Source organism: Kitasatospora sp. NPDC005856, from assembly GCF_040629945.1.
Taxonomy (GTDB): Bacteria; Actinomycetota; Actinomycetes; order Streptomycetales; family Streptomycetaceae; genus Kitasatospora.
Map to the genome: position 1 here is coordinate 1 of NZ_JBEXWT010000053.1, position 56,329 is coordinate 56,329.

Here is a 56,329-nt window from a genome sequence, read left to right on the forward strand (position 1 = left end):
GGGGGGCCTCGGGGGGGGGGCCCCCCCCCGCGTGGGCCCCCTTGGCTCGGGGGGGCCCCGGGCCCCCGGGGGGCCCCCCCCCGCGGCCGCCGGTGTGGTGCGGGGTGGATCAGGAGTGGGTGACGGAGCCGCAGGCGAAGGAGGACAGCGGCAGGAAGCCGAAGCTCTTGATGTCGTTGGCGCCGTTGGCGCAGATCCAGCCGCCCTTGCCGAAGATGGCGCGCAGGGTGGCGTTCGAGGTCCACTCGGCGTCACGGAAGACGTTGTAGACCACGCGGGCGTAGGGGGTGGCCGCGAAGGTGGAGCTGATCGTCTTGGCCGTGGTGTCGACCGGACCACCGGTGGTGTTGTCGACGTTGCGGATGGTCAGCGGGCCCTGGACGTCGGAGCCGCTGCCCTTGCCGTAGTAGACCTGGCCGATGTAGTGGGCCACGGAGTAGGGGACCAGCGCGTTGACGTCGGCCAGGGCCGTGTCGCTGCCCTGGTTCTCCTGGGTGCCGCTGATGACGCAGGCACCGGGGGTGACCGCGACGCCGCCGCCGATCGTGGTCAGGAAGAACGAGCGGGTGCCGGAGTTGGTCTGCGGCAGGAAGGGCTTGATGGTGGCGTTCGGCAGCGACGGGTCGATCTGGTTCCAGGTCGTGACCGCGCAGGTGTAGATGTCCTTCAGGTTCGCGGTGCTCAGGTTCGCCGGGGCGTTGCCGGTGGCCGGGGCGGCCCAGGCGACGGCGTCCTTGGCCAGCGCGACGAAGTCGTCGGTGGTCGGGTCCGAGGCCTGCGGGCCGCGCGAGGAGCGGGCGAAGTCCACCGTGGCCTTGGTGTAGGTGTTCAGCGCGGTGATGCCGGCGCCGGAGCCGTTCGGGCGGGTGATGGTGGTGGCACCGGTCTTGGGGGTGATCGGCGAGGTGCCGGTCGCGTCCCAGCTGTAGACGCGGGGGGCGTTCGGGTCGGTCAGCGACGCGTTGTAGTCGGCGGCGAGCTGGTTCAGCACCGACTGGGTGGTGTCGGAGCCGGTGCCCACGAAGTCGATGGCGCGCGGGGTGACACCGGCGGCCGGGTCGGCGACGGCGGTGCCGCCCACGACGGTCGCGATGGAGGTCGCCAGCGCGGCGACGGTGAGCAGCTTGGCAGCGGTCTTGCGCATGTTCCTCTTCCTCCGGGGGAGAGACGTACATCGCGTGAACCCGCACTCCGTTCGGGAGTCCGGGGCCGTGTGGCCGCGTCCGCTGCGGCCTCGCCGGCAGTGCCGATCCTGTCCGGCGGGGAGGTTCCGCCGGAAGAGACGTCGGGTCCGGCCGGAGAATGTCGACTCATCGGTTCGGCGAGGTTTAGCCACTGGTCAGCGTGCACGTGACACGGGCACTTCCGGGCCCGTGAGCCCGGTCGACGTTCTTCTCCAGGAGGCTGCTCGGGGTGTTGCCGGAAACCTGTCCTTCACCGGAACAGCACGCGGGGAGACCCGATGGAGGCGGCCCTTCCGGGAACGCCGACAGGGCGGTCCGCCACCCGGCGGACCGCCCTCGGTCCGGATGCTCACAGCGGCCAGCGGCCGTCCCGCCCCGATCGCCGCAACTCCTGCCCCACCCACTGCAGTCCGGCCAGGAACCCCTCGATCCCCGCCTGGCACTGGTCCCGCCGCAGGTACCCCCGCGCGCTGCGGGCGACCGGAACGGCGTCGGCCGCCCCCCGCCGGGTGCTGCGCACCGGCAGGTAGGCGGCCCAGACCCACTGACGCCCCTCGGACTGGCCGACCGAACATCGCAGTGCGGCCCGCTCGATCAGCAACTGCCGTACAGCCTCGGCGAGTTCCTCCTCGCCGCGGTAGGTCCGCACGCCGACCCCGAGCGGCCGCCCGTTGGCGGCCCGCAGCGCCCAGCCGAGACAGCGGTCCGCCGCCGGCACGATCAGCAGCCGCGGACCGCGCCGCTCAGCGGCCATCGGTGCGTCTCAACGGCACGGCGGGTTCCGGGAGTTCGCGCGGCGGCTGCTTGGAGAGCAGCACCACGAACCGTCGGAAGGCGTTCTGGCAGGTCGCGTACCGCTCGTACGCGCGGCTGGAACGCACCTCGGGGAGTGCCCGCGAACCCGGGACGACCCAGATCCAGCCGATGCCCTCCCGTACGTGGGTGATCCGCGCGGTCAGCCCGGTCGCTGCGGCGCGCAGGCCGTCGAAGCTCCGCTCGGCCTCACCGGCCGTCTCGAACGCGGCCGGGGTGATCGCGACCACCCGCCCGTTGGGCGCCTTCAGCTGCCAGCGGTAGCGCCCGTCCGCCGCCCGTTCGGCGCGGAACCCCCCTCGACTTGCCCCTGCTGCGGTGTAGCCGCGGCCGGCAGCGTTCACTGCCCCCTCCGTCCGGTTGCCTCCGGATTCCCCTCCGAGCGGGAGCAAAGCTATGTGTGCACACGGAGGCCCCGAAAGCCCAGAACGTTCACAACTTGCGCTGTTGGTCGGGAAGTTCTCTCTCGTTTAACTTTCACGCTTCTTGGTCGGGAACCCGTCCAATACCGGTCCGATACCGATCCGAACCCGGTCCAAAATCGGTTCCAAAGCACTCCGGAACCGGCCCTGAACGACCTGGAACGCTCAGAGCCGGGCGGTCCAGCGCACCAGCGTCCCCTTCCGGTACGGCCCGCTCTCGTACCAGGCGTCGCCGCCGAGCGCCTCGGCCCGCCGGGTGAGGTTGAGCAGTCCGCTGCGCCGGCCGCCCGACGGGATGCCCACCCCGTCGTCGGTCACGGTGAGCAGGACACCGGGCCGCCCGCCCCGGTCCAGCGCCTCCGGGTCGCCGCCCACCGGGCGGCCCCCTTCGTCCAGGTGGATGGTCGCGTCGATCTCCACGCCGACCCGCGAGGCGCGCGCGTGCCGGGCCGTGTTGGAGAGCATCTCGCGCAGTGCCGCCAGCAGCTGACGGCCGGTCTTCTCGCCGACCAGGCTCTCCACCGGCCCGACGAAGCTCACCGCGGGCTTGAAGCCGAGCGCGGCCGCGGCCTGGCTGGCCTCGCGCAGCACCCGGGTGCGCAGGGTGTCCGGCGCGTCGCCGTGGTCGTCGTGCTGGAGGGCGTAGATGGTGGTGCGGACCTCCTGGATGGTGGCGTCCAGCTCGTCCACTGCCTTGCCGATGCCGACCTTCACCTCGGGGACGACCGCCCGCCGGGCGGCGCTCTCCAGCATCATCCCGGTCGCGAACAGCCGCTGGATCACCAGGTCGTGCAGGTCGCGGGCGATCCGGTCGCGGTCCTGGAAGACGGCCAGTCGCTGCTGGTCGCGCTGGCCCTCGGCGAGCCGCAGGGCGAGGGCGGCCTGCGAGGCGAAGGTCTCGGCGAGCTGCTTCTCGCTGTCGGTGAACGGCAGCGCACCGCAGGGGCGCCAGACGCAGAGCCCGCCGAGCACCCGCCCGGCGGCGACCATCGGCACGGCCAGGGACGGGCCGAAGCGGCGGGCGAGCCGGATCACCACGGTCGGATCGCTGGACATGTCGTCCAGGGAGACGCTCTCCCCCGCGAGCAGCCGGGCCGCGAAGCTCTCCCTGGGCAGCAGTTCGCCGCGGACGTACTCGGCCAGTTCGCCGGAGGCGTGGGCGATCCGCATCTGGCCGTCGCCCTCGACGCCGCCCTCCGGGCCGGTCGGCAGCAGGATCATGCCGAGCGCGGCGTCCGCCAGCTCCCGCACCTGTTCGGCCGCGACGGTCAGCGCCGTCTCGGCCTGCTCGGCGGAGAGCAGCGCGGTGGTGACGGCGGCGGCGCCGGCGATCCAGCGTTCGCGGCGGCGGCCCTCCTCGTACAGCCGGGAGTTCTCGATGGCCACGCCGGCCGCCGCGGCGAGCGCGTGCACCACCTGCTCGTCCTCGGGCGTGAAGGCGCCGCCGCCCTTCTTCTCGGTGAGGTAGAGGTTGCCGAACACCTCCGCGCGGACCCGGATCGGCACGCCCAGGAAGGTCCTCATCTGCGGGTGGTGCGAGGGGAACCCGGAGGAGCGCGGGTCGGCGCCGAGGTCGGTCAGCCGCAGCGGCTCGGGGCGGTCGATGAGCACGCCGAGGATGCCCCGGCCGGCGGGCAGTTCGCCGATCCCGGCGGCGGTCTCGTCGTCGACCCCGACGTGGATGAAGTCGGCCAGGCCGGTGCCGCCGGGGGCGATCACGCCGAGCGCCGCGTACCGGGCGTCGACCAGTTCGGCCGCGCCCACCGCGATCCGGTGCAGGGTGGCGTGCAGGTCCAGCCCGGCCCCGATCGAGACCACCGCCTCCAGCAGTCGCTGCATCCGGTCGGTGACCGCGGCGGCCGACTGGAGGCGCTCGGCGACCTCGGTGACCAGGGTGTCCAGCCCCAGCGAGGCGATCTCGGGCACCCGATGGGGAGTCGGCTCGGGAGTGGCCTCGGAGAGGTCCGGCGTGGGGTCCATGGAGAAAGCCTAGTTTGTACGCTTTTCAGCCGAAGGTCGGCGCGGCGGACAACGGGCGGCGGGCAACGGGCGGCGGGCGGCGGGCAACGGGCAGCGGAGCGGTGTGGCGGAGCGGTGTGGCGGAGCGGCCGGGCGGGGTGACTACCGGCCCACCGGCTCCAGCAGTCCGTCCGCCTCCCGCTCCCGCCGCCACATCGCGTGCAGCCGCCCGTCCGGATCGGCGACCAGCTCGGACCAGCGGCCCCGCTCGGCCACCCGCCCGCCGTCCAGCACCAGCACCTCGTCCACCGTGGCGTCGTCCAGCCCGGCCAGCCGGTGGGTGATCAGCACCGTGGTGCGGCCCTCGGTGGCGGCCAGCAGGTCGGCGGTCAGGGCGTCGGCGGTGGGCAGGTCGAGATGCTCGGCGGGCTCGTCCAGGACCAGCACGGGGAAGTCCGCGAGCAGCGCCCGGGCGAGGGCGAGGCGCTGGCGCTGGCCGCCGGAGAGCCGGGCGCCGTGCTCGCCGACCATGGTGTCCAGGCCGTCCGGCAGGCCCTCGGTCCACTCCAGCAGCCGGGCGGCGGCCAGCGCGGCGCGCAGCTCGTCCTCCTCGGCGTCCGGTCGGGCCAGCCGCAGGTTCTCCCGCAGCGAGCTGTCGAAGACATGGGCGTCCTGGGCGCAGAGCCCGATCACCCGGCGGACGGACTCGCCCGCCAACGCGCGGCTGTCCACAGCCTGTGGACGGCCGTCGGCGAACGTCACCGTCCCGGCGCTCGGCTCCAGGAAGCGCAGCAGCGCCTGGGCGAGGGTGGTCTTGCCGGAGCCCGACGGGCCGACCACGGCGATCCGGCGGCCGGCCGCGAGGTCGAGGTCCACGCCGGCGAGCGCGTCCACCGGCTGCCCGGGGTGCCGGACGGTCAGCCCGCGCACCGCGACGGGCAGCGGCCGCTCGGGCAGCGCCACTGGTTCGGCGGGCTCGGTGACCGGGGGTTCCGCGGAGAGCACCTCGTCCAGCCGGGCCCGCGCGGCGCGGCTGCGCTGGCGGGCCTGGACGGCGAGCGGCATCCCGGTGACGGCTTCGAAGGCGGCCAGCGGGGTCAGCACCACCACGGCCAGGCAGACCGGCGCCAGCAGCCCGTCGCGCACCCCCTGGACGCCGACGGCGGCCGCGGCGGTCACGGTCAGCCCGGCGAGCAGGGTGATCAGCCCGGTGCCGAGGGCCGTGGTGGCGGCCGAGCGGGCGGCCAGCCCGGTCAGCGCGGCGTCGGCGGTGCGGACGGCGGTCAGCCGGCCGGGCAGGGCGCCGGCCACGGTGAGCTCGGCGGTACCGGTGAGGGCGTCCACCACGGCGGTGGCCAGGCGCCCGCGCGCCGGGGCCTGGCGCCGTTCGGCACCGGCCGACCAGCGCGCGCCCAGGGCGGGCACCAGCACGCCGGCGAGCAGCAGTCCGAGGCCGAGCACCAGCCCGGCGGCCGGGAGGAAGGCGGCCATCGCCACCGTCGAGGCCAGGGCGACCAGGCCGGCCACCGCGGCCGGTAGCCGCCAGCGCAGGTAGTGGTCCTGGATCGCGTCCACGTCGGCGACCAGCCGGGAGAGCAGGTCGCCGCGCCGGAAGGCCGGCAGTCCGGCCGGGGCGAGCGCGCTCAGCCGCCGGTAGACGGCGGCCCGCAGGGTGCCGAGGGTGCGCAGCACCGCGTCGTGCGAGACCAGCCGCTCGGCGTAGCGGAAGACGCTGCGGCCGATGCCGAAGGCCCGGACCGAGGTGACGGCCATCATCAGGTAGAGCACCGGCGGCATCTGGGAGGCCCGGGAGATCAGGTAGCCGGAGGTGGCCATCAGGGCGACGGCGCAGCCGAGGGCGAGTGCGCCGAGCAGGATCGAGAGCGCCAGCCGGGGGGTGGTGCCGCCCTCGGGCCCGGACTCCTCGGCAACGGCGGGGGCGGGGGTCGGCTTCCCGCTGTGCCGTCCGCGGTGCGCGAGCGGGACGGGCGACGGAGCGGGCGCGGCGGCGGGCGCGGCGGCGGCCCCCGCCAGCCGTACCCGCTGGTCCGCGACGGCCAGCAGCGCCGGCCGGTGCGCGACCACCAGCACGGTGCGCGCCGGGTCGGCGGCCAGCGCCCGGACGGCGTCCACGACGGCCGCCTCGGAGGCGCCGTCCAGGTGGGCGGTCGGCTCGTCCAGCAGCACCAGCGGACGGTCGTCGGCGAGCAGCACCCGGGCGAGGGCGAGGCGCTGACGCTGCCCGGCGGAGAGCCCGGCACCGTCCTCTCCCAGGACGGCCGCCAGGTCGGTCACGAAGTCGAGCGCGTGCGCGGCCCGCAGCGCCGTCCACAGCTGCTCGTCGGTGGCCCCGGGCCGGTAGAGCCGCAGGTTCTCGGCGACCGTCCCGGCGAACAGGTGCGGGTGCTGCGGCACCCAGGCGATCTGCCGCCGCCAGCTCTCCGGCTCCAGTTCGGCCAGGTCGTGGACGCAGCCGTCGGCGGTGATCCGGACGGTGCCCGAGGTGGGGGCGGTGAGGCCGAGCAGTACGGCGAGGAGGGTGGACTTGCCGGCGCCGCTGGGGCCGGTGAGCGCCGTGCTGGAGCCCGGACGCAGGGTCAGCCCGGCGCCGTCCAGGGCGGGCTCGGTGCGCCCGGGGTGCCGGACGACCAGGCCCTCGGCGGCGATCACGGCGCCCGAGAGGTCCGGCGCCGGGGTGGTGCCGGCGGCGGGCAGCGGGGTCTCCAGCACCTGGAACAGTTCGTCGGCGGCGGTCAGCCCCTCGACGCTGGAGTGGTAGAGCGCGCCGACCTGGCGGATCGGGAAGTACACCTCGGGGGCGAGCACCAGGACCAGCAGCCCGGTCTCCAGGTCGAGCGTGCCGTCCACCAGCCGGAAGCCGACGGTGACGGCCACCAGCGCGACGGACAGGGTGGAGAGCAGTTCCAGGGTGAAGGAGGAGACGAAGGCGATCCGCAGGGTGCGCAGGGTGGCGCGGCGGTAGTCGGCGGTGATCCGGGCGATGGTGGCGGCCTGGGTGCGGGCCCGGTTGAACACCTTGAGGGTGGGCAGCCCGGCGACCACGTCGAGGAAGTGGTGGGAGAGCCTGGCCAGGGTGTTCCACTGCCGGTCCATCCGGGACTGGGTGGCCATCCCGATCAGCACCATGAACAGCGGGATCAGCGGCAGCGTCCCGGCGATGATCGCGGCCGACGTGAAGTCGGCGCCGACGATCCGCAGCAGCACGATCACCGGGACGACCACGGCCAGCGCCAGCTGCGGCAGGTAGCGGGCGAAGTAGTCGTCCAGGGCGTCGATGCCGCGGGTGGCGAGGGTGGTGAGTTCGCCGGTGCGCCGGCCCGCCAGGTAGGACGGGCCGAGCGCGGTGGCGTGGTCGAGCAGCCGGCGCCGCAGGGTGGACTTCACCCGGGCGACGGACCGGTGCGCGGTGAGTTCGGTGAGCCAGCCGACCAGCCCGCGCCCGACCGCCGTCAGGGCGAGCAGCAGCAGCGGTGTGGTCAGTTCGCCGAGCGTCGCCCCGCGTTGGAAGGCGCGGACGACGATCTCGGCGATCAGACTCGCCTGGGCGACCACCAGGGCCGCGCCGACCGCGCCGAGCAGCACGGATCCGGCGAGGAAGGCCCTGGTGGTGCGGGCGTACCCGAGGAGTCGGGGGTCGACCGGCTTCATGGCGTCAGGCCTGGTCGAGCGGGGCGGCCGGGTTGTGCCCGGGGATGTGCTGGACGCCGATCCGCTTGCGGAACACCCAGTACGTCCAGCCCTGGTAGAGCAGCACCAGCGGGGTGAAGATCGCCGCCACGACGGTCATCACCTTCAGCGTGTACGGCGAGGACGCGGCGTTGGTGACGGTCAGGCTCCAGTCCGGGTTGAGGGTGGAGGGCATGACGTCCGGGAAGAGCGACAGGAAGAGCATCGCGACGGCGGCCACGATGGTCACCCCGGAGAGCGAGAACGCCCAGCCGTCGCGCCGGAGCTGGTTGGCCGCGAGGGCGCCGACCAGGGCGATCACCGCGACGACCAGCGCGGCGAGGCTGCGGCCGTTGCCGTGGTCGGCCTGGGTCCAGACCAGGAAGACCAGGGCCAGCACGGCGGTGGCCAGCCCGGACAGGAGCGCGGCCTTCCGGGCCCGGTCGCTGATCTCGCCGACGGTCTTGAGCACGGCGAACACGGAGCCGTGGAAGGTGAACAGGGCGAGCGTCACCAGGCCGCCGAGCAGCGCGTACGGGTTCAGCAGGTCCCAGAGGGTGCCGACGTAGTTCTTCTGCGCGTCGATGTCCACGCCGCGCACGATGTTGGCGAAGGCCACGCCCCAGAGGAAGGCCGGGAGGAGCGAGGTCCAGAAGATGGCCTCCTCCCAGTTCCGCTGCCAGCGGGCGCCGTCGTGCTTGGCCCGGTACTCGAAGGCCACGCCGCGGACGATCAGGCAGACCAGGATGACCAGCAGCGGGATGTAGAAGCCGCTGAAGAGCGTCGCGTACCAGTCCGGGAAGGCCGCGAAGGTGGCGCCGCCGGCGGTCAGCAGCCAGACCTCGTTGCCGTCCCAGACCGGGCCGATGGTGTTGATCAGCACCCGGCGTTCGGTGGTGTTGCGGGCCAGCGGCTTGGTCAGCACGCCGATCCCGAAGTCGAAGCCCTCCAGGAAGAAGTAGCCGATCCACAGGACCGCGATCAGCACGAACCAGACGTCGTGGAGTTGCATGTCAGATCCTCAGTTCCCCGGTGGTCCCGGCGCCTCAGTAGGCGAAGGCGAGCGGCTTGTCGGCGTCCTCGTCCGAGGACGGCCCGCGCAACGACGGGTCCTTGGTGGGCGGCTGCTCCGTCACCACCGGGCCGGCCTTGGCGTACTTGACCAGCAGCCGGACCTCGATGACCGCCAGGATCGCGTACAGCGTGGTGAAGGTGGCCAGCGCGCCGACCTGGGTGCCGACGCTGACGTTCGGGGAGACCGCGCTGGCCGTGGTCATCAGGCCGAAGACGGCCCAGGGCTGACGGCCCATCTCGGTGAAGATCCAGCCGAAGCTGTTGGCGATCAGCGGGAAGCCCATGGTCAGGATGCCGATCCGCCAGCTCCACTTGGTCAGCAGCGGCCCCAGTTCGCGCCCGGGGGTGAGCATCAGCCGGGGCACCTCGGTCTCGCCGGTGCGGAACTCGGGGTGCAGGAAGAGCTTCCTCCGGGTGGTCCACAGGCCGATCAGGCCGGCCAGGAAGGAGGTCATCCCGAAGCCGATCATGAGGCGGAAGCCCCAGTAGGTGACGAAGATGCTCGGGATGTAGTCCTTGGGGTTGCCGCCGTGCTGGGCGGCCTCGGCGGCGGCGGTGTCGTTGATGCCGGGGACGGTCGAGCTGAAGTCGTTGTGGGCGAGGAAGGACAGTATCCCGGGGATCTCCAGGGCGACCGAGTTGTGGCCCTTGCTGACGTCGCCGACGGCGAAGACCGAGAAGGGCGCCGGCGACTGGGTCTCCCACAGCGCCTCGGCGGCGGCCATCTTCATCGGCTGCTGCTCGAACATGACCTTGCCCAGGGTGTCGCCGCTGAGCGCGGTGCCGGCGCCGAAGACCACCGCGAGCACCAGGCCGAGCCGCAGCGAGGTGCGCATCGCGGCGGTCTTCTTCGGGTCGGCGGTCTCGGGCTTGCGCTTGGCCTTCCAGAGGTGGAAGGAGGCGATGCCGACGACGAAGGCCGCACCGGTGAGGAAGGCGGCGGTCAGGGTGTGGAAGACGACCACGAGGGTGGTGTTCTGGAACAGCACCCGGACGACGTCGGTCAGCTGGGCCTTGCCGGTGACCGGGTCGATCGCGTAGCCGACCGGGTGCTGCATCCAGGAGTTGGCGGCCAGGATGAAGTAGGCGGAGAGCACGGTGCCCAGCGCCACCATCCACATGCAGGCGCAGTGGATCTTCCTCGGCAGCTTGTCCCAGCCGAAGATCCACAGGCCGATGAAGGTGGACTCGAAGAAGAAGGCGATCAGCGCCTCCATCGCGAGCGGGGCGCCGAAGACGTCGCCGACGAACCGGGAGTAGTCGGACCAGTTCATGCCGAACTGGAATTCCTGGACGATGCCGGTGACCACGCCCATCGCGATGTTGATGAGGAAGAGCTTTCCCCAGAACTTGGTGGCGTGGAAGTACTTCTCCTTGTTCGTCCGCACCCAGGCGGTCTCCAGCCCGGCCACGATCGCGGCCAGGCTGATCGTGAGCGGGACGAACAGGAAGTGGTAGACGGTGGTGATGCCGAATTGCCATCGCGCGATGGTCTCGTGAGCGATTGCCAGTTCCACGTCGCCCTCTCTCCCAACCTGCCCGCGTGACGACGGGCGTCTTCCGGACAAACTTCATCTATAGCCGTAGACCGTTGCTCAACCACGCAAGCTTGTCCGCTTGTGAACGTGAACACGTTCACAAGGAGCAGTATCCACCATCCTTACGGGGGAACTGCAGGTGGGGTGGGATTGACAGCCCTGTGCGGTGCGTCACGGTCGGCGGCGCGGTCCGCACAGTCTGCGGACCCGCGGCGGGCCGGGGCAACGAACGACCGGGCGGGTGGCCGGACGTTGTTGGCCGAACCGGCGCTTGACAGGCTCGCGAGCCGGTCGCGCCGGCCGGACCGGCGTGCTACGGGCGGGTCCGCCGGGGCGCGGCGCGGCCGTACCCCGGCTGTACGCGACGTCGCCGCGTGCGCGACCGGGCTACGCGCCCTCGCTACGCGCGGCCGAGCAGCTCGGTGCCCGGGATGGAGTCGGCACGCGCGGTGAAGAAGCCGGTGAAGCCGGCGAGGAACTCCTCCCGGGTGATCCGTCCGTCCCCGTCGGCGTCCAGCTGGCGGAAACCCTGCGACAGCTCCGCCGGGTGCACGCGCGGCCCGCCGAACACCGCGCGGTACTCGTCGAACTCCAGGAAGCCGCTGCCGTCGGTGTCCGCCGCGGTGAACAGCGCCCGCAGCGCGGGCAGCAACCCCCGCTCCAGGTAGGCCTCGTCCCGGTCCAGGCCGGCCAGGGTGGCCGAGACGAACTCCTCCCGGCTGACCCGCCCGTCCCCGTCGGCGTCCATCACCGTGCGCAGCTGCTCCCACCAGCTGTCGAAGGCCTCGTACACCCGGGCCTCGCCGGCCTGGTCCAGCTCCAGCTGCCAGCAGACGTTGTGCGCCATCGCCCGCAGGTCGTGCACGGTGATGACGCCGTCGCCGGTCTGGTCCAGCACCTCGCGGAAGAAGCGGTCCAGCCGGGGCCCGCGGCCGTCCCGGTGCGGGTGGCGGCGCTTCGGCCGGGACGGCTCCGGGGAGCGGTAACGCCGCCGGTCCGGGAGGAGGGGGACGACGGCTCCGGCGCCGCGGTGCAGCACGACGGACAGCAGCGCGGCCCGGCGGGTGCGGACCAGCCCGAAGCGTTCCCGCACCACCGGCGGCAGGTCCGCCACCGTCAGCTCGCGGATCACCCGGGCCACCACCAGCCGCACCACCCGCCACCCCGCGTCGCCGAGGAACCAGAGCCGGCGCGGCCGGGGCGCCTCGCGCAGCAGATCGCCCAGCAGGTAGCGCGCCGCCTCGGTGCACTCCAGCCGCTCCCGCGCGTACCGGGCGAAGTAGGCCGGCAACTCCCCCGCGGTGGCGGGGATTTCACCCTCGGGGAGGCCGAAGGCGGCGACCGCCTCCCGGAACTCCGCGTACGCCTGCTCCAGCTCCACCGCGTCGTACGGGTCCCCGCCCAGCCGGCGCATCGCGACCACGCACTCGAAGAGCGTCAGCAGCACCCACGCCCTGGTCGCCGCGTCCCGGGCGTCGTAGGGCCGCCCGTCCGGTCCCGTCCCCCGGATCCGCTTGTGCGCCCGCTCCAGCCGCGCGACCTCCCGGCGCAGCGTCTGCGCGTCCTGGTAGAACAGCCGTCGCCCGCTGCCGAGCGTGTGCTCCACCCGCCGCCACGGGTGGGCCCGGTACGTCGAGTGCTCCGCCATCCCGGCCGACACCACCGGGTCCGCCGCTTGCAGCACCAGCAGCCGCCACGCGACCAGCACGACCCGCCACTCCGACAGGTCCCGCCGGAACGACGCGCCCCGGTCAGCCACGGCGCTCACCGGTGATCTCCGGGCCGATCACGAAGCCCTTGGCGGGACCCTCGGGGATCACGGCCTCCTTGCCGTAGGGGACGCGGGTCGAGGAGGCGTAGTCACCGTGCTCGGGATCCGGACCGCTGAGGACGGTCACGGCACCGCCGTCGTCGTGGTCGTCGATGATCACGTACACCGGGATTCCGGCGGTGGCGTAGGCGCGGCGCTTGAGGACGTGGTCGCGACGGCGGCTCTCGGCACCGGGGGAGACGGTCTCGACGACGAGGGGGATTCCGGAGGCGAGCAGTCCCAAGCCGTCGGGATGCTCGATCTCCTCGTCGTCCTCGGGTGCCACGTACGCGTCCGGGATGAACACCTTGAGCCCGTGGATGACGTTGCAGTCGTTTCCCGGCGACCATCCGGATCCTTGGAGGTGACCGAACAGGGCCCGGAGCAACCGCCTGTTCACACGCGCATGGCGACTGTTACCGGTGGGTGACACCTCGAACCCCTTGATGATCTCCACATGGATGCCCTCGGGGACGTCCATGGACTTCCACATCTCCCACAGCGCCTGGTCCAGGTCCACGCCGGTCTCCTCAATAGCAACCGCGCTCATCGGAACACCCCATTTCCCGTCCAGTGTGATCAGCCCGCGCGAGTCCGCACAAGCAACGGCTGGACGGTCGCACACGACCGGGGAGCCGGGCGGGTGAACGGCGGTTGGTTCACTCGATCGAGGAGTTTCGGGGCCGGAAACGCCGGAACCGCAGGACGGGCCGGTGGCCTGTCCTGCGGTTCGGGGTGGTCGCGCCCTCCTCCCGAGCGGGCGCGAACGGGAGTGGGTCAGGAGGCGCGGCCGGCGGCCGGCTTGCGGCGGGAGACGTAGAGGGCGGCCGCTCCGAGGCTGATCGCGAGGCCGGCGCCCGTGGCCAGGTACGGGGTGGCCGGGTTGGAGCCGGTCTCGGCGAGTTCGGTGGCCGAGCCGGTGGTGGTCCGGGTGGTGGTGGTCGACGTGGTCGAGGTGGCCGCCTTGTCGGCGGTGGTGGTGCTCTTGGTCGTGGTGTCGGAGACCGGAGTGACGGCGGCCGGCTTCTTCGCGGGCTTTTCGACAGGCTTCTCCGCGGGCTTCTCGGCGGGCTTCTCGACAGGCTTCGCGGCGGCCGCCCTGGCGTCGGCCAGAGCCTTGTCCGCAGCGGTCTTGGCGTCGGCCGCGGCCTTGGTGGCCAGCCCCGCCTGGTGGAGCCCCCGGAGCGCCTCGACCTTGGCGTCGTCCATGGCGTTGCCCGCGGCGGTCACGGCGGCCTTGGCCTGCTCGGCCGCGGCCATGGCCGCGTTGGCCGCGGCGAACGCCTTGAGCATCCGCTCCTGGGCCTTGGGCAGGTCCTCCTCCGAGGCGGACCCGAACGCGTCAGCGGCCGCCCTGGCCTCCTTCTCGGCGGCGTCCTTGGCCGCGGCGGCCTTCCCCGCGGCGGCCTTGGCCTCCTGGTACGTGCCCAGGTAGGGCTGCGGGTCGTCGAGGAAGGCGGAGACCTCGGCCTGCACCTTGGCCTCGTTGGCGACGGCCGCATCGTGGGCCTTGGCGGCCTTGGCGGCGGCCTGCTCCAGTTCGGCGATCGAACCGTTGTCGCTCCGGGTCTGCGCGGCCCCGGCCGACTCCGCGAAGGCGGGCGCCGCGGAGAGCGCGGCGGGCGAGACGAAGGCGGCGACGACGGCGGCCGAAACCAGCGTACGGCGGAGATTCACGATGACCCCTTTCGGGTCTCAAGGAATGCAAGAGCCTCGGCCGGGAAAGATCCTGACGACCGGGCAGCGCCGATCATAGGCACACGCATTCTTAACGCTCCATGCCGGATTCCGGCAATGATCGGGCTCCGTGACTTCCTGGTTCGCCGGAGAATTGACGAGTCGACAAATCCGGTGGAATCCGCGTCCCGAATGCCCGGATTCCGGGTTTTCGGGCAGGACCGTCGGGAATTCCGGGCGTTCGGGCGGGACGGACAGGAATGACCGTCAGCGCTGGCGGGGCAGTTCGACCCGGAAGGTGGCGCCCTCGCCCGGGGCGGTGTGGAGGGTGAGCGTGCCGCCGTGGGCGCGGGTGAGGGCGGTGGCGATGGCGAGGCCGAGGCCGGCGCCGCCGCCGTTGTCGCGGCTGCGGGAGGGGTCGACCCGGAAGAAACGGTCGAAGACCCGCTGGGCCTGCTCCTCGGTGAGGCCCGGGCCGGAGTCGGCGACCTCCAACAGGCAGATGCCGCCGGGTCCGGCGCCCACCCCGATCCGGACCGGGGTGCCCGCCGGGGTGTGCTTGACCGCGTTGCCGACCAGGTTGGTGACCACCTGCCGCAGCCGGGCCTCGTCGCCGATGACGGGCGCGGCGCCGGGCGCACCGGTGCCGTCCGGGCCGGTGAGCGCGACCGGGCGGCTCGGGTCGAGGGCGGTGAGGTCGTGCAGCGCGTCGGCGGCGAGGGTGCGCAGGTCCATCGGGGCGAGGTCGAGCGGACGCTCCTCGTCCAGCCGGGCGAGCACCAGCAGGTCCTCGACCAGGGCGCCCATCCGGTCGGCCTCGCTCTCGATCCGGGTCATGGTCCGCTTGACGTCGCCCTCGGTGGGCAGCGCGCCCATCCGGTACAGCTCGGCGAAGCCGCGGATCCCGGCCAGCGGGGTCCGCAGCTCGTGCGAGGCATCGGCGACGAAGCGCCGCATCCGGGCCTCGGACTCGGCGCGGGCCGCGAAGGCCGCCTCAATCTGGGTGAGCATCCCGTTGAGCGCGACGGACAGCCGGCCGACCTCGGTGCCCGGGGAGAGCTCCGGCATCCGGTGGGACAGCTCGCCGGCCGCGATCCGCTCGGCGCCCTCCTCGATCCGGCGCAGCGGCCGCAGTCCGGCCCGCACGGCGAAGAAGCCGAGTCCGGCGATCAGCAGCAGGACGCCGCCGCCGATGGCCAGGAAGGAGGTGCGCAGCTTGCCGAGGGTGGCGTCGATGTCCTCGCGGGAGACCGCCACCATGACGTGGGTCGGGGCGACGGTCGGCGAGGCGTACGCGCTGGGGTTGGCGGCCTGCCCGCGGGGCGGCTGGAGCGGCAGCACCAGGACCCGCCAGCGGTGCTGGCCGCGCTGGTCGGGCAGGTCGAAGGGGACGTCGGGGGCGGTCCGGGTCGGGTCCAGTCCGGCCAGTTGGGGCGCCGGGTCGCTGTCCGAGACGGGCTGGCGCATCAGCGCCTGGACCTTGCCGTCCGCGGAGAGGTACTGCACCAGGTACTGGCTGGGCAGGCTGACCCGTCGGCCGGCGACGGCGGGCCGGCCGCCGGACTGCGCGGTCAGTTGGCCCGGGGGCTTGCGGGAGAGCGGCGGCCCGTACCGCTGGAGCTGCTCGTCCAGCTGCTGCACCAGCTGGGTGCGGACGGCGCCGAGCACGCAGGTGTCGCTGACCGCGAGCCCGGTGGTGACCAGGGCGAGCGCGAGCACCAGCAGCCGGGCGCGCAGCGACAGCCGGGAGGAGAAGCGGGCGAGCACGAGCGGGCCCCGTCAGCCCTGCGGGGGACGGCGCAGGGCGTAGCCGATGCCGCGCACGGTGTGGATCAGCTTGGGGCCGTGGGCCGGGCCGGAGTCGAGCTTGCGGCGCAGGTAGGAGATGTACGACTCGACGATGGAGAGGTCCCCGCCGAAGTCGTAGGCCCAGACGTGGTCGAGGATCTGCGACTTGGAGACCACCCGGCCGACGTTGGCCATCAGGTAGTGCAGCAGCTTGAACTCGGTCGGGGAGAGCGAGACCGGGGTGCCGCCCCGGGTGACCTCGTGGGCGACCGGGTCGAGGCTGAGGTCGGCGACGACCAGTCGGCCGTCCTCGGCGGGGCCGCCGGCCCGGCGCAGGATGGCGCGGATCCGGGCGATCAGCTCCTCCAGGCTGAACGGCTTGGTGACGTAGTCGTCCGCGCCGGCGGCCAGGCCCTGCACCTTGTCGCCGACACCGTCCTTGGCGGTGAGGAAGAGCACCGGCAGGTGGTCGCCGGGGTGCCCGTGGGCGGGGCCGGCTATCTGTCCGCGGCTGGTGCGTTCGCGCAGCTTCTCGACGACGGTGAAGCCGTCGAGGTCGGGGAGCATCACGTCGAGCACGACCAGGTCGGGGCGCTCGACGGCGACCAGTTCGAGCGCCTCGGTTCCGCTGGCGGCGGAGGCGACGCGGAAGCCGGAGAAGCGCAGCGAGGCGGACAGCAGCTCGCGGATGTTGGGCTCGTCGTCCACGACGAGCAGGAACGCTTCGCCCTGGCCCCCGGCCACCGTGGAGCCGCCTGGTGTGGTGACAGTGCCTTGCACGGGGCTTTCGCCTCCCGGTCGGACGATGACGTTCAGCATGAGGCTAGCCCCCGGAGGCTATGCGGCATGGATGAATGTTGGATTAACACCTTATCGGTCGGTTTTTGGGCGATCGGCGCACAGGGGGTGGGTTCGGTGGTGTGCGCACGGGCGTGAAACCGGTGCGCGCAGGCATGCAACCGGTGCGCACGGGCCGGACGCGGGCGATCAGGCCCCGTGGGTGATCAGGCCCCCCCGCGCGGCCAGGATCCGGCGGCGGGCGGAGGTGGCCAGCCGGCGGCAGGCGGCCGGGGGGCGGCCGACGATCGCAGCCACCTCGACGAAGGGGTGGCTGAAGACGTCGTGGAGGACGAAGGCGACGCGCTCGGCCGGGGGCATCGCCTCCAGGACCAGCAGGAAAGCCGTGCTCACCGACTCGTCCCGGGTGATCCGGTCGGCCGGGTTCGTCACCGGGTCGGCCGGGTTCGCCGCCGGGTCGGCCGCCGGGCCTGCGGGGTCCGTCGTGGCGTCCGTCGTGGCGTCCGTCCACTCCCGGCGCGCGGACGGCGGCTCGGGCGTCCACTCACCCGTGTGGCGCTCGCGCCGCACCCGGGCCGCACCGAGCAGGTTGAGGCAGATCCGGCTGGTCACCGTGGTCAGCCAGCCGGCGGACGAGACGATCGCCTCCCGCTCCCGCCGGGGCAGCGCGTACCAGCGGGCGTACGTCTCCCGCACCGCCTCCTCGGCGTCGGCCGACGAACCGAGCAGCCGGTACGCCAGGTCGGTCAGCCGGCGCCGCTCGCCCATGATCGCGCCCGGGCCCGACCCGGTCGTGGTGCCGCCCTCTGCTTCCCGCACCGCGTCCCCTCCCCTTCGACTCGACTGTTCTCCGCTCCTCTCCTATGACAGCGCGACGGGCCGGGATGTGACGGCTTTCGCCGCACGTCACATTTCGAGCGGCTGTTCTGTCCTATCCGTCGCACAGGTCGAACGGAACGGAGAACCCGATGAACGACTTCCAGGCGGTCGCCGACCGCGTCGAGATCACGGCCCTGCAGGCCGAGTTCACCGACGCGGTGATGATGCGCGACCGCGCCCGCCTCGCCGCGCTGTTCACCCCGGACGGCGTGCTGCGGATGCCCGACGTCCCGATCGAGCTGACCGGCCCGGAGCAGATCCGCGTCGGCGGCGAGAAGCTCCAGGAGCAGTGGGACTTCTTCATCCAGAACACCCACCCGGGGACGATCACCGTCGACGGCGACACCGCGACGGGCCGCGCCCACGTGCACGAGATCGCACGCCTGAAGAACGGTTTCCAGGGGCTCAACTACGCCGTCTACCACGATCGTTACCGGCGCACGGCGGACGGCTGGCGGTTCACCGAGCGGGTCTACGAGACCCGGTACCTGGACACCAGCCCGCTGACCGGCTCCGCGCCGAACGCGTCCCCGGTCCCGAACGCGTCCGGCCCGGTCCCGCACACGGCCTCGTTCACGGACCCGGCGCCGGCCGGCCGGCTGGAGCGGACGGCCGCGGCACTGGCGGCGAACGGCTTCACCGTCGAGGTCCTGGACGACGCCGCGGCCGCGCGCGCCCAGGTCGGCGGCGCCGCCCTGGCGATCTGGGTGGTCGGAGCCCAGAAGGTCGTCCCGGACCTCCCGGCCGCCCTGCGGCGCCTGGAACGGCACGTCCTCCCGCTGGAATCCGAGCGCGCCCTGGCGGCGTACGGCCGGCCGAGCGCCGTGAACCAGCTCCTGGTGCTCAACGCCCCGGCCCGGCTCGCCCGGGGGACCGTCCTGCTGCTGCGCGAGGCCATCGGCTTCTGAGCCCGCGGAATCCCCCGTTTCCCTCCTGCTATGATTTACCGCGAGGCGAAGGCAGTGCTTTCGAGCAATTGCCCGGCCCGATCATTTCGGTGGTCATAGCGAGAGGGAAACGCCCGGCTCCATTCCGAACCCGGAAGCTAAGCCTTTCAGCGCCGATGGTACTGCAGGGGGGACCCTGTGGGAGAGTAGGACGCCGCCGAATTCTTCTTACGGCCCCTGCCGTGTCCGACAGTGACACGGCAGGGGCTTTTTCCATTTCCCCGCCGATTCCCCTGCCGATTCCCCGCCGATTCCCCCGTCGTTTCCCCCTCCGGCGGCTCCGGTGGCGCGGCCCACGCTCCGGCGCGTCCAGCATGTGGGACACCGAGTCCCGGAAGGGACGGTTTGCGGGCATCTGACAGGATGGCGAACATCGAAACGGACTTGCGTCTCGCTACCTGAGACTGCAATATCATGCTATGGACAACACTAGCGGCGTCGGCGTTCTCGACAAGGCCGCTCTGGTGCTCAGCGCACTGGAGTCGGGCCCCGCCACGCTGGCGGGGCTGGTCGCCGCCACCGGTCTGGCGCGCCCCACCGCCCACAGACTCGCCGTCGCACTCGAACACCACCGCCTGGTCACCCGCGACATGCAGGGCCGCTTCATCCTCGGCCCGCGCCTGTCCGAGCTCTCCGCCGCCGCCGGCGAGGACCGACTGCTCGCCACCGCGGGCCCCGTCCTCACCCATCTGCGCGACGTCACCGGGGAAAGCGCGCAGCTCTACCGCCGCCAGGGCGAGATGCGCATCTGCGTCGCCGCCGCCGAACGGCTCTCCGGCCTGCGCGACACCGTCCCCGTCGGCAGCACCCTGCCGATGAAGGCCGGCTCCGCCGCCCAGGTCCTGCTCGCCTGGGAGGAACCCGAGCGCCTCCACCGAGGCCTCCAGGGCGCCCGCTTCACCGCCACCGCGCTCAGCGGCGTCCGCCGCCGCGGCTGGGCCCAGTCCATCGGGGAGCGGGAACCGGGCGTCGCGTCCGTCTCCGCCCCCGTCCGCGGGCCCTCCAACCGCGTGGTGGCCGCCGTCTCGGTCTCCGGCCCCATCGAGCGCCTGACCCGCCACCCGGGCCGGCTGCACGCCCAGGCCATCATCGAAGCCGCCAACCGGCTCACCGAGGCGCTGCGCCGCAGCTGACCGGCCCCCGGCCGACGGGCACGAACGGAGAGGGCCGCGCCCGAGGAGAACTCTCCTCGGGCGCGGCCCTTTCCACCGTTCGGCGCCCTTCCTACGGTTCGAGGCGGTGCGGCCCTCGGAAGAGAAAAGTCGCCTCCCGGATCGACGGCAGGCCCAGCGCGAGCATGAGCAGCCGGCCCAGCCCCAGGCCGAGCCCGCCGTGCGGCGGGGTGCCGTAGCGGAAGCAGTCGAGGTACCCGGAGAGCGGCCCGGTGTCCATGCCCTTCTCCCGGGCCTGGGCGACGAGGCGGTCGTACCGGTGCTCGCGCTGGGCGCCGGTGGTGATCTCCACGCCCTTCCACAGCAGGTCGAAGGACTCGGTGACGGTCGGGTCGCCGTCGGGCCGCAGGTGGTAGAACGGCCGTACGGCGGCCGGGAACCGGGTGACGAAGACGAACTCGTGGCCGGTCTCCTCGGCGATCAGGGCGCACAGCGCGCGCTCGCCCTCGGGGTCGAGGTCCTCCTTGACGCCCTCCGGGTCCCAGCCGGTGGCGCGGAGCCGCGCGAGCGCGTCGGCCATCGTGATCCGGGGGAACGGCAGCTCGGGAACGGTGACCGGGGTGCCGAAGTGCTCGGCGATCGCCGCACCGTGGCGTTCGGCCACGGCCGCGAGGACGCGGTGCAGCATCCGCTCTTCGAAGGCCATCACGTCCTCGACCCCGTCGATCCAGGCGATCTCGACGTCGACCCCGGTGAACTCGGTGGCGTGCCGGGAGGTGAAGGACGGCTCGGCGCGGAACACCGGCCCGATCTCGAAGACCTTGTCGATGCCGCCCGCGATGGCCATCTGCTTGTAGAACTGCGGGGACTGGGCGAGGAAGGCGGTGCGGCCGAAGTAGCCGACCTCGAACACCTCGGCGCCCGACTCGGAGGCCGTCCCCATCAGCTTCGGCGTGTGCAGCTCGGTGAAGCCCTCCTCGGCCGACACCTCGCGCATCGCCCGTTCGACGGTCGTCTGGACGTCGAAGACCAGGTGCTGGGACGGGCGCCGGATGTCGAGGAAACGCCAGTCCAGGCGCTGGTCGACACCGGTCTTCTCGTCGATCGGCAGCTTCGGCTCGGCCGGCGAGACGATCTCCACCCGGGACGGGACGATCTCCAGTCCGCCGAGCTTGACCTGCGGGTTGGCGACGACGCTTCCGGTGATCTTCACGGCGGACTCGACCGTCACGCCCTCGAAGGCGGCCTCGATGGCGTCGCCCTCCCCACCGCGGAGGTGGGTGACCTGCACGAGACCGGTGTGGTCCCGGACCAGCACGAACTGGATGCGCCGCTGGAGCCGGAGCGTGTTCACCCACCCGTAGACGGTGACCGTCTCTCCGAGGTGTGCGGACAGCTCCGCGACAAGGGTGCGCGTCATGACAGGGAACTCCCTGGGGGTGCGGGCGCGTTGGTCGCGCCACGTCGACGGGCGGTAAACGGCCGCCCTGGGCGCGTTCACCGTAGAGGATCAAGCCCGTGGGAGTCGCCCGGTTTTCGGGGTGGGATCCGGGAAACCGCGCGGCCGGCCACCCCTGTGCGGCGGGGCGGCCGGCCTGCCTGCCGATAAAGCCGATTACCTGACGATCGCGGCGAATTCCTCGAAGCTGATCTGGTCGTCGCCGTTGTCGTCCGCGAACTTGAAGAGCGCCTCGGCGTTGGCGTCGCTCACCTTGGGGTTCTGCTGGAGGTGGGCCTTGAGCTCCTCGGCGCTGATGTAGCCGTCACCGTCGGTGTCGATCTCGTCGAACTGGGACTTCTTGCTGGCGTCGCTGCTCACGGGATTCCTTTGCTGGGAGTTTCTTCCGTCGCTCGGGAGCATAGAGCACGAACCCGCGAATTCCACCACGATCAATTTCCTACTATTTAATTACCGCCATTTCGCCGCCGTCCGGCTTCGACGCAGCCTCCGGATCGCCGCCCGCCACCCGCCACCCGCTCCGCGCCACCCACCACCCGCCGCCCGCCGTCCGCCGTCCGCCGCCCGCTGGCGACCGGACATCGGCGGACCGGACCAGAGGGACGGGCGCCGCGGAGCGGGCGCCGCGGGACCGGGCGCGCGGGCGCGCCACACCGCGCGGGCGAGCCGCCGCACCCGCGGGGCGCGCCGGCCGCAACCTTTCGGCCCCCTCACCGCATCCAAGTGAGGGGGCCACGGGAGGGAGAGCCGCCGGAGGCGGGGCGAGCCGAGTCGGCGCCGACCGCCGAATTCCCCCACGGCCGCTCGGTACGTACACGACTTGACATTTCTGAGCCAAACTCCGGCTCCTGTTGCAGAGCCGTGACAACCGCACCGGAAAAACCGTTCGACCAGCGACTTCCAAGGGTTAGCATTCCGGAATGGAATCGAATCTCCCCCCGATATGGAGTTCCTCCGAGGACGCGGACCTCCGACCGCCCCGGTCACGCCGGACGCCGCTCCGGCTGGCCCGCCTCGGTGCGACCTTCCTGGGGGTGAGCGTCGTGTCCGGCGTGCTGCTGGCGGGCCTCGCCCTGCCCGTCGCCGGCGGCATCGGGCTGACGGCCAAGGACACAGCGGAGGGGTTCGAGGACGTCCCCACCGACTTCAAGACCCCGCCGCTCACCCAGGCCACCCAGATCTTCGACGCCAAGGGCGGGCTGATCGCCAAGGTCTACGAGCGCGACCGCACCGTCATCACCGCCGAGCAGATGTCGCCGTTCATGCGACAGGCCCAGGTCGACATCGAGGACGCCCGCTTCTACGAGCACGGCGCCGTCGACCTCAAGGGCATCCTCCGCGCGCTCAGCAAGAACGCGGAGAGCGGCACCACCTCCCAGGGCGCCTCGACCCTCACCCAGCAGTACGTGAAGAACGTCAACGTCGAGCAGGCGGGCGACGACCGCGACGCCGTCCTGGAGGCCCAGCGCAAGACCCTGGGCCGCAAGATCCAGGAGCTCAAGGTCGCCATCAAGCTGGAGGAGGAACTGCCGAAGGAGCAGATCCTCACTAACTACCTCAACATCACGTACTACGGGAACGGCGCCTACGGTGTGGAGGCCGCCTCCCAGCGCTACTTCGGCAAGAGCAACAAGGACCTGACCGTCGCCGAGGCGGCGATGCTCGCCGGGCTGGTGCAGAACCCGTCCCAGTACGACCCGAAGCTGCACCCGCAGGCCGCGCAGAACCGCCGCGACGTGGTGATCGGCAAGATGCTGGAGAACAAGCACATCACCCCGGAGCAGGCGCAGGAGGCGAAGGCCGCCCCACTGGGCCTCAACTTCAAGGAGCCGCGCAACGGTTGCATCATCGCCCAGGCCGGAATGGGCTTCTTCTGCGACTACGTGCGCCACGTCGTCAAGCAGGACCCGGTCTTCGGCAAGAGCGCCGAGGAGCGCAAGAAGTTCTGGAACCAGGGCGGACTGAACATCTACACCACCCTGGACCCGGACAAGCAGGCCGCCGCCCAGAACGCGGTGAGCTCCAACGTCCGGGTGACGGACAGCGTCTCCGCCGCCGCGACCATGGTCGAGCCCGGCACCGGCAAGATCCTCGCCATGGCCCAGACCCGCCCGTACGGCCTGCTGGAGGAGAAGAACCAGACCGTCGTCAACCTCAACGTCGACGCGGCGATGGGCGGCGGCAACGGCTTCCAGCCCGGCTCCACCTTCAAGCCGGTCGTCGCGGCCGCGGCCCTGGAGGCGGGCCTGCCGGCGACCCAGGAGTACTCGTCCCCGAACAAGCTCGAGTACCCGACGATGAAGACCTGCGAGGGCACCTGGAAGAACGACGCCCGCCCCAAGACGGTGGTGCCCAACGAGTCCGCGAGCGAGAAGGGCCCGTACCAGCTCAAGCAGGCGATGGCCCTCTCGGTCAACACCTACTTCATCCAGATGGAGCAGGAGATCGGCCTCTGCGCGGTCAAGCAGATGGCCAACAAGCTCGGCATCACCACCAAGGCCAGCGGCAAGCCCCTGGAGGAGGTCCCCGCGATGGCCCTCGGGGTGGAGGAGATGAGCCCGCTGACCATGGCCGGCGTCTACGCGACCTTCGCCGCCCAGGGCACCCACTGCGACCCGGTCGCCATCAACAAGATCACGACCGTGGACGGCAAGGAGGTCCCCGTCCCCGCCGGCCACTGCGAGAAGGCGTTCTCCGAGTCGACGGCACGGGCCCTGAACACCGTCCTGAACGGCGTGACCGAGAACAACGGCACCGGCGCGGCGCTCAACCTGGAGGACAACCGGCAGATCGCCGGCAAGACCGGCACCTCGGACCGCAAGCGGGCCGCCTGGTTCACCGGCTACACCCCGCAGCTCGCCACCGCCGTCTGGCTCGGCGGCCCCAAGGGCGGCGTCGAGATGCGCAACATCACCATCAACGGGAAGTACCGCACGGAGGTGTTCGGCGCCGACGGCCCCGGCCCGATCTGGCGGGACGCCATGAACCAGGCCCTGCGCGGCACGCCCAAGCAGACCCTGCCGATGGCCGACATCCCCGACCCGGCACCGCCGAAGGCCGACCCGAGCACCACCCCCGCGACCGGTGCCCCCACCGGCCCCGCGAACACCACGGGCCCGGCGACCACGACCCAGCCCGACCAGCAGCAGCCCTGACCTCGTACATCTTCGCAGCACCTCGCCCCGCCGAGCACACCAGCTCGGCGGGGCGCGGTACTTCAGGGCGCGGGTGCGCGAGAAGTCGGCCGGGCCGACTTCTCGCTCCGTCAGAGAGACCAGCGGAATGTGGTGCCGTCCGGTGCCGCGTAGCCCACGACCTGCCCCTCCGGCCCAGCCTCGACGGTGAACCACTCCCGTCGGGGACGGTTCAGGTCGAGCCAGGTGCGGTGGGCAGCCTCGACCGTCTGCCAGAGGTCACGGGGGCCGCCGAGGACGACGGTGCGGCCCCGCGCGTGGGCGATCGAGCCGTCCGCGCTGTCACGGAGGACATGGCCGTCACGGACGACGGTGGGCCCGAGGTGGAGGTCGGCCCAGAACGCGAACCCCGGGTCGTCCAGCACGTGGGCGTCGGTCTCCGTGCTCCGGCCGTCTCCTCGCCTCGCGGGCGCTTCCCGGTCCGCCTCCGTTCCGTCGCGCAGCGGCATGAAGGCGGCCGGACAGTGCAGGTACCGACCCACCGCGCGCCCGTCCGGCAGCTTGGTGAGCCTGGCCACCGCGCCGCCGATCGGGGCGACGAGGAGACCACCCGGCGCACACTGGTCGAGCCACGCCCGGGGCAGCCGGCGGACACCGCAGGTCGCGACGATCCGGTCGTACGGCGCGCCGCCCGGGTAGCCGTCGGTTCCGTCGGCCGCCGCGACCGTCGGCCCGAAACCCGCCTCGCCCAGCCGGGTACGGGCGGTGGCCACCAGGTGCTCACCGCGATCGACCGTCGTGACGTGCCGGTCGCCGGCGAGGTGACAGAGCAGGGCCGCGTTGTAGCCGGTACCCGTCCCGATCTCCAGCACCCGGTCCCCGGGGCGGACGTCCAGCGCGTCGAGCATGTCGGCCATCAGGCTCGGCAGCGTGGACGAGGAGGTCGCCACCCCGCGCACCCCGTCCGGGCCGGCCGCCTCCGCGTGCACGCCGTCCACCTCGGTGACCAGCACCCGGTCCGTGTACACCTCCCGCAGCCAACCGTCCCCCGCCCTCCAGGGAAGATGGACGCCGTCCCGTTCCCGGAAGAAGGCGGGAACGAACGGATGCCGCGGCACATTGAGGAACGCCTCCACCACCCGCGAGGCCGGCACCGTGCTCGCCCGCTCGATCTCCGAGGCCAACCCGATCCGGGCCCGCAGGAGTTGGTCGTCGTCGTACGGGGCGGTCGTCATACCCGGTCGAGCCCTTCCAAGTAGTCGCAGATGGCGGCCGTGATGGGCAGCCCGGTCGCCTGCTCGATGAACCCGTACTGCCCGTTGGGATTGATCTCCAGGAACGTCCAGTCCCCCGATGGCGAAACGACGAAGTCGAAGGCCCCGTAGGGGAGTCCCAGCTTTTCCAGCATTCGTCGGACCGCGTTCGCCACCGCCGTCGGAGGATCGCAGGCCCGATAGGTCAGGCTGTCGTAGTCACTGCGCCAATCGACCTCTGCTGCTGCCGAGTTCGCGTGGATCTCGGCAGCGAACAGTTGCCCGGCCACCACCGTGAGACGCACTTCGTGGGCCTTGGGCATCCACTCCTGGAACAGGTGCGCCGTGGTCGAGATCGAAGGGTGATCGATCCCGCCCTCCTCCATCACGCTCGCGTAGACGGCGACCGACCGACCGCCGATGGTCCCGCGGATCGGTGTGAAGGGCTTGTAGACCACCGGCGCCCCGATGCCGTCCGCGAACTCCCTTGCGGCGGTCGGGAGATTGGTGATCAGCGTCCGCGGGACCCGAAGCCCGCACTCGGCCGCCACCCGGAGCTGGAACGGCTTGTACTCGGCATCGGCCGCGCGGCCCGGCGGCGGCAGCCACCGGCAGGACAGCGCCGACAGCAGGCCTCCGAACCCTCGCCGCGCCTCGGCGGAGGCCACGCTGCGGGCCGCCGCCGACATCTCGGCGGGGAACTCCGGTGCGGTCGGGCGGCGGTAGTAGACCGACCGCACGGCCGAGAGGTCCAGCGTGCGCCGCTCGGTGGCCAGCGTCCCGGTCCAGCCGGACGCCCCGTCGAGGCCGGCCGCCACGGCCAGCCTCGACGGGAACCACGCCGTGTCCACCCGGAAGACGGAGGTTCCACGCCGGTTCAGCTCCTCGATCACGAGGTCGGCGGTGGGATCGAAGGTCCCCGTCAGCACGAGGACGGATTCGGCGGACGCCATGTCAGTCGTTGCTGCTTCCCGGGTCGTCCGGCGCGTCCATCTGCCCGGAGGGCTGCGTCGGGCCGTAGGTCTTGGGCGGGGTGCTGGTCATGTAGACGCCGGGCGGGAGGCCCTCGTAGGTGCAGGTCTGCGTCTCGTCGTCGTAGCCGATGTCGGCGGGCAGGATCCCTCCGGCCCCGGTGACCGGAACGAGGAACCGAAAGGCGAACGGGCTCCCGGGCCCGCCCTCGCCGTCCAGCTCGGGCATGGGCGTCGCTCCGGTCGTGCCCATCGGCAACCGGGACTCGGCGCGGTCGAACACCGGGACGCCTCCCGGCCGGCTCAGAACGGTGGTGGACATGTGTACCTCCGCGTCGTCGCACTCAAGGACTGATGGGCGCACAGCGGCAGGGCTCCAGCAAGTGCCGGCCCCTGCGGCTCCCGTCATCGGGCGAGCACAAATGTAGGGACAGAACCCGAGTCACCGGCCGGGATTTCCTGTTCGGTCAAAAATCGCCCGTACCGGAACTCACTCGCGTCCGGCTCAAGCGCCGCCAACTCGTCCTGCTTCTCATCCATGCCGATTCGGCATCGACTCCTCGAAGCCTGCCAATCCGCACTCACGAGGTCATCACTCCATCCTTTGTCCGGCGCCCAGGTACTCGTCTCGAATCGCCTCGATGAACCGATACATCTCCTCTCCCACCATGGCTGAGGCGGCGAATCCATCGAACTTGTGGACGTACAACTCGACGTCCCGCGGATCAGTGACCGTCACCTCTGCGTGCACGGTCTCGATCGTCACCATCCGGTCGTCCCGGATGACGAAGGAGTGCGCGGGTACATCGGTCTGCGGTGCAGCAAGCGGCACGATCCGGATGTCGACATGGGAGAGACGAGAGGCGGAGAGAATGCGGTCCAGCTGCCCGGCCATCATCGCGGGTGGCAGCAGACGCCACCGGAGAACAGGTTCGGTGATGACGAACTGTATTGTCTTTGCGGCGTCGTAGAGGGACTGCTGCCTGACGAGCCTCGCGGCAACGGCCCGCCCGAGTGGCTCCTCTCCGAGCCCCTTCCTCCCGAAGAGCGCACGCACGTACTCCGGGGTCTGCAGGAGTCCCGGAACGAGGGAAGGCTGGAACACGCGGAGAAGCCCGGTGGAGTCATCCAGCGCCTTGATCTGCTGCTGCTTGCGGTGGTACCCGAGGCGTCGGACCAGACGCCAGGCGGTCGCCTCCGTGGCCTGCGCCCGCGCGGCGGCCATGTACTCGGACTTGACCTCGTCGGACACACCTATGGCGGTGAGGATGCGCTCCATGTCCACAACCGTGGGCGGCACCTTGCCAGTTTCGATCTTGCTCAGCTTGCTTGGAGACATGACAGCGCTTCGGGCCACGGCTTTGGCCTCCTTACCGGAGGCCTGCCGTAGTTCCCGAAGCGCCGGTCCCAGCTCCGTTCTGTTCACTCGCTGTGCTCGGCCCACCAGTCGGAGAACGGAATCGCTTGGGCCATCACGGTGTCGCGGTACGCCCTGAATTCAGCGGACGGGGCGCCTGTGCGGAAGTCGACGCCGAGGTACTTGCCGTCGTCGTAGCTCATGGCTGCGACGGTCTCGTCGTCGAAGAGCCAGAAGTCCGGGGCTTCGGGGACCGGGTTCCTCCGGTCGGTCACGTCGAGGATGAAGAACTCCTCACCAGCCGCCATGTTGCGGTGGTATCCCCATGCGAGCTCGAAGCGGAGGTAGCCCGTGAGCGGCCGCGAGAGGATGTGCACCCGGTACATGCGCTTGCCGGCCTGCGTGGCATCCGCCACCGTCCTGACCCATCCGGCGTTCTTGTAGTCGTCCGGCTGTTCCTCACCGGCAAGAAAGGCTCTGTAGGCGTCGATTCCGCCGGACTGGCTGTAGTCATCGAGCGTTTCGAGCCGGAACGCCTCTCGCTCGAAGGCCGCGAACCAGTCGCCGAGAGTCTTAGATGAGGTTGTCACGGACGGCCTTTCGAATGAGTTCGACGGGAATCTCGACCAACGTTTCATGTGCCGGGATCTGGAGACCGTGATCGGTCACGTGCTCGCCCTGGACGGCGAGCGTGCCCCGGTCGGTCAGATACAACGTCGGGCACTCACCTTCGTCGCAGGAACCTACAAGCCGTGTCAGCTTCACAGTTGCCCCTTGCTCGACGAGTCTCTGAATGATGGTCTCGGGACTTCACCGCCCGAGGCAAGGATCCTGTGTTGCCGGTACTGGAAACTGGGGCCGTCTCGAACATCTGCCGCAAAACCGTGCACCCGCCGTTGGCCGGCGGCTCCTTGCGGAAAGCAAGGAGCCGCCGGGAGAACCTTCGGCGCAGGAAATCGGGCGACGGCGATGACGGGGAGGGCGATGACGGGGAGGGCGGAGAGGCCCTGAAGGACGGCGTACCAGGGTGGGCAGGGGAGCCAGCCCCGCGGCCCTCAACCTGCGGATTCGGGATGGAAATTGGGCGGCGCGGCCCTCTTGTCATGGCTATGGTGGCCCGATGGCATCGGTCAAGCAGGTCCAGATCACCTTCGACTGCGCGTCGCCCGAGCGCGTCGGCCGCTTCTGGTGCGAGGTCCTGGGGTACGTCCCGCCGCCCGTCCCCGAGGGGTTCGACACCTGGGACGACTACCAGCGCTCGCTGCCGCCCGAGGAGCAGGACGCCTGGTTCGTCGCCAGTGACCCCACCGGCGTGGGCCCGCGGATGTACTTCCAGCGCGTCCCCGAGGGCAAGGTCGTCAAGAACCGGGTCCACCTCGACGTGCGGGTCGGCACCGGACTGGTGGGTGCGGAGCGCCTGGCGGCGCTGGAGGCCGAGTGCGCCCGCCTGCTCCCCCTGGGCGCGACTCGCGGGCAACTGCTGATCGCCGACGACAAGAACGAGTCGTGCCTCAACATGCAGGACGTCGAGGGCAACGAGTTCTGCCTGGACTGAGCGCTTCTACGGAACCACCGCGGTGGCCCCCTTGCGAGACGCAAGGGGGCCACCGGCACGAACTGCGCTACCTGCGTGGGAAGTCGGACCGGCCGACTTCCCGTGCTTCCCAGGTCGCCTTGAGGAGTTCGTACTCGACTTCGCCGTGCTCGGACCCGGGGATCGACTCCGGCCAGTCCCCGAAGAAGCTCCGGAGGAACGACAGCCCCGACTTCTCCATCACGCGCCGGGAACGCGTGTTCACCGCCATGGTGTTCGCGGTGACCCGCTCCACCGCGAGGTCGGTGAACCCCTTGGCGACGAGGGCCCGCGAGCCCTCCGTGGCACAACCCCTGCCCCAGGCCGCCCGGTTCAGCCGGTAGCCGAGCTCGACGACGGCGGGATCGTGGTCATCGAGCGGGCGGAGTTCGAACCAGCCCAGGAAGGTGCCGGTGCTCCGCTCCTGGGCCGCCCAGAAGCCCCGGGTGCCGGTACAGGGGTGGTCGTGGAGGAGGCGGGGCAGCGTGCGGGTACGGATCGCCTCGTGGTCGGCCGGCTTGCCGCCGTTGATGAAGCGCATGACCTCGGGGTCGTCGTCGAGTGCGAAGAGGTCATCGACGTCGGCTTCGGTGAACGGCCGCAGGGTGAGGCGGTCGGTCCGCAGAAAGGGATGCATCCGGCGATCTTCATCAGGCGTCGCCGCCCCGGCCAGTGATTATTCGGCTGGTACTCCAGCCCGTGGATCGTGATCACGGATGGGAAGGTCAGGCCCGCGACGCTCCGAGGAACCGCAGCACGGCCAGGACGCGGCGGTGGTCCGCGTCGACCACGGGCAGGTCGAGCTTGGCGAGGATGTTGTTGATGTGCTTCGCCACGGCGCTCTCGCTGACCACCAGCGCCTGCGCGATGCCGGCATTGGAGCGCCCCTCGGCCATCAGGCCGAGCACCTCCCGTTCGCGGGGGGTCAGCCGCGCGAGCGGGTCGCTGTCGCGCCGCAGCAGCAACTGGGCGACGACCTGCGGGTCCAGGGCCGTGCCCCCGTCCGCCACTCGCCGGACCGCCGCCACGAAGTCGGCGACATCGGCAACCCGCTGCTTGAGCAGGTAGCCCACACCGCTGGTGTTCGCAGACAGCAGGTCGGCCGCGTACCGCTCCTCCACGTACTGCGAGAGCAGCACCACCGCCGTCCCCGGCCAGCGCCGACGGATCTCCAGCGCCGCCCGCACCCCCTCGTCGGTGAAGCCGGGCGGCATCCGGACGTCGATCAGGGCGAGTTCGGGCCGGTGCTCCGCCACCGCCGCCAACAGCCCCTCCGCGTCGCCGGCTTCCGCCGCGACCTGGAACCCGCCCATCTCCAGCACCTTGATCAGGCCGACCCGCAACAACACCGAATCCTCGGCGATCACCGCGCGCACGGCAGCTCCGCGGTGATGGTGGTGGGCCCGCCGACGGGGCTGCTGACGTGGAAGGCCCCGTCGAGGGAGCCGACCCGCTTGGCCAGCCCGGTCAGCCCCGTGCCGGCGGCGGCGTCGGCACCGCCCAGCCCGTCGTCGGTAACGCGCACGCGCAGCACCCCGCCGACCTGACGGACCAACACCTCGGCACGCATCGCGTCGGCATGCTTCGTCGCATTGGCCAGCGCCTCCGAGATCACGAAGTACGCGACCGACTCCACGTTGGGCGCCACCCGCTCCTCCAGATCGACCCGCAGCCGCACCGACAGGGGCGTGCGGGCAGCCAGCCCGGACAACGCCGCGTCCAGACCTCGGTCTTCGAGCACGGCCGGGTGCAGCCCCCGCACCAGGTCATTGAGTTCGGTGATCGCCTCCTTCGCATCCAGGTGCGCTCTCGCGATCACCTCGTCGCGGGCATCACTCGGCAGGTCCGGGCGGGTGGCAATGGCCAGACCCAGGTTGACCGCGAGAGACACCAACCGCTGCTGGGTGCCGTCGTGCAGGTCCCGCTCGATCCGGCGACGCTCCGCGTCGACGGCCTCGATCAAGTCGGTCCGGCTCACGGCCAGCTGATCGACCCGCTCCTGGAGCCGCTGCGCCCGGCTGGGCCCGAGCAGGCCCAACGCCAGCCGCGCCTCGGCCCGGACCACTGCCCGCGCGGCCCAGGGCAGGGCGCACAGGAGGAGGAGTCCAGCCGCTGTGTAGGCCGGCAGCTGGGTCAGGTAGCCGAACCAGTCCTGGCGGCTTCCGGTTGGCAGCACCCATGACCAGGCGTAGGCGGTGGCGCCCGCCAGGCACGCCGCCGCCACCGCGAGCACCAGCAGCTCCAGCAGCGCGAGCAGCGGGCCCAGCAGGAGGTGGTAACCGATCTTGCGCCAAGGCCGCGTCGCGGCGAGCCACCGGGCGGTCGAGGCCCACGTCCGTCGTTCCGGCGCGGTGGGGGTGAGCCGGGGGACGTCCACACCGATGAGCACCCGGTAGCGAGCCCGCTGAACGGCCGTCAGCACCGGGGCGCCGAGCAGGACCAGGGCGGCCGACACGGAAACCGTCAGGAGCCAGTTCCCCGTCCTGGCGGTGGTCGCCGCCGCCCAGGCCCACACGGGCACCAGCGCCAGGTGCGGCAGCACACCGGCGGCAAGAAAGCCGGTGTCCCGCCGCGCCCGGAGGACCGTGCGTCTCAGTCCAGCTGGAATCGTCATGGCACGACGCTAGGGCACCGCAGGAGGACAGTGCCATGAAACCTGTACCCGATCTCATGGTGAACCTAGTACCAGCTGTAGATCTCGATCTCGGCGTAAGGGCGGACAGCGTCCCGGGTCGGTAGGTCGGCTCCTGCCGGCCGCCGACAGGTGGACCGGGCCCGGTGGACAGCGCAGACGGCGAGGTCTTCGACCCCGAGATCGCCGTCTGGATCCTGAGCGGCTTGGCCGACCTGGCCCGTGCCGTCCGCGACTGCATGCCGTTCCGGTGGCCCCTTGCCGGCGACAAGGGGCCACCGGAAGAATTCGCTAGGCGCGGGAGGTGATCAGGTGGTCGAACTCGCCCGCCTTCGCACCCTGGAGGAGGGAGGCGAACCTGCGAGCGGTCGTGCGGACGATGACCTCGCCCTCGTCGGACTCGCGGAGTTCGATCACTCCATCGACGGTGGTCCGCACCTCAACACAGTCGGCGTTCGAGCCCGAGAAACTGGACTTCTGCCAGGTGGAGTTACGCATATTTACTTTCCATGTCCTTCTTGATGGAGCGGATAAACTCTCGGGACTCCTCCCGTGAGAGAGCAGACGAGCCGATCCGGGCGAGCAGCGACCGAAATCTGGCTGTGTGGGCTGGCGCGTCAAAGAGAAGGTTTCCGACGCCCGAGTCTGACTGGACCGTGTCGAGCTCCTGAACCGGACCTTCGACGTAGGTGAAGTTCTCGTTGGGCAGCGGAATCATGTCGACGTCGAACGGCACGACTCGGATGGAGATATTGGACCTTTCCGAGGCCTCGACAACGGCTTCAAGCTGCTCGGCCTGGACCTTGGCCCCGCCGAACTGCATGCGCAGTGCTGCTTCATGGATGAATGCCGTGTATGGCGTCGCCTCGGAGCGGATGATGTGCTGACGCCGCAAGCGAAAGGATGCCCTCAGATCGACCTCGTGCTCGGGCAAAGGCGGGTAGGAGCGAGCAAAGACAGCTGAGGCGTAGGCGTTGGTCTGAAGCAGTCCATGGATGAAGGCCATCGTGTAGACCGACAGGCCTCGTGCGTGAGCTTCGATCTCAGCGACCTCAAGGAAGTCCTGCGAAAGGTTTCCGCGATACTCCTCCCACCAGCCGCCCTTGTCGCGGTCCGTGATGATGTCCGCGAGGGCGTCGATCAAGGGCTCGTTGACGCACATGCACAAAGCGGCGATCGTGCGCAGGCGTTCGACGCTGATGCCGGTCCTGCCGCTCTCCATCTGGGTCACGTGGGCGGGATTGATACCCAGCGCGCGGGCCAGTTGGCTGCCGCCGAGGCCGGCCTGTTCACGCATCCTGCGCAGCTCGGCACCCAACCGCAGCTGACGGAGGGTCGGGTTCGATCGTAGGGCCATGGGATCAGTCTGCCGCAGAACGACAGCCACGTTCGGGGGAACTTCTCGCGGATCGCCACAAATCTGTGGCGGCTCGCGCTATCGTCATTTCCAGAACGATCCGATGGATCGTCAGATACGCCTTGGTTCCGGGCAGTAGGCGCCAACTGCCCTCCCGCCGAAGAGCAACCAGCACCTGGCCTGGCTCACGGCCTTCCCCCTCCACACTCATGCCTCTCGGAGGTTCCCGTGTGCACCCTCAACACCCCCTCGCTCACCCTCACCCGGCAGGCCCTGCGGGACGTCCTGACCCGCGCCGCCTGGGACACCGAGACCATCTTCAACGCCGAGCTCGCTCTCGGCGAGTTGATCGTCAACGCGTGGCGACACGCCCACACCGCCTCGCCCGTCGTCTACTTCTCCCTTGACGACCGCACCCTGCGGGTCTGCGTCGCGGACGAGAGCGACGCGCTCCCCGACGAGAAGTCCCTCGACTTCCTCTCCGAGTCCGGACGGGGCCTCCAGCTCGTCTCCGGCCTCACCCACCGCTGGGGCGTCGACCCCCAGAAGCGCGGCAAAACCGTCTGGTACGAGCTGGACTCCGCCGCGTGACCCGCGAACCGATCGCCCCCGACGATCCCCGGATGCGGGACTTCACCGCCCCGCACATCACCGCCCTCCTCGGGGAGCTGCACCGCCGGGGCCTCCCGTACGGGCTCCTCTGGGGCTCCGCCTCGGCCGGGGAGACCATCCTCGACGGGCGTCTCCTGGTCGACTTCGGCAACGCGCCGGTGAGCACTCTCCTCAACCTCCTCCACCTGCTCCGCGACCTGGACCGGGACGCGGCGTGGGAACGGTGAGCCGCTGAACACGCGAAGGCCCTCGCCCACCGAAGGGGCGAGGGCCTCGCGGCGTCCGTCGGCTCCGGGTCAGCCGCCGGACGGGTTCCTGGGCGTTCCTCCACCGGCCCCGCCACCACCGGCCCCGCCACCACCGAAGCCACCACCGCCGAAGCCACCCGCACCACCGGCGGCGCCTTCGACCAGCTGGCTGGCGGTGTAGCCACCGTTGGCGTCGGGGGTGCCGACGACGGTCACGCTCTGGCCGGGCTGGAGGTCTCCGACCTTGCCCTCCTTGTTGAGCTGGACCTTCGTCGCGTCGCCGGTGGTGACCTTGACGGTGTTGCCGTTGGCGTCGGTCAGGTAGACGGTGTTGCCGTCGACGGCCTTGACCGTGCCCCGGGCGAAACCGGCCTGCCCGCCCTGCCCCGCCCCCTGCCCGCCCTGCCCCTGGCCCTGACCCCCGCGACGGGAGCCGTTCTGCCCCTGCCCGTAGCCCCCGCCCGTCGCAGCAGCAGCCGCGGCCGGCCGGGCGGAGGACTTCCCGCCGCCCGAGGTCCCGTTGTCCTTCTGGTACCAGACCCCGCCCGCGAAGGCCCCGGTGGCGATCACGCCGCCCGCCAGCGCCAGGCTGAGCCAGGGCAGCTTCCGCCTCGGCGGCGCGGCCAGTTCGGCGCTCACGTCACGGGCGTCCGGCGGCGTGGCGAGCAGGGCGATCTGCTCGGCCGGGGTACCGGCGTCCGGGCTGACCCTGGCGATCTCTTTGCTCATGACAGTGGAGTCCTACTCGTGCCGGAGGGCGTCGATCGGCCGCAGCGAGGCGGCCCGGTTGGCGGGGTAGCTGCCGAAGAACAGCCCGATGGCGACGGCGATGGCGAACGCGCCGAGCACCGATTCGGGGATCACCACCGGCTTGATGCCGACGATGCTGACGTGCGAGCCGGCGATCCCGGCTGCCACGCCCAGCCCCGCGCCGATCACCGACAGCAGTGTCGACTCGGTGAGGAACTGCCCCAGGATCACCGCGCGCGGCGCGCCGAGCGCCTTGCGGATGCCGATCTCGCGCGTCCGCTCGGTGACCGTCACCAGCATGATGTTGGTGATCCCGATCCCGCCGACCAGCAGCGAGATCGCCGCCACCGCGCCGAGCAGCACGGTGAAGGTCTTCGTGGTGCTCTCCCTCGCCGTGAGCAGCGAGGCCTGGCTGGTGATCCGGAAGTCCGCCTTGGCGGGGTCGGCGATCGCGTGCGTCCCGAGCAGGACGCGGGTGATCTCGGACTGGGCCGCGGTGGTGCTGTCCGCGTTCGCGGCCTGGACCAGGATCTGGTTGACCGAGCCGAAGCCGGTGAAGGCGTTCTGCACCGTCGGCAGCGGGGCGATGACCACGTCGTCCGGGTCGGTGAAGCCGCTGCCGCCCTTGGCCTGGAGCACGCCGACCACGGTGAACGGGGTGCCGCCGAGGACGATCGACCTGCCGACCGGGTTCTCGGTGTCGAACAGCTGCTTGGCCGTCGTCGCGCCGAGCACCGCGACCTTGCGCGCGTCGAGCACGTCGTCGTCGGTGAAGTACTCGCCGTGGACGACCTTCTGGTTGGCGGTCTCGAAGTACGACGGGTAGGTGCCGACGATCGAGCCCGGGCTGTACGAGACGTTCCCGTACAGCGCCGTCCCGCTGGTGGTGACCACCGGCGCGACCGACCGGATCGCGGCCGCGTCGCCGTCGCTCGCCAGCGCCTTGGCGTCGGCGACGGTGAGCTTCTTGACCGAGGAGGTGGCCCGGGAGCCGCCGTTCGCCGAACCGGCGCTGACCGTCAGCGAGTTGGTGCCGAGCGAGGTGATCGAGTCCTTGACCGCCACCGAGGAGCCGTTGCCGACCGCCAGCAGCAGGATCACCGAGGCCACGCCGATCAGCACCCCGAGCATGGTGAGCGCCGAGCGCACCTTGTTGGCGGCCAGGCCGCCGACGGCGAAGCGGAGCGTCTGCCAGAGGATCACGCCGGCACCTCCGCGACCGACGCCGCGCCCGCGCCCGCTGCGCTCGCCGCGCCCGCGACCGCCGCGTCCAGGAAGGGCGGCGGCCCCTCCACGGGCGCCTGCCGGAGGTCGCTCACGATCTGCCCGTCGACCAGCCGCAGCACCCGCTTGGCGTGCCGGGCGACCTCGTCCTCGTGGGTGATCAGCACGACGGTGCGGCCGGTGGCGTTGAGGCCGTCGATCAGGGCCAGCACCTCCTCCGTCGAACGGCTGTCGAGGTTGCCGGTCGGCTCGTCGGCGAGCAGCATCGCGGGCGCCGTCACCAGCGCCCGCGCCACCGCGACGCGCTGCTGCTGGCCGCCGGAGAGCTCGTTGGGCTTGTGCCCGGCCCGCTCGGCGAGCCCGACGAGCGACAGCGCGGCCATCGCCCGGCGGCGCCGCTCGGCGGTGCGCACGCCCGCGTAGGCGAGCGGCAGCTCGACCTGGGCGAGCGCTGTGGTGCGGGGCACCAGGTTGAAGGACTGGAAGACGAAGCCGATCTTGCGGTTGCGCACCAGGGCGAGCTGCTGCTCGTCCAGGTGGCCGACGTCGGTGCCGTCCAGCAGGTAGCGGCCGGCGGTGGGGACGTCCAGGCAGCCGAGGATGTTCATCAGGGTGGACTTGCCGGAGCCGGAGCTGCCCATCACGGCGACGAAGTCGCCCTGCTCGATGTCCAGGCTGACGCCCTGCGGCTCGCCGGTCCGCGGATCCGAGGGGCCGCGCAGCGCGTGCACGGTGGCGTCGCCGTGCCCGTACGCCTTGGTGAGCCGGCGGATCCGGATCACCGGCACGGGGTGCGCCGGGACGCGCTTGTCGATGACGTGACGCATGACCGGTCTCAGCCCCTGCCGCCGCGAGCGGTCCCGCCACCGGCGCCACCGCCACCGGCCCCGCCGGCCCCGCCGGCACCGCCCGGGAAGACCCCGCCGCCGGCCCCGCCGCGGTTGCCGCCGAGGCCCGGGAAGGAGGCGTTCGGGAAGCCGTTGCCGCCGCTGGTGGTGGGGAGTTCGACCTTGTCGCCCTCCTTCAGCCCGGAGACCACCTGCACCGTGCTGTCGCCCTCGACCCCGATGCCGACGGTGACCCGCTCGGTGGCGCCGTCCGGCCGCACCAGGGTCGCGGTGCGCGAGGTACCGGTGCCGGACAGCGCGGAGGTGGGCAGCGAGAGCGCGTTGTCCGCCTCGCCGGTGATCACCTGGACGGTGGCGCTGAGGCCGGTGCGCAGGGCGCTGGTGTCACCGGTGATCTGGAGCGTGGCCGCGTACTGGACGGCGGCGGAGCCGGCCGCGCCGCCGGAGCCGCTGCCGGTGGGCAGCGAACTGACGGACAGGACGGTCGCGTTGAGCTTGGTGTCGGACTGGGCGTTCAGGGTGACGGTGGCCGCCTCGCCCTTCTTCAGTTTGAGCGAGTCGAGCTCGGAGAAGTTCGCGGTGACCTGCATCCCGGTCGGGTTGGTGAGCACGATGAAGCCGCTCGGGGCGGACGTCGAACTCGCGCCGCTCCCCGTGGACTTGGTTGAGGAGGAACCGCTCGCGGTGGCCCCGACCGTGTCGCCGGCCTTGCCGGAGACGGAGGCGACGGTGCCGTCCACCGAGGCGGTCAGGGTGGTGCCGGACAGCGCCGCCCGGGCGTTGGCGAGGTTGGTCTGCGCGGTGGCGACCTGCTGCTGGGCCTGGGCCACAGCCGCGTCGTCGACCTTGGTGGTGGTGACGGTGGCGGTCTGCGGGGCGGGCGTACTGCTCCCGCCCGCCCCGCGGCCACCGCTGCCGGCCCCGCCGCCGGGGGTGGCGGCGGAGGTGGCGCCCGGCAGTTGCTCGGTGGTCGTGGTGGTGACGCCGGCCTGGGCCTTGGTGAGGTTGGCCTGGGCCGTGGTGAGGGCCGCCTGGGCCGCGTCCACCTGCTGCTGGGCCGCCGTGGTGTCGACGGTGGCGAGCACCTGGCCCTTCTTCACGGCGTCCCCGACCGCGACCTCGACCGCGGTGAGCTTGCCGCCGGTGGTGAAGTCCTGGGCCGCGTCGGTCGGCGAGACCAGGGTGCCGGATCCGGACACGGTGGCCAGGACGGTGCCCTTGGACACCGTCGCGGTACGGGCCGCGGGCTTCGCGGAGGCCGGGCCGGAGCTGCCGCTGACCGTGGCGTACACCAGGGCGGCACCGCCCAGCAGGGCCACGCCGAGCGCGGAGTTGACGAGGACGGCGCCTCGCCGCCGTGGGAGCACCTTCATGCCGCACAGCTTCCCGGGGAGCTCTTGCGTCGTCCTGGGCGCCGGCTGGGAGAAGGCTGACCGGCCGGATCCGGGCATTACGGACGGATCACCCGGCCCGTGCGGGCGCCTTGGCCGCCCCGTGGGAGACCGTTGGCCGAACTCCCAGCGGGCTCCCAGCGACCTCCAGCCATCCGGGAGGACGTTCCGAGGACGCTTTCACGCAGTCGCGTGGGGATCGCCGGGGGAGGCGGCAGCTCGGGCACCCGCGCGCGGAATGCGGGTCCCCGCGCGGAAACGCCGCAGGGGCGCGCCGAATGACCGGCGCGCCCCTGCGATCACCAGCAGGACGTCAGGACGCCAGGACGTCAGAGCGACTTGCGGAAGGCCTCCGCGACCGAGAGGAAGATCGAGTTGCCCTCGGCCTCGCCGATCGACACCCGCACGCCCTCCGGGAACGGCCGCACGATCACGCCGGCCTCGGCGCACGCGGCGGCGAACTCCGTCGAGCGCTCGCCGAGCCAGAGCCAGACGAAGTTGGCCTGCGAGTCCGGGATCTCCCAGCCCTGGGCGCGCAGCCCGGCCACCACCCGGGTGCGCTCCCCGACCAGCGCCTCCACCCGCTCCAGCAGCGCCTCCTCGGCGCGCAGCGAGGCGACGGCCGCGTTCTGGGCGAGCTGGCTCACGCCGAACGGGGTGGCGACCTTGCGCAGCGCGGCCGCCACCGGCTCGTGCGCGATGGCGAAGCCGACCCGCAGACCCGCCAGGCCGTACGCCTTGGAGAAGGTGCGCAGCACGCAGACGTTCGGGCGGTCCCGGTAGAGCTCGATGCCGTTGGGCACCTCGGGGTCGCGGATGAACTCGATGTAGGCCTCGTCCACCACGACCAGGACGTCGCTCGGGACGGCGTCCAGGAAGCGCTCCAGCTCGGCGCGGTGGATCACGTTGCCGGTGGGGTTGTTGGGGTTGCAGACGAAGATCAGCCGGGTGTTCGGAGTGACGGCGGCGAGCATCGCGTCCAGGTCGTGGTCGCCGTTCGCCTTGAGCGGCACCGGGACGGGCGTGGCGCCGGAGACCGTGGCGACGATCGGGTACGCCTCGAAGGAGCGCCAGGCGAAGATCACCTCGTCGCCCGGGCCGGCCGTGACGAGCACCAGCGACTGGGCGATGCCGACCGAACCGGTGCCGGTGGCGATGTGCTCGGCGGGCACCCCGAAGCGCTCGGCCAGCACCGAGGTCAGCTCGGTGACCCCCATGTCGGGGTAGCGGTTGAACGAGCCGGCCGCCCGGACCGCCGTCTCCAGGACGCCGGGCAGCGGCTCGTAGGGGTTCTCGTTCGAGGACAGCTTGTAGGCGTCGGCGCCGGCCGGCTTGCCGGGCTTGTAGGTGGGGATGCCGTCGAGGGTCGGCCGCAGCCGCGGGCCCTGCGCTGACGTACCACTGCTCACGGTCGTACTCCGTTTCCAGTTGCGGAACTCTCCGGTGCGCTCGCCCGCCACGGACGGGTTCGCCTCCGTGCCCGGGACCTCGTGACGCGCCCGGACCACCCCGGTCGGGTGCCTTGCACCATACCGACCGCCCTCACCCGTAGGAGTGAGATGCCCGGTCGGGTTACAGGCGCAGATCAGCCATTCTGCCCCGTTCCTTTGGCACATGTCAGAGGTAAGAGTGCTGGTTTCAGACGGGTATCGAAGGGGCGCACCCCGGCTCACTCTTGGAGAAACGTATCTCCAGGGGCTTCCGATGCGCCGGTCACAGACCCTTGTCAGGAGCCATACGATCGGTCCGCCATGACAGCAGCAGCCAACCAGAGCGGTCGGCGTCCCACCACCTCACGGCGTCTGGAGCGGGCCGGCATCCGGGATGTGGCAGCAGCCGCCGGAGTGTCGATCACCACTGTCTCCGATGCGCTGAACGGAAAGGGCCGCCTGCCCGACGAGACCCGCAGCCGGGTGCGCGAGGTCGCCGAGCGCCTCGGCTACCGCCCCTCCGCGGCCGCCCGCACCCTGCGCACCGGACGGTCCGGCCTGATCGGCCTGACCGTCACGACCTACGGTGAAGAACCTTTCACCTTCACCGAGTTCGCGTACTTCGCCGAGATGGCCCGGGCCGCCACCAGCGCCGCCCTCGGCCGCGGCTACGCGCTGGTGGTGCTGCCCGCCTCCTCCCGCCACGACGTCTGGGGCAACATCGCCCTGGACGGCACCGTGGTGATCGACCCGCCCGACCAGGACCCCCTGGTGAGCGAGCTGTACCGCTCCGGCGTCCCGGTGGTCAGCGACGGCAAACCCGGCAACTGCCCGGTCACCGCCTGGGTCGACAACGACCACGAGGCCGCCGTGCTCGGCATCCTCGAACACCTCTCCGAGGCCGGCGCCCGCCGGATCGGCCTGCTCACCGGCACCAGCACCGACACCTACACCCGGCTCTCCACCGAGGCCTACCTCGGCTGGTGCGCCAAGGTCGGGCAGGAGCCGGTGTACGAGACCTACCCGGCACACGACCCGGCCGCCGGCGCCGTCGCCGCCGACCGGCTGCTCGCCCGCCCCGACCGGCCGGACGCCGTCTACGGACTGTTCGACCCCAACGGCACCGACCTGCTGGCCGCCGCCCGCCGCTACGGCCTGCGGGTGCCGGACGACCTGCTGCTGGTCTGCTGCAGCGAGAGCGACGTCTACGCGACCACCGAGCCGCCGATCACCACGCTCTCGCTCAAGCCGCGCAAGATCGGCACCACCGTGGTCAACCTGCTCATCGACGCGATCGAGGGCGTGGACTCCGGGACGGGCGTGGACATCGCCCGGCTCTTCCCGCCGCGGTTCCGCACCGCCGGCACCGGGCCTCCGCCCGGCACCCTGATGCCGACCGAACTGATCGTCCGCGCCTCCTCCCAGCGCCGGAGTCCGCGCACCACCGTCAGCCCGCCCCGGCCCCCGGGCGAGGTGTAGACCACCCCGCCGGCGCCGCCCCGGGGGCGGGACACGCCGCCCGACCCCAGCTGACGAGACCGTACCGAGCCGGGACAAAACGGACCTTGCGAGGCCGCCCGGCTGACGCTCCGGAGGATTGGATACCCACCAGGTGACGACGCCGGGAGAGTGGTCTTCCTATGATGGGCGAATGACACCCGAGGACCGCTTCCCCGGGCCCGAGCACCCCCACCCGGGCCCCCGCCACCAGCCGGACCTCGACGTGCTGCCGTACGGCACCTATTACGAACCCGACGCCGCCGCCGGCTACCCCGCCCCGCCGTACGAGGGGGAGGGCTACAACGGGGAGACCTACAGCGGCTACGGCGGAGCCCGCTACCTGGAGCAGCACTGGCCCGACGGCCAGGGCCACGGCCACACCGTGCACGCCCAGGGCATCGGCATGGACCAGACCCCGGCCTTCTCGCACCAGGGGCAGGGCGGGTACGAGGACGGGGCCGGTTACGAGGACGGCCCCGGGTACGAGGAGCGCACGGGCTACGAGGAGCGCACCGGCTACGACGGGCAGGACCAGGGCGGTTACGAAGGCCAGGACCAGGGCGGCTACGAGCCCACCCTGCCCGACCAGCCCTCCCCCGCACTCCGGCTCGACGGCCGCGACGACCCGCCGACCATCGAGCTCGGCCCGCCGCTGCCCGACCCCGCCGCACCGACCTACCCGTACCCCGCCCCCGGCCCCGGCGAGCCGCCCGGCCCGGTCTACGTCGTCGGCGACGTGCACGGCTACCTGGAGGAACTGCGCGCCGAGCTGCGCCACCAGGGCCTGATCGACGCCGACGGCCACTGGTCCGCCGGCCGCGCCCGGATCTGGTTCCTCGGCGACTTCACCGACCGCGGCCCCGACGGCATCGGCGTCATCGACCTGGTCATGCAGCTGGCCGCCGAGGCCGCCGCGGCCGGCGGCTACTGCCGCGCCCTGATGGGCAACCACGAACTGCTCTTCCTCGGCGCCGCCAAGTACGGCGACGAACCCGTCCAGTCCACCGCCGGCACCGCCTCCTTCCTCGCCGCCTGGCGGCTCAACGGCGGCCAGCAGAACGACCTGGACCGGCTGGAGGCACACCACATCAGCTGGCTCTCCCGGCTCCCCGCCATGGCGGTCGAGGACGGCCACCTGCTGCTGCACTCCGACACCACGGCGTACCTGGAGTACGGCGAGTCCATCCCCGACGTCAACGACGCCGTGCACAACCTGCTCGCCGACGGCAGCGTGGACGAGTGGTGGGACTGCTTCCGCCGCTTCACCAAGCGGTTCGCCTTCCGCGGCGACGCCGGACCGACGGCCGTCCACGAGCTGCTGGACACCTACGGCGGCAGCCGGATCGTGCACGGGCACAGCCCGATCCCGTACCTCACCGGCGCGGTGCACAACGACGACGGCCAGCCGCCGCACATCCCCGGGCCGTACGTGTACGCGGACGACCTCGCGGTGGCGATGGACGGCGGCGTCACCATGGAGGGGCGGCTGCTGGTCGCCCGGCTGCCCATCGGCTGAGGCGGCTCGGGCCGGGCGGCTGCCCGGTGGTCCGGTGGTCCGGCCTGCCGGTGGTCTGGCCGGGCCGGTGGTCTGGCCGGCCGGTTGCCCGGTTGCCTGGATGCCCGGATGGCCTCCGGTAGCCGACCGATCGTCAACCGACCGTCTCTGTCGAACAGTTGTTCCCGGCGCTCGGGTGGTCGTGTGCGCGCGTCCCGGGGCGCGAAAATCCGGAAACCGACTGTCAGCCCGGGCGCGCCCGCCCCTACCATGAGGCACACCACACCCGGCCGCCCGTCAGGCGGCCCGCCTCCGCGCCCGTTTCGGCGCCCTGAGGGCCGCGCGCCCCCGGGGCGGAGCGAACGGGGTCCGCACGAACGGGGTCCCCATGTCCAACCCCCCGCCCCTGCTCGCCGAGGACCGCCCGGAGTACGAGCGCCTCCTCACGGAAGCCCTGCGCGACCGCGCCGTCCTCACCGCCCTGCGCGCACCCGGCGCGCTCACCACCGACCAACTGCGCATCAGCGCGCTGCGCGACGCCGACCGCGTCAACGCCGCGGCCGCCACCGAGTACGCCCACTACACCCGGCTGCGCGAGAGCCTGCACAGCACGCCCCCGCCCCCGTCCCCGCCCGGCGGCGAACCGGCCACCCCCGGGCTGCTCACCCAGCTGCGCTCCGGGAGCGGCGGCGCCGGACTGTTCCCCGTCCTCACCGTGCTCACCCCGATCCTGGCCTGGGCCGCCGCCCTGTTCCTGCTGCTCATCGGCTACCTGCTGCGCGCCACCGGCCCGGACCTCGCCCTCGCCCACTCCCTGGTCACGGCCGGCTGGGTGGCGCTCGCCGCCGGGGTCGCCGCGATGGCCATCGGCATCCTCGGGCTGCTGCTCACCGCCCTGCGCGAAGGCGCCGCGACCGCACCGGCCGGCACCGACCCGGAACTCGCCGCCGAACTCGGCGACGCCCACCGCGAGTGGCGCAGCGCGCTGCGCGAGCGCGGACTCCTCCCCTACCTGCTCGACGCGCTGCCACCGGTGCCGGGCCCGGCGGCCGGGCCCGGTCGCACCGACGGTCAGCGCCCCGACGGCCCCGACCACGGCGACCCCGACCACAGCGGCCCGGACTTCAGCAGCCCCGGCTACACCTCGCCCGCGTTCAGCAGCCCCGGTGCCGAGGGGCTGACCGACCCCCAGGGCCGCTCCTCCCGCCCGGCCGCCTTCACCGGGCCCGACTTCACCGGGCCCGGTTACACGCCGCCCGACTTCACCGGGCCCGACGAGGTCGGCTGAGCCCGCCGCGGCCCGAGCGCCCGGGGCGCTGCCGCGGGTCCGGGACGCCTCCGCGAGCCCGGGACGCCTCCGCGGGCCCGGGCGCTTACGGGGGACATCCCCACCCCCGGTCCGGGTGCCGCCTCCATCGCCCCGAACTCCGCTGCCCGCCAGGGTGGAAGCCACACGTGGAGAACGAGCGGGGGAGAACAGCGATGAACACCGGACCCATCCGACCACCACGCACCGGACCGGCGCCACTGCCGGTCGCCGCCCTGGCGGCGGCGCTGGCGGCGGCCCTACTGGGGCTGCTCCCCACCGGGGCACCGGCGGGCGCCGCGCCGCTGAACGTCGTGCCGGTGGGCGCGGCCGTGAACGTCACCTCCGCGCCCACCACTCCCGCGAACACCACCTCGGCGAGCACCACAACCGCGAGCGGCCCGTCCGCGAGCGTCCCGTCCGCGACGGGCGATCCGGTCCCCAGCCCGGTCGAGTTCACCGGCGCCGACGGCACCGTCCTGCACGGCCTGGTGCTGGCCGCCCCCACCGCGACGACCGGCACCCGCACCCCCGGGCTGGTCATGATCCCCGGCGCCGGCCCCGGCCCGCTGGCCGAGCTGCGGGCCGCCGCCGAGGCGTACGCCCGGCACGGCGTCACCACGCTGATCTTCGACAAGCGCACCGACGGCTACTCGATGACCCACCGGGACTACGGGCAGCTGGCCGACGACGCCCTGGCCGCCGTCCGGCTGCTGCGCACCCGGCCGGAGGTCGCGCCGGAGCGGGTCGGGCTGTGGGGCCTGTCCGAGGGCGCCTGGGTGGCCTCGCTCGCCGCCACCCGCTCCACCGAGGCGACGTACCTGGTCACCGTCGGCGCGGTCGGCCTCCCCCCGGCCCGCCAACAGGCCTGGGCGTACCGGGGCTACCTGCACCACGCCGGCGTCTCCGGCTCGCTGGTCGACGCGCTCTCGGACACCTCCGTCCGGCAGCTCACCGCCGCCGGGCTCTTCCCCGAGGCCGACTACGACCCGGTGCCGGTGTGGGAGCGGGTCCGGCAGCCGGTCCTGGCCGAATGGGGCACCCTCGACCGCGAGGCCGCCCCCGAGGAGAGCGCGACGATCATCCGCCAGGCCCTCGACCGGGGCGACAACACCCACTACACGCTGCGGACCGTCCCCGGCGTCCGGCACAACCTGCACCTCACCGGGGACGACGGCTACGACCGGCCCGACCGGCTCCCGGCGGACTACGCCGAGACCGAGTCCGCCTGGATCCAGCGGCTGGCCACCGGCCTGCCCACCGCCTCCGCCGACCCGGCCCCGCACCAGGACATCCGCAGCCGCGCGCTCGAACCGCTCCCCTGGTACGAGTCGACCTGGTTCGAGGCCGTCGCCACCCTGCTCTGCCTGACCGGCTTCGCGGGCTACGCGCTGACCGGCGCCGCCCGCCACCTGCGCCGCCGACCGCGCCCCGCCGCCCTGCCCCGGGCCGCGCGCTGGGCCGCCCTCGCCGGGACGGCCGCCCTCCTCGGCGCCCTCGGGTACCTGCTCTTCCTCATGGTCACCGCCGCGATGTTCCCCGGCCCGGTCCTGTTCGGCCGCCCGGTGGTCTGGCTGGCCGTCCAACTGCTCGCGCTGTTCGCGCTCGGGTCGTCCGCCGTCGCCGCGGCCGGCGCCCTGCGGGGGCGGGCCGCCCTGGCCGCCGCCTCGGTGGCCGACCGGGCCCGGCTGGGCGCGCTGCTGCTGGCCGGGGTGGCGTTCCTGCCGTGGGCCCTGTCCTGGGGGCTGCTGCTGCCCTGACCCCCGCCGGGGCCTCGGCGGGCAGACGGTCGGCAGCGGCTCACACCGCCGGTGCCGCGACCGGACGCGCGGCCGAAGGCGACGGCCGGCCGGCCGTCAGCCGCGCGGACAGGGCTCGCCGGCCGCGCGCGATCCACGGCAGCGGCCAGCGCAGCAGCAGGTACAGGCACAGGCCCCAGCCCGTGGCGTGCACCGCCCAGACCCCGGCCATGGTCGGGCCGCCCCAAGCCCGGTGGTAGTCCGTGTCCAGGTACCAGAGCGGGTAGCCGAAGTTCCGCACCGAGCCGAACAGCGCGTACCCGACCAGCAGCAGCGCCAGGGCGTCCAGCGGCAGCCCCAGGACCACCCGGGCCAGCACCCGGCCACCCGTCCAGCCGCGGCCGCCCGACACCCGCGCCTGCCACCGGGCGGCCCGCCCCGGCCGCCCGGTCAGCACCAGCCAGGCCCCCACCACGCCGGCCGGCAGCGCCAGGCCCGCGCGGACGGCGACCCGGACGAGGCTGCGGGACTGACGGGGGATCACGGACATCATCGGCTCCTTCAGCCTCGTTCGGTCGATGCCCCCACCTTCCCGTTCGGGTGCCCGGCCGGTCGTCACACCGGGGAACCGGATCCGGGGTCATACCCGGGTACCAGATCGACCGCCGTCGACACCGTCCGCGCGGCGGCGGCCCGCTCCCCTTGGCGGGGGAGCGGGTCGCGCCCGGTTCAGCCCGGCTGAGGACGCCCCCGCCCGCGTTCTCCGGGAGGGTCGGAGGCGGTGGCGGACGGACGGTGTCCGCCCGGGCCGGGAGGCGGAACCATGGGCGCACGGACGATCGCGGCACGGCTGCACGGAACACCCGCACCGGGCGTGCCCCGCTGGGCCGTCCGGGCGGCCTACGCGATCACCCTGGCCGTCCTGCCCTCCTGCCTCTGGCGGATCGGCGGCTTCATCCTCGGGCTGCCGCTGCTCGAGCACGGCCCGACGCCCCCCGAGCAGGATCCGGCCTCGTTCGACGGCGGCTGGGCGTACATCCTCGCGCTCAGCGTGGTCAGCGAGGCGCTGGCCCTCCTCTGCTTCGGCCTGGTCGCCCGCTGGGGCGAGGTGTGGCCGCGCTGGATCCCCGTCCTCGGCGGCCGCCCCGTCCCGGTGCCGGCCGCCGTCGTCCCGGCCGGGCTGGGCGCGACGGCGCTGATGGTCTTCCCGTACTCGATGGTGATGTTCTCGCTCGGCCTGACCATCCGGGGCGACGAGGCCGGGATCATCACCCACGGCTGGCAGACCGTCGTGTTCTGGATGAGCTACCTGCCGTTGGCGGCCTGGGGACCGCTGCTCGCCGTGCTCACCGTGCACTACTACCGTCGGCGCAGGGCGAGTTGAGCCACGCGGGGCGGGTTCAGCCCCTCGCCCCGCCTCGTACGCCGACCCTCGCCCCGCCCCTCGCCCCGCCTCGCACGCCGCCCCTCGCCCCGCCCCTCACCCCGGCGCCACCACGCACAGGGGCGCCCCCTCCGGCCGCTGCGCGACGACGTCCGTCGCGGCCCGGACGAAGGCGCGGACCCGGGCCGTGGTGTTGCTCTCCAGCCAGACCGGGCCGCGCTCGATCGGCGGCGCGTCACGGATCGGCACGTACGCGACGTCCGGGCGCGGGTAGTAGTGGCGGGAGTGCTCGCCGACCGGGAGGACGCCGCGGCCCATCGCGACCAGGCTGAGCATCTCGGAGAAGGTGCTGCCCGACGGCCCCTTGGGCACCGGGCGCCCGGACGGCGTCCGGTCGGGGGTGCGGTCGCGCTTGAAGCCCACCGAGGTGACGGACGGGTACTGCACCACCGGGTGGTCGGCGAGCACCTCGAGCGACACCGAGCGCTCACCGGCCAACGGGTGCCCGGCCGCCACCGCGAGGACCCGCCGCTCGGTCATCAGCACCGGCCCGCGGGCCATGCCGTCGAACGGGTAGGAGGCGATCAGGATGTCGATCGAGCCGTCCTCCAGGCTCGTCCGCGAGTTGGAGAGCTGCACCTCCCGCACGTCCACCCGGCAGTCCGGGTGCCGCTCGCCGAACAGCGCGGCCGCCTTGAGCAGCACCGGCGCCGTCCACTCCCCGAGGAACGCCACCCGCAGCTCCCCGGTGACACCCCGGTTCGCGTCCTCCGCCCGACGCAGCGCCGCCTCCATCGCCGCCACCACCGGAGCCAGGTCGTCCGCCAACTGCCGCCCCACGGCGGTGAGTCGGACCGACCGGCTGGTGCGGTCGAACAGCCGACCGCCGATCCGGCGCTCCAGCTTCGCCACCACCTGGCTGACCCGCCCGGTGGTCAGGCGCAGCCGCTCGGCGGTCCGGCCGAAGTGCAACTCCTCGGCCAGCGCGAGGAAGACCTCGATCTCCAGCCGCTCCAGCATCCCGGCCCCACCCCTCGATCGTTGAATCCCGCTCAACGATCGTATGCCGATCCCGCATTGATCGCGTGCCCCACCGGGAGGATCGTTGAACCCGTCCCCGACAGCCCCACCCGAGCGGAGCCGATCACCCATGCGCGTCGTAGCCTTCGACCACCTCGTCCTCAACGTCGCCGACGTCGAGCGCTCGCTGGCCTTCTACGTCGGCCTCCTCGGCCTGGAGCCGGTCCGCGTCGACGAGTGGCGCGCCGGAAAGGTGTCCTTCCCGTCCGTCCGGGTCAGCCCCGAGACCATCATCGACCTGGCCGTCGGCCCCCGGCACGAGTCCAACGTCGACCACTTCTGCCTCACCGTCGAGCCCCTCGACTGGCAGGAGGTCATCGACGCGGGCACCTTCACCGTCCTGGAGGGCCCCGTCCCCCGCTACGGCGCCCGCGGCACCGCCACCTCCGTCTACGTCAGCGACCCGGACGGCAACACCGTCGAACTCCGCTGGTACCCGCAGGACGCCGCCAACTGAACGGACCCCCGCCCCGGACCCACGGGGGTGGACCGGGGCGGGCACCGCGAAACACCGTGCGGGCCGGTCAGTCCCGGCCGGCGAGGTGCTCGACCAGCCGGTCGAAGCTGGAGTTGAGCCCCGCCTCGGCCTCCGGGCCGCGGAACATCTCCGGCACCCCGGTCTGGTGCAGCACCACCCGGGTGCCGCCCCCGTCGAGCCCGGTGAAGGTGAGGGTGGACCGCATGCCCGAACCCTCCTCCACCATCGTGAAGGACTCGCCGGCCCGGATCTCGGCGATCTCCGCCTTCACCGGGTACCGCTCACCGGTCGCGTCCACCACCATGGTGCTGTCGTACCGCCCGCCCACCTTCGCCTCGATGGCCACGGTCTCCAGCGGCACGTGGGTGCCGACCGGCCCCCAGAAGCGGACGAACCGCTCCGGCTCGAAGTACGCCGCGAACGCGGCGGCCGGGGCGCCCGGCAGCTCACGGGTGATGGTCAGCTCGCCCAGGTTCTCGGTCATCTCGGTCATCTCGGTCTCTCCTCCGTGGTCACACCCGTCGCTTGCAAAGAGGTAGACCCCGGCCGCCCCGGAAACTCATCGCTCCCCGCGAAGATTCTTCGACGACTTTTCCCCGCGACCGACGAACGGGCCCGGAACACCCAGGGCCCGAACCGGGCGGCCGGTCCTGACGCGACGACCGAGCGCCGCCCCGACTGACGTGGGGCGGCGCTCGGTCGTGACCTGTCAGTCGGCCAGCGGGAGGTAGACCCGGTTGCCCTGGGCGGCGAACTCGGCCGACTTCTCGGCCATGCCGGCCAGGGCCTCGGCGTCGAACTCGGTGTTCACGGCGGTGGAACCGTCGCCGTGCTCGTCGCGGATCTTCTGGGAGATCTTCATCGAGCAGAACTTCGGGCCGCACATCGAGCAGAAGTGCGCGGTCTTGGCGGGCTCGGCGGGGAGGGTCTCGTCGTGGAAGCTGCGGGCGGTCTCCGGGTCGAGGGCCAGGTTGAACTGGTCCTCCCAGCGGAACTCGAAGCGGGCGTCGGAGAGGGCGTCGTCCCAGGCCTGGGCGCCGGGGTGGCCCTTGGCCAGGTCGGCGGCGTGGGCGGCGATCTTGTAGGTGATCACGCCGGTCTTGACGTCGTCCCGGTTGGGCAGGCCCAGGTGCTCCTTGGGGGTGACGTAGCAGAGCATCGCGGTGCCCCACCAGGCGATCATCGCGGCGCCGATGCCCGAGGTGATGTGGTCGTAGCCGGGGGCGACGTCCGTGGTCAGCGGGCCGAGGGTGTAGAACGGCGCCTCGTCGCAGATCTCCTTCTGGAGATCCATGTTCTCCTTGATCTTGTTCATCGGAACGTGGCCCGGGCCCTCGATCATCACCTGGACGTCGTGCTCGCGGGCGATCCGGCCGAGTTCGCCGAGGGTCTTCAGCTCGGCGAACTGCGCCTCGTCGTTGGCGTCCGCGATCGAGCCCGGGCGCAGGCCGTCGCCGAGCGAGAAGGTGACGTCGTACGAGGCGAGGATGGAGCAGAGCTCCTCGAAGTTGGTGTAGAGGAAGTTCTCCTGGTGGTGGGCCAGGCACCAGGCCGCCATGATCGAGCCGCCGCGCGAGACAATGCCGGTCTTGCGGCGCGCGGTGAGCGGGACGTAGGGCAGCAGCACGCCGGCGTGGACGGTCATGTAGTCGACGCCCTGCTCGCACTGCTCGATGATGGTGTCCCGGTAGACCTCCCAGCTCAGCTCCTCGGCCTTGCCGTCCACCTTCTCCAGGGCCTGGTAGAGCGGCACGGTGCCGATCGGCACCGGGGAGTTGCGCAGGATCCACTCGCGGGTGGTGTGGATGTTGCGGCCGGTGGAGAGGTCCATGACGGTGTCGGCGCCCCAACGGGTGGCCCAGGTCATCTTCTCCACCTCCTCCTCGATCGAGGAAGTGACGGCGGAGTTGCCGATGTTGGCGTTGATCTTCACCAGGAAGTTGGTGCCGATGACGGCCGGCTCCACCTCCGGGTGGTTCACGTTGACCGGGATGACGGCCCGGCCGCGAGCCACCTCGGCGCGCACGTACTCGGGCGCGAGGCCCTCGCGCAGCGCCACGAACTCCATCTCCGGCGTCACCACGCCCCGCTTGGCGTAAGCGAGTTGGCTGACGGCGACGCCCTCGCGACCGCGCAGCGGGCGACGCGGACGGCCGGGGAAGACGGCGTCCAGGTTGCGCAGGTTCCCGCCGCGCGGCGAGGTGTGCTTGATCCCGTCGTCCTCGGGGCGCGGCTCGCGGCCGTCGTACTCCTCGACGTCGCCGCGCTGGCGGATCCAGGCGTCCCGCAGGGCGGGCAGACCGCGCCGCACGTCGGGCTCGAAGGACGGGTCGGTGTACGGACCGGAGGTGTCGTACAGCGGGACGGTCCTGCCGTTGGTGAGCTGCACCTCGCGGTACGGAACGCGCAGGTCGGGGCGCGATCCCTCGCGGTGGGCCTTGCGCCAGGCCGGAGTCGGATAGCCGGTGCGCTCGCTGCTGGGGGCGCCCTGGACAGACTGCGGCTGTGCTTCGAACGTGGTCATCTGACCTCTACTCCCTACGCCGGCATTACCCGGTCAGGTTCCTGCGGTCGACGCAGCCGTCGGTCCGTCCGTCGACGTCCCGTTCAGCGTCCTCTCAGCCCGGTGCTCCGAGCTCCCGCGTCGCAGGCGGTGTTGCCTGCACACGACGCCCAACACCGTAGCGAGCGGATCGCCGCAGGTCCAGAGCGCCCCACCCCCACCCGGCCGCCACCCGGAGCCTCTGCGCCCTCGGCCGTCCCGTTGGCCCGCCGGCCCGGCGTCGGAGAACGGCCGAGGCCCGGCTCCCCTGTCGGGGGGCCGGGCCTCAGGGCGGCGTTACGGGGTGGCGGGTCAGCTCTTGGCGGCCTTCTTCACCAGGACCACCACGGCGGCCGCGATGCCGACCACCACCAGGAGCTTGATCACGATCGAGAGCAGTGCGCCGACGACGCCGAACACGAAGGCGACGATGTTCCAGGCCAGCACCAGGACCAGCACCGGGATGACGATGTTGCGCACCCAGGAGGGCAGCGACTTCCAGAGCTCAGCCATGTCCGTTCCTCTTCTCCCCTCGGGGCGGCCGCCGTCCGGTGCCGCGTCCCGCTTGCTTTCGGTACTTCGATCGTACGGTGGCGGGAGTGCCGGAACGAGGCCCGGCGGCCCGGAGAGAACCCCGAGATCACCCCGACCCCGACCCCCCGGGTGACCCCCGAGAATTCCTCCGGCGGCGCACAACCCCCGGCGCCGCGGAGCGTCCAACCAGTGCCGGGAGAAAGCCCGTCCCGGCACCATCGACCAGGGGGGAACCTGATCATGCGGGCCAGAACAGCCGTATCCACAGCCGCTCTCGCGGCGCTCAACCTCACCGTCGCGGCCCTCGCCGTCGTCCCGGCGACCGCCGCTCCGGCGGCCGTGACCGCCGCCGCCGACGTCACCGCACCGGCCGGGTTCGTCGGGATGTCCCCGACCCGGATCCTGGACACCCGCGACTACAGCCAGGTCCCGGCGATCCGCACCGTACGCCCGGTCCAGGAGGGCCAGTACTACTCGACCCCGCTCGCCACGTTCTGCCGCAGCCACCCCCCGCAGAACTGCACCTCCGTCGTCCCGTCCGACATCACGGCCGTGGTGGTCAACGTGACCGTCACCAACCCGACCGCCGACGGCTTCGTCTCGCTCCTCCCCACCGCCGGTCCGCCGGGGACCAGGCCCGCGACCTCCAGCATCAACTTCAAGGCCGGCCAGACGGTCTCGAACCTGGTCACGGTCGCGGTCGGCCCGGTCGACCGCGCCGCCCCGTGGCTCACCCTCTACAACAACGCGGGCACCACCGACGTCGTCCTCGACGTGGTCGGCTACTACCGGACCGCGGCGACCGACAAGTACGGCCCGCTGACCCCGACCCGGATCGCCGACAGCCGCAGCGACGGCACCGGCCGGCTCGGCGGCGACGCGGTGCGCACGTACCAGGTCGCCCGGCCGGAGCTGGGCACCGCGGACGCGAAGGCGGTGGTCCTCAACGTCACCACGACGGACGGCTCCTGGGAGAGCTTCCTGACCGCCTACCCGACCGGGACGCAGCGGCCGGCCCGGGGTTCGAACGTCAACTTCCCGGTGGGGTCGACGGTCGCCAACCAGGTCGTGGTGCCGGTCGGGGCGGACGGGAAGATCGACGTCTACAACCGCGCCGGCTGGGTGCACGTGATCGTGGACGTGGTCGGCTACTACGGCCCGTCCGGCACCGGGCTGTTCAGCGCGCTCAAGACCCCCGTCCGCAATCTCGACACCCGGGTCACCGGCGGCATGCTCCAGCGGGGGGCGACCACGGCCGTCCAGGCCGTGCCCACGGACGGCTCGGTCCCGAACGTGCTGGGCGTCGAGGCCAACGTCACGGTCACCGACGTCTCCGACTACGGCCACCTCACGGTGTTCCCGGGCGGGGGCCAGCCGCCGAACACCTCCACCGTGAACGTCGAGCCCGGGCAGACCATCGCCAACTCGGCGACCACCGGGGTCACCGGCGGGGGTACGTACTCGGTCTTCAACCACGGCGCTCCGGTGAACGTCGTCGCCGATCTGACCGGCTACTTCGTCACCGGCTGAGCCGGTAACGATGCCGCCCGGCCCGCCGCCCCGGAACACCCGGGTCGGCGGGCCGGGCTTGTCCGGGGAAGAGCCGCGTCCGGACGACCCGCCGAGAATTCCTCCGGCAGGGCACAACCCCGGGCGTCCCCGGGCGTCCAACCAGTGCTGGCAGCAAACCGGTCCAGCACCACCGACCTGGGGGAGGAATCCCGACCATGCGGGTCAGAACAGCCCTGTCCACAGCCGCCCTGGCGGCGCTCGTCCTCATCGCCCCGGCCCTCGCCACCGTCCCGGCGACCGCCGCACCCACCGCCTCGCCGGCCACCGCCCCGGCGGCCGACACCGCCACCCCCGACGTCACCGCACCGGCCGGGTACGTCGGGATGTCCCCGATCCGGGTCCTGGACACCCGCGACGACAGCAAGGTCCCGGAGACCCGCACGGCGCGGCCGCTGCGGGCCGGCGAGTACTTCTCGACCCCGATCGCCACGGGCTGCCTCGCCCCTCCGCGGCAGGAGTGCTTCGGCGTCGTCCCGACCGATGCCACGGCCGTGGTGGTCAACGTGACCGTGACCGACCCGACCGCCGACGGCTTCGTCACGCTCGGCCCCCCTGGCGCGCCGGGCACCAAGCCCGCAACCTCCAGCATCAACTTCAAGCCCGGCCAGACCGTCTCGAACCTGGTCACGGTCGCGACCGGCCCGGTCAGCCACGGCGTCCCGTGGCTCACCCTCTACAACAACGCGGGCACCACCGACGTCGTCCTCGACGTGGTCGGCTACTTCCGGACCGCGGCGACCGACAAGTACCGCCCGCTGTACCCGAGCCGGATCGCCGACAGCCGCCGCGACACCACCGGCCGGATCGACACCGACTCGGTGCGCAGCTACCAGGTCGCCCGCACCGAGCTGGGGACCGCGGACGCCACCGCGGTGGTCCTCAACGTCACCGCGGTCGACGGTTACCGGGACGGCTTCCTGACCGCGTACCCGGCCGGAGAACCCCGGCCCGACGTCGGCTCGAACGTCAACTTCCCGGCGGGCTCGACGGTCGCGAACCGCGTCGTGGTGCCGGTCGGCCAGGACGGCAGGATCAACCTCTACAACCACGTCGGCCCGGTGCACGTCGTCATCGACATCGTCGGCTACTACGGACCGTCCGGCAAGGGCCGGTACAGCGCGCTCAGGACACCGGTGCGGAGCTTCGACTCCCGGCTCGGCGGCGGACCGGTGCCCGGGTCGGGCACCCGGATGATCCAGGCCGTCCCCACCGACGGCTCCGTGCCGAACGCCTTCGGCGTCGAGGCCAACATCACGGCCACCAACGTCCTCGCTGACGGCTACCTCGCGGTGACCCGCGAACCGGACCTGCAGACGGGCACCTCCACCGTCAACGTGGTGCGGGGGCAGACCACCTCGAACTCGGCGACCGCCGAGGTGCTCGAAAGCACGGGCACCTACGCCGTCTACAACCACGGGGCCGACCTGGACCTCATCGCCGACGTGAACGGCTACTACGTCACCGACTGACCAGGCACCGTCCGCCCGTCGCCCGGGGGAGTCCCGGACGGCGGGCGGGCGGACGGCGGGCGGACGGCGGACGGACGGCGGGCGGACGGCGGGCGGACGCCCCCGGACGCCCCCGGACGGCTCAGACCGGCCAGCGCTCCCCGCGCCAGGCCGCGTCCCAGAACATCCACTCGTAGCGCGAGGTGGTCACGAAGTGCTCGACCACCTTGCGGCGTTCGGCCGCGGACAGCTCCTCGCCCAGCCGGTCGGTGAGCGCCAGCACCCGGCGGACCACCGACTGGAAGGCCTCGTCGCCGTAGGTGGCGATCCACTTGGCGTACAGCGGGTCGGGCGAGCCCTGGGCGAGCAGCGCCTCGCCGACCCGGGCGTAGATCCAGTAGCAGGGCAGCACCGCGCCGACCGCCTCGGCGAAGGAGCCGCCGTAGACGGTGGCCAGCAGGTAGCTGGTGTAGGCGCGGGTGGTGGGCAGCACCGGCTCGGCGGCGGCCTCCTCGGCGCTGCCGCCGAAGGCGGTCAGGAACTCGGCGTGCATGCCCTGCTCGGCGGCGAGCGCGCCGACCGCGTCGTCGGCGAAGGCCCGGACGTCCTGCTCGCCGGGTGCCTTGGCGGCGCAGACGGCGAGCGCGCGGGCGTAGTCGCGCAGGTAGTGCGAGTCCTGGACGACGAAGTGGCGGAAGGCCTCGCGCGGCAGGGTGCCGTCGGTGAGCCCGGCTAGGAAGGGGTGGGCGAGGATCTCGGCGTACACCGGCTCGATGGCGGCCCAGAGTTCTTCGGTCAGCGTCTTGGTGCTCATGCCGCCGACCCTAACCGCCGGGACGTGCGTGCGGCCGGGGCGCTCGTGCTGCCGGGGCGCGCCTGCCGCCGGCCCCGGGCGCCGGGGCCGCTCAGTCCTCCGGCGGGGAGAACACCACCAGGACCCGCAGTTCCTCGGTGACGTGGTGGAACCGGTGCTGGGTGCCGGCCGGCACGTACACCACGGTGCCGCGTCCGACCGGCGCCGTCTCGGCGCCGACGGTCAGCTCGGCCCGGCCGCTGATCACCTGGTAGATCTCGTCCTGGTCGTGCGCGGTCTGGGTGTCGGTGTCCCCGGGGGAGAGCGCGTACAGCCCGGCGGACATCCGCGGTTCGCGCAGGAACCGCAGGTACGCACCGTCGTTGGCCGCCCGTTCGGCGTCCAGTTCGTCCAGCCGGAAGAGCTTCACCGCCGCCGTCCTCCCTCGTCCTCGGGCCCGGCCGTCCACCTGCCGGACCAGGGGCATTCAACACCACCCCGCCGTCCGGTGGTTCCGCCGGGACCGGGGTA

At 72.2% G+C, this 56,329-nt stretch carries 51 protein-coding genes, 1 rRNA gene, 1 pseudogene and 1 riboswitch; of the genes and pseudogenes, 15 read left to right on the plus strand and 38 right to left on the minus strand.

Annotated elements, in window-relative coordinates; translation table 11 throughout:
- Positions 1-109 precede the first annotated feature (109 nt).
- The 13 genes and pseudogenes from ABZ449_RS26910 to ABZ449_RS26970 all read right to left on the minus strand — a co-directional run.
- The gene (locus ABZ449_RS26910; protein ID WP_360350872.1) at positions 110-1,144 is read right to left on the minus strand and encodes a substrate-binding domain-containing protein; all 1,035 of its coding nucleotides are present in this window, start codon (positions 1,142-1,144) and stop codon (positions 110-112) included.
- A 389-nt stretch (positions 1,145-1,533) separates the two neighbouring features.
- Positions 1,534-1,938: a hypothetical protein gene (locus ABZ449_RS26915; protein WP_360350875.1), complete on the minus strand. Its 405-nt coding sequence runs from the start codon at positions 1,936-1,938 to the stop codon at positions 1,534-1,536.
- Positions 1,928-2,341: a hypothetical protein gene (locus ABZ449_RS26920; protein WP_360350877.1), complete on the minus strand. Its 414-nt coding sequence runs from the start codon at positions 2,339-2,341 to the stop codon at positions 1,928-1,930. The genes ABZ449_RS26915 and ABZ449_RS26920 overlap by 11 nt, the downstream gene beginning before the upstream one ends.
- A 243-nt stretch (positions 2,342-2,584) precedes the next feature.
- Positions 2,585-4,399: a GAF domain-containing protein gene (locus tag ABZ449_RS26925; protein ID WP_360350879.1), complete on the minus strand. Its 1,815-nt coding sequence runs from the start codon at positions 4,397-4,399 to the stop codon at positions 2,585-2,587.
- 141 nt (positions 4,400-4,540) lie between these two features.
- Entirely contained in the window at positions 4,541-8,047 is a 3,507-nt protein-coding gene (cydD, locus tag ABZ449_RS26930) for a thiol reductant ABC exporter subunit CydD (protein ID WP_360350882.1), read from the minus strand.
- Positions 8,048-8,051: 4 nt separating this feature from the next.
- Positions 8,052-9,077, minus strand: a complete 1,026-nt coding sequence (gene cydB / locus ABZ449_RS26935) for a cytochrome d ubiquinol oxidase subunit II (protein WP_360350885.1) — start codon at positions 9,075-9,077, stop codon at positions 8,052-8,054.
- A 34-nt stretch (positions 9,078-9,111) separates the two neighbouring features.
- Positions 9,112-10,656, minus strand: a complete 1,545-nt coding sequence (locus tag ABZ449_RS26940; protein ID WP_360350888.1) for a cytochrome ubiquinol oxidase subunit I — start codon at positions 10,654-10,656, stop codon at positions 9,112-9,114.
- Between the two features lie 421 nt (positions 10,657-11,077).
- Positions 11,078-12,445, minus strand: coding sequence for an EF-hand domain-containing protein (locus tag ABZ449_RS26945; RefSeq protein ID WP_360350891.1), 1,368 nt, complete (start codon positions 12,443-12,445; stop codon positions 11,078-11,080).
- On the minus strand, positions 12,429-13,007 hold the full coding sequence (locus ABZ449_RS26950) for a Uma2 family endonuclease (protein WP_360350894.1): 579 nt from the start codon (positions 13,005-13,007) through the stop codon (positions 12,429-12,431). The genes ABZ449_RS26945 and ABZ449_RS26950 overlap by 17 nt, the downstream gene beginning before the upstream one ends.
- A gap of 257 nt (positions 13,008-13,264) precedes the next feature.
- Complete coding sequence (locus ABZ449_RS26955) at positions 13,265-14,164, minus strand: LAETG motif-containing sortase-dependent surface protein (protein WP_360350897.1); 900 nt, start codon at positions 14,162-14,164, stop codon at positions 13,265-13,267.
- Positions 14,165-14,431: 267 nt separating this feature from the next.
- Positions 14,432-15,931, minus strand: coding sequence for a HAMP domain-containing sensor histidine kinase (locus ABZ449_RS26960; protein WP_360350899.1), 1,500 nt, complete (start codon positions 15,929-15,931; stop codon positions 14,432-14,434).
- 12 nt (positions 15,932-15,943) lie between these two features.
- Positions 15,944-16,732 carry a response regulator transcription factor gene (locus tag ABZ449_RS26965; RefSeq protein WP_360350902.1) on the minus strand — a complete coding sequence of 263 codons (789 nt, stop codon included), beginning with the start codon at positions 16,730-16,732 and terminating at the stop codon, positions 15,944-15,946.
- Positions 16,733-16,966: 234 nt separating this feature from the next.
- Positions 16,967-17,518, minus strand: a pseudogene (locus ABZ449_RS26970) (sigma factor-like helix-turn-helix DNA-binding protein); the annotation flags it as partial.
- Between the two features lie 200 nt (positions 17,519-17,718).
- Between ABZ449_RS26970 and ABZ449_RS26975 the strand changes: the two are divergent.
- From ABZ449_RS26975 to ABZ449_RS26985, 3 genes are all read left to right on the plus strand, one after another.
- Positions 17,719-18,537 carry a nuclear transport factor 2 family protein gene (locus ABZ449_RS26975; protein ID WP_360350905.1) on the plus strand — a complete coding sequence of 273 codons (819 nt, stop codon included), beginning with the start codon at positions 17,719-17,721 and terminating at the stop codon, positions 18,535-18,537.
- An 85-nt stretch (positions 18,538-18,622) separates the two neighbouring features.
- A 5S ribosomal RNA gene (gene rrf, locus ABZ449_RS26980) occupies positions 18,623-18,739 on the plus strand.
- A 256-nt stretch (positions 18,740-18,995) separates the two neighbouring features.
- A complete protein-coding gene (locus ABZ449_RS26985) occupies positions 18,996-19,709 on the plus strand; it encodes an IclR family transcriptional regulator (RefSeq protein WP_030246527.1) in 714 nt (237 codons plus the stop codon).
- Positions 19,710-19,800: 91 nt separating this feature from the next.
- Here the strand turns inward: ABZ449_RS26985 and aspS are convergent, their stop codons facing one another.
- On the minus strand, positions 19,801-21,108 hold the full coding sequence (gene aspS, locus ABZ449_RS26990; RefSeq protein ID WP_360350908.1) for an aspartate--tRNA(Asn) ligase: 1,308 nt from the start codon (positions 21,106-21,108) through the stop codon (positions 19,801-19,803).
- A gap of 195 nt (positions 21,109-21,303) precedes the next feature.
- Complete coding sequence (locus tag ABZ449_RS26995; protein WP_360350911.1) at positions 21,304-21,507, minus strand: EF-hand domain-containing protein; 204 nt, start codon at positions 21,505-21,507, stop codon at positions 21,304-21,306.
- A 674-nt stretch (positions 21,508-22,181) separates the two neighbouring features.
- Here ABZ449_RS26995 and ABZ449_RS27000 point away from each other — a divergent pair.
- Positions 22,182-24,302 carry a transglycosylase domain-containing protein gene (locus ABZ449_RS27000; RefSeq protein WP_360350914.1) on the plus strand — a complete coding sequence of 707 codons (2,121 nt, stop codon included), beginning with the start codon at positions 22,182-22,184 and terminating at the stop codon, positions 24,300-24,302.
- 110 nt (positions 24,303-24,412) lie between these two features.
- Here ABZ449_RS27000 and ABZ449_RS27005 read toward each other — a convergent pair whose 3' ends face one another.
- The 6 genes from ABZ449_RS27005 to ABZ449_RS27030 form a co-directional block, all read right to left on the minus strand.
- A complete protein-coding gene (locus ABZ449_RS27005; protein WP_360350917.1) occupies positions 24,413-25,516 on the minus strand; it encodes a methyltransferase domain-containing protein in 1,104 nt (367 codons plus the stop codon).
- Positions 25,513-26,487: an ATP-grasp ribosomal peptide maturase gene (gene tgmB, locus ABZ449_RS27010; RefSeq protein ID WP_360350920.1), complete on the minus strand. Its 975-nt coding sequence runs from the start codon at positions 26,485-26,487 to the stop codon at positions 25,513-25,515. Before tgmB ends, ABZ449_RS27005 begins: the two co-directional genes overlap by 4 nt.
- A 1-nt stretch (position 26,488) precedes the next feature.
- Positions 26,489-26,827: a hypothetical protein gene (locus ABZ449_RS27015; RefSeq protein ID WP_360350923.1), complete on the minus strand. Its 339-nt coding sequence runs from the start codon at positions 26,825-26,827 to the stop codon at positions 26,489-26,491.
- Positions 26,828-27,097: 270 nt separating this feature from the next.
- Positions 27,098-27,931, minus strand: a complete 834-nt coding sequence (locus tag ABZ449_RS27020; protein WP_360350926.1) for a helix-turn-helix transcriptional regulator — start codon at positions 27,929-27,931, stop codon at positions 27,098-27,100.
- Entirely contained in the window at positions 27,928-28,452 is a 525-nt protein-coding gene (locus ABZ449_RS27025) for a DUF6879 family protein (RefSeq protein WP_360350929.1), read from the minus strand. Before ABZ449_RS27025 ends, ABZ449_RS27020 begins: the two co-directional genes overlap by 4 nt.
- Positions 28,436-28,627 carry a hypothetical protein gene (locus ABZ449_RS27030; protein ID WP_360350932.1) on the minus strand — a complete coding sequence of 64 codons (192 nt, stop codon included), beginning with the start codon at positions 28,625-28,627 and terminating at the stop codon, positions 28,436-28,438. The genes ABZ449_RS27025 and ABZ449_RS27030 overlap by 17 nt, the downstream gene beginning before the upstream one ends.
- Positions 28,628-28,982: 355 nt before the next feature.
- On the opposite strand from ABZ449_RS27030, the gene ABZ449_RS27035 reads away from it, so the two are divergent.
- On the plus strand, positions 28,983-29,417 hold the full coding sequence (locus ABZ449_RS27035; RefSeq protein WP_360350935.1) for a VOC family protein: 435 nt from the start codon (positions 28,983-28,985) through the stop codon (positions 29,415-29,417).
- Between the two features lie 67 nt (positions 29,418-29,484).
- Here the strand turns inward: ABZ449_RS27035 and ABZ449_RS27040 are convergent, their stop codons facing one another.
- From ABZ449_RS27040 to ABZ449_RS27060, 5 genes are all read right to left on the minus strand, one after another.
- Positions 29,485-30,072, minus strand: a complete 588-nt coding sequence (locus ABZ449_RS27040; protein WP_360350938.1) for a GNAT family N-acetyltransferase — start codon at positions 30,070-30,072, stop codon at positions 29,485-29,487.
- 88 nt (positions 30,073-30,160) lie between these two features.
- Positions 30,161-30,811 (minus strand): response regulator transcription factor, encoded by a 651-nt coding sequence (locus ABZ449_RS27045; RefSeq protein ID WP_360350940.1) that lies wholly within the window; start codon positions 30,809-30,811, stop codon positions 30,161-30,163.
- The gene (locus ABZ449_RS27050) at positions 30,799-32,049 is read right to left on the minus strand and encodes a histidine kinase (protein WP_360350943.1); all 1,251 of its coding nucleotides are present in this window, start codon (positions 32,047-32,049) and stop codon (positions 30,799-30,801) included. Before ABZ449_RS27050 ends, ABZ449_RS27045 begins: the two co-directional genes overlap by 13 nt.
- A gap of 309 nt (positions 32,050-32,358) precedes the next feature.
- Entirely contained in the window at positions 32,359-32,565 is a 207-nt protein-coding gene (locus ABZ449_RS27055; RefSeq protein WP_360350946.1) for a DUF397 domain-containing protein, read from the minus strand.
- A complete protein-coding gene (locus ABZ449_RS27060; RefSeq protein ID WP_360350949.1) occupies positions 32,558-33,424 on the minus strand; it encodes a helix-turn-helix transcriptional regulator in 867 nt (288 codons plus the stop codon). Before ABZ449_RS27060 ends, ABZ449_RS27055 begins: the two co-directional genes overlap by 8 nt.
- Positions 33,425-33,652: 228 nt before the next feature.
- On the opposite strand from ABZ449_RS27060, the gene ABZ449_RS27065 reads away from it, so the two are divergent.
- Positions 33,653-34,015, plus strand: coding sequence for an ATP-binding protein (locus ABZ449_RS27065; RefSeq protein ID WP_360350951.1), 363 nt, complete (start codon positions 33,653-33,655; stop codon positions 34,013-34,015).
- Positions 34,012-34,263 carry a hypothetical protein gene (locus ABZ449_RS27070; protein ID WP_360350954.1) on the plus strand — a complete coding sequence of 84 codons (252 nt, stop codon included), beginning with the start codon at positions 34,012-34,014 and terminating at the stop codon, positions 34,261-34,263. The genes ABZ449_RS27065 and ABZ449_RS27070 overlap by 4 nt, the downstream gene beginning before the upstream one ends.
- Positions 34,264-34,332: 69 nt before the next feature.
- On the opposite strand, the gene ABZ449_RS27075 is transcribed toward ABZ449_RS27070, so the two are convergent.
- The 5 genes from ABZ449_RS27075 to hisC all read right to left on the minus strand — a co-directional run bounded on the left by ABZ449_RS27075 (position 34,333) and on the right by hisC (position 39,906).
- Entirely contained in the window at positions 34,333-35,013 is a 681-nt protein-coding gene (locus tag ABZ449_RS27075; protein WP_360350957.1) for a DUF5666 domain-containing protein, read from the minus strand.
- Between the two features lie 12 nt (positions 35,014-35,025).
- A complete protein-coding gene (locus tag ABZ449_RS27080; RefSeq protein WP_360350960.1) occupies positions 35,026-36,237 on the minus strand; it encodes an ABC transporter permease in 1,212 nt (403 codons plus the stop codon).
- On the minus strand, positions 36,234-37,085 hold the full coding sequence (locus ABZ449_RS27085; RefSeq protein WP_360350963.1) for an ABC transporter ATP-binding protein: 852 nt from the start codon (positions 37,083-37,085) through the stop codon (positions 36,234-36,236). Before ABZ449_RS27085 ends, ABZ449_RS27080 begins: the two co-directional genes overlap by 4 nt.
- Positions 37,086-37,093: 8 nt before the next feature.
- Positions 37,094-38,479 (minus strand): biotin/lipoyl-binding protein, encoded by a 1,386-nt coding sequence (locus tag ABZ449_RS27090; protein WP_360350966.1) that lies wholly within the window; start codon positions 38,477-38,479, stop codon positions 37,094-37,096.
- A gap of 347 nt (positions 38,480-38,826) precedes the next feature.
- Positions 38,827-39,906 (minus strand): histidinol-phosphate transaminase, encoded by a 1,080-nt coding sequence (hisC, locus tag ABZ449_RS27095; RefSeq protein ID WP_360350969.1) that lies wholly within the window; start codon positions 39,904-39,906, stop codon positions 38,827-38,829.
- Positions 39,907-40,248: 342 nt separating this feature from the next.
- Between hisC and ABZ449_RS27100 the strand changes: the two genes are divergently transcribed.
- The 4 genes from ABZ449_RS27100 (at position 40,249) to ABZ449_RS27115 (ending at position 45,988) form a co-directional block, all read left to right on the plus strand.
- Entirely contained in the window at positions 40,249-41,406 is a 1,158-nt protein-coding gene (locus ABZ449_RS27100; RefSeq protein ID WP_360350971.1) for a LacI family DNA-binding transcriptional regulator, read from the plus strand.
- Between the two features lie 172 nt (positions 41,407-41,578).
- Positions 41,579-42,943 (plus strand): metallophosphoesterase, encoded by a 1,365-nt coding sequence (locus tag ABZ449_RS27105; protein ID WP_360350974.1) that lies wholly within the window; start codon positions 41,579-41,581, stop codon positions 42,941-42,943.
- A gap of 367 nt (positions 42,944-43,310) precedes the next feature.
- On the plus strand, positions 43,311-44,210 hold the full coding sequence (locus ABZ449_RS27110; RefSeq protein WP_360350977.1) for a hypothetical protein: 900 nt from the start codon (positions 43,311-43,313) through the stop codon (positions 44,208-44,210).
- 194 nt (positions 44,211-44,404) lie between these two features.
- The gene (locus ABZ449_RS27115; RefSeq protein WP_360350980.1) at positions 44,405-45,988 is read left to right on the plus strand and encodes a prolyl oligopeptidase family serine peptidase; all 1,584 of its coding nucleotides are present in this window, start codon (positions 44,405-44,407) and stop codon (positions 45,986-45,988) included.
- 40 nt (positions 45,989-46,028) lie between these two features.
- On the opposite strand, the gene ABZ449_RS27120 is transcribed toward ABZ449_RS27115, so the two are convergent.
- Positions 46,029-46,517 carry a hypothetical protein gene (locus ABZ449_RS27120; protein WP_360350983.1) on the minus strand — a complete coding sequence of 163 codons (489 nt, stop codon included), beginning with the start codon at positions 46,515-46,517 and terminating at the stop codon, positions 46,029-46,031.
- Between the two features lie 273 nt (positions 46,518-46,790).
- Here ABZ449_RS27120 and ABZ449_RS27125 point away from each other — a divergent pair, with 273 nt between their 5' ends.
- Positions 46,791-47,351 carry a hypothetical protein gene (locus ABZ449_RS27125; protein ID WP_360350986.1) on the plus strand — a complete coding sequence of 187 codons (561 nt, stop codon included), beginning with the start codon at positions 46,791-46,793 and terminating at the stop codon, positions 47,349-47,351.
- 96 nt (positions 47,352-47,447) lie between these two features.
- Here ABZ449_RS27125 and ABZ449_RS27130 read toward each other — a convergent pair whose 3' ends face one another.
- A complete protein-coding gene (locus ABZ449_RS27130) occupies positions 47,448-48,371 on the minus strand; it encodes a LysR family transcriptional regulator (protein ID WP_360350989.1) in 924 nt (307 codons plus the stop codon).
- A gap of 130 nt (positions 48,372-48,501) precedes the next feature.
- Here ABZ449_RS27130 and ABZ449_RS27135 point away from each other — a divergent pair, with 130 nt between their 5' ends.
- Entirely contained in the window at positions 48,502-48,888 is a 387-nt protein-coding gene (locus ABZ449_RS27135) for a VOC family protein (protein WP_360350992.1), read from the plus strand.
- Between the two features lie 67 nt (positions 48,889-48,955).
- On the opposite strand, the gene ABZ449_RS27140 is transcribed toward ABZ449_RS27135, so the two are convergent.
- The 3 genes from ABZ449_RS27140 to ABZ449_RS27150 form a co-directional block, all read right to left on the minus strand.
- Positions 48,956-49,402, minus strand: a complete 447-nt coding sequence (locus tag ABZ449_RS27140; RefSeq protein WP_360350995.1) for an SRPBCC domain-containing protein — start codon at positions 49,400-49,402, stop codon at positions 48,956-48,958.
- A gap of 216 nt (positions 49,403-49,618) precedes the next feature.
- Complete coding sequence (gene thiC / locus ABZ449_RS27145) at positions 49,619-51,433, minus strand: phosphomethylpyrimidine synthase ThiC (RefSeq protein ID WP_360350998.1); 1,815 nt, start codon at positions 51,431-51,433, stop codon at positions 49,619-49,621.
- A riboswitch (TPP riboswitch) is annotated at positions 51,428-51,562 on the minus strand. Its footprint overlaps the gene before it by 6 nt.
- Before the next feature lie 201 nt (positions 51,563-51,763).
- On the minus strand, positions 51,764-51,964 hold the full coding sequence (locus tag ABZ449_RS27150; protein WP_049653234.1) for a DUF5326 family protein: 201 nt from the start codon (positions 51,962-51,964) through the stop codon (positions 51,764-51,766).
- 261 nt (positions 51,965-52,225) lie between these two features.
- Between ABZ449_RS27150 and ABZ449_RS27155 the strand changes: the two genes are divergently transcribed.
- Both ABZ449_RS27155 and ABZ449_RS27160 read left to right on the plus strand, forming a co-directional pair.
- Positions 52,226-53,515, plus strand: a complete 1,290-nt coding sequence (locus ABZ449_RS27155) for a hypothetical protein (protein ID WP_360351000.1) — start codon at positions 52,226-52,228, stop codon at positions 53,513-53,515.
- Positions 53,516-53,712: 197 nt separating this feature from the next.
- Complete coding sequence (locus tag ABZ449_RS27160; protein ID WP_360351003.1) at positions 53,713-55,026, plus strand: hypothetical protein; 1,314 nt, start codon at positions 53,713-53,715, stop codon at positions 55,024-55,026.
- A 121-nt stretch (positions 55,027-55,147) separates the two neighbouring features.
- Here the strand turns inward: ABZ449_RS27160 and tenA are convergent, their stop codons facing one another.
- Positions 55,148-55,819: a thiaminase II gene (gene tenA, locus ABZ449_RS27165; RefSeq protein ID WP_360351006.1), complete on the minus strand. Its 672-nt coding sequence runs from the start codon at positions 55,817-55,819 to the stop codon at positions 55,148-55,150.
- 91 nt (positions 55,820-55,910) lie between these two features.
- Positions 55,911-56,228 (minus strand): cupin domain-containing protein, encoded by a 318-nt coding sequence (locus ABZ449_RS27170; RefSeq protein WP_360351009.1) that lies wholly within the window; start codon positions 56,226-56,228, stop codon positions 55,911-55,913.
- Positions 56,229-56,329 lie beyond the last annotated feature (101 nt).

Bases quoted from the DNA above. Each gene is read 5' to 3' on its own strand.
- ABZ449_RS27090 (WP_360350966.1), bottom strand. From the start codon at position 38,479: ATGAAGGTGCTCCCACGGCGGCGAGGCGCCGTCCTCGTCAACTCCGCG.
- ABZ449_RS27060 (WP_360350949.1), bottom strand. From the start codon at position 33,424: ATGGCCCTACGATCGAACCCGACCCTCCGTCAGCTGCGGTTGGGTGCC.
- ABZ449_RS27035 (WP_360350935.1), top strand. From the start codon at position 28,983: ATGGCATCGGTCAAGCAGGTCCAGATCACCTTCGACTGCGCGTCGCCC.
- ABZ449_RS27120 (WP_360350983.1), bottom strand. From the start codon at position 46,517: ATGTCCGTGATCCCCCGTCAGTCCCGCAGCCTCGTCCGGGTCGCCGTC.
- ABZ449_RS27005 (WP_360350917.1), bottom strand. From the start codon at position 25,516: ATGACGACCGCCCCGTACGACGACGACCAACTCCTGCGGGCCCGGATC.
- ABZ449_RS26910 (WP_360350872.1), bottom strand. From the start codon at position 1,144: ATGCGCAAGACCGCTGCCAAGCTGCTCACCGTCGCCGCGCTGGCGACC.
- cydD (WP_360350882.1), bottom strand. From the start codon at position 8,047: ATGAAGCCGGTCGACCCCCGACTCCTCGGGTACGCCCGCACCACCAGG.
- ABZ449_RS27140 (WP_360350995.1), bottom strand. From the start codon at position 49,402: ATGACCGAGATGACCGAGAACCTGGGCGAGCTGACCATCACCCGTGAG.
- ABZ449_RS27105 (WP_360350974.1), top strand. From the start codon at position 41,579: ATGACACCCGAGGACCGCTTCCCCGGGCCCGAGCACCCCCACCCGGGC.
- cydB (WP_360350885.1), bottom strand. From the start codon at position 9,077: ATGCAACTCCACGACGTCTGGTTCGTGCTGATCGCGGTCCTGTGGATC.
- ABZ449_RS27050 (WP_360350943.1), bottom strand. From the start codon at position 32,049: ATGACGATTCCAGCTGGACTGAGACGCACGGTCCTCCGGGCGCGGCGG.
- tenA (WP_360351006.1), bottom strand. From the start codon at position 55,819: ATGAGCACCAAGACGCTGACCGAAGAACTCTGGGCCGCCATCGAGCCG.
- ABZ449_RS27085 (WP_360350963.1), bottom strand. From the start codon at position 37,085: ATGCGTCACGTCATCGACAAGCGCGTCCCGGCGCACCCCGTGCCGGTG.
- ABZ449_RS27075 (WP_360350957.1), bottom strand. From the start codon at position 35,013: ATGAGCAAAGAGATCGCCAGGGTCAGCCCGGACGCCGGTACCCCGGCC.
- ABZ449_RS27155 (WP_360351000.1), top strand. From the start codon at position 52,226: ATGCGGGCCAGAACAGCCGTATCCACAGCCGCTCTCGCGGCGCTCAAC.
- aspS (WP_360350908.1), bottom strand. From the start codon at position 21,108: ATGACGCGCACCCTTGTCGCGGAGCTGTCCGCACACCTCGGAGAGACG.
- ABZ449_RS27160 (WP_360351003.1), top strand. From the start codon at position 53,713: ATGCGGGTCAGAACAGCCCTGTCCACAGCCGCCCTGGCGGCGCTCGTC.
- ABZ449_RS26915 (WP_360350875.1), bottom strand. From the start codon at position 1,938: ATGGCCGCTGAGCGGCGCGGTCCGCGGCTGCTGATCGTGCCGGCGGCG.
- ABZ449_RS26975 (WP_360350905.1), top strand. From the start codon at position 17,719: ATGAACGACTTCCAGGCGGTCGCCGACCGCGTCGAGATCACGGCCCTG.
- ABZ449_RS26925 (WP_360350879.1), bottom strand. From the start codon at position 4,399: ATGGACCCCACGCCGGACCTCTCCGAGGCCACTCCCGAGCCGACTCCC.
- ABZ449_RS27150 (WP_049653234.1), bottom strand. From the start codon at position 51,964: ATGGCTGAGCTCTGGAAGTCGCTGCCCTCCTGGGTGCGCAACATCGTC.
- ABZ449_RS27100 (WP_360350971.1), top strand. From the start codon at position 40,249: ATGACAGCAGCAGCCAACCAGAGCGGTCGGCGTCCCACCACCTCACGG.
- ABZ449_RS27135 (WP_360350992.1), top strand. From the start codon at position 48,502: ATGCGCGTCGTAGCCTTCGACCACCTCGTCCTCAACGTCGCCGACGTC.
- ABZ449_RS27130 (WP_360350989.1), bottom strand. From the start codon at position 48,371: ATGCTGGAGCGGCTGGAGATCGAGGTCTTCCTCGCGCTGGCCGAGGAG.
- ABZ449_RS27115 (WP_360350980.1), top strand. From the start codon at position 44,405: ATGAACACCGGACCCATCCGACCACCACGCACCGGACCGGCGCCACTG.
- tgmB (WP_360350920.1), bottom strand. From the start codon at position 26,487: ATGGCGTCCGCCGAATCCGTCCTCGTGCTGACGGGGACCTTCGATCCC.
- ABZ449_RS26985 (WP_030246527.1), top strand. From the start codon at position 18,996: ATGGACAACACTAGCGGCGTCGGCGTTCTCGACAAGGCCGCTCTGGTG.
- thiC (WP_360350998.1), bottom strand. From the start codon at position 51,433: ATGACCACGTTCGAAGCACAGCCGCAGTCTGTCCAGGGCGCCCCCAGC.
- ABZ449_RS27040 (WP_360350938.1), bottom strand. From the start codon at position 30,072: ATGCATCCCTTTCTGCGGACCGACCGCCTCACCCTGCGGCCGTTCACC.
- ABZ449_RS27110 (WP_360350977.1), top strand. From the start codon at position 43,311: ATGTCCAACCCCCCGCCCCTGCTCGCCGAGGACCGCCCGGAGTACGAG.
- ABZ449_RS27015 (WP_360350923.1), bottom strand. From the start codon at position 26,827: ATGTCCACCACCGTTCTGAGCCGGCCGGGAGGCGTCCCGGTGTTCGAC.
- ABZ449_RS27125 (WP_360350986.1), top strand. From the start codon at position 46,791: ATGGGCGCACGGACGATCGCGGCACGGCTGCACGGAACACCCGCACCG.
- ABZ449_RS27055 (WP_360350946.1), bottom strand. From the start codon at position 32,565: ATGCGTAACTCCACCTGGCAGAAGTCCAGTTTCTCGGGCTCGAACGCC.